Genomic DNA, 56,988 nt, shown 5'->3' with positions numbered 1-56,988 from the left:
GGGATCGATGAAGTATTGACGATCAATCAATTTGCGATCGATCGGCTTTTTCCCGATTTGACTCTGTACCTCGATGTCCGTCCGGAGGAGGGGCTAAGAAGAATCCACTCCCGCCAGGGCCGGGAAATTAACCGGCTGGACCTGGAATCGCTCTCTTTTCACCAAAAAGTCCGCGAAGGGTACCTTCAGTTAGCCGAACGATTTGCGGACCGTATCGTCATCATAGACGCCAACCGCAGTATGGACGAAGTGTTCGTCGACGTGAAGGAACAGCTGCAGAGCTATCTGGACAAGCAAAAGCCATAAGCGGAGGCAGTACATGTCGCGATATTATAGTGCCGTTCGAACCCGGGAGGCCCTATCGGCATACAATAGCAGTGTATCCGGAATATTAAGGCTGCTTTGGGAATGGCAATGATGCTATTACGGTTCCCAAAACAGCTTTGCATGGAGCTAAGAAGGAATTGAATCGACCGGTGTCAAATTAATAGTTATGCAATATGTTTTACCATCATCTACAGACTACCTTCAGGCACTACAACATTTGCAGCAAGCTCCAACCGGAACGATTGTAAATTGTAAAGGAGGCCAACGCCAATGAAATTAGTGGTAGCCGTTGTACAAGATAAAGATAGCAACCGTCTGTCGAATGCGTTGATTAAAGAAGGGTTCCGCGCAACCAAGCTGGCCAGTACGGGCGGCTTCTTGCGGGCAGGCAACACGACGTTCATGATCGGGATTGAGGATGAACGGGTGAACGAAGTAATGCAGGTCATCAAGGCCAACTGCAAAATCCGCGAGCAAATCGTCACTCCGGTATCGCCTATGGGAGGTACGACGGATTCCTACATTCCGTTTCCTGTGGAGGTTCAGGTTGGCGGAGCGGCTGTTTTCGTCCTTCCGGTCGAACGATTCGAGCATTATTAATGAAGGGCAGGTTGCGGCGTGAAAATTAATCCGGGCTGGCGCCCTTTCGGTAAAGAAATTCAGCGCAGCGAAACAGCGTCCTCCCAACACCTGCAGCAAAAATCGTTCTCCGATATGATGCATCAGCAGGATGAGAGGGCGAGCCAAGAGCAGCTGCAGCGGATTCTCCAGCAAATTCACTTGCAGGGAGACCGGCTGTCACGGTCAATGACGGTCAGGGAGCTGCGGCAATATAAGCTGCTGGTGAAGCAATACCTGGAGGAGACGGCCCGCCGTGGGGTCCAACTGCGCGATACGCGCGGCTGGGACCGCCGCGGCCGTTCCAAGAGGTACAAGCTGTTGGAGGAGATCGACGAGCAGCTGCTTACTCTGGCCGACGAGTTGCTGGAGAGCGAGCAGGGGCGCATCGATCTGCTTCACAAGATCGGTGAAATCCGCGGCATGCTGATTAACCTTGCATTTTAATCAGCGGCCGTTAGGCATGAAATAAACCCATATATAATAGGAAAGGATTTTACGAAGACGGCGATGTCTTTTCAATCGATACAAGGACAGGAACGCGTAAAGCGTATATTGCAGAACAGTTTGCGCACGGACAAAGTATCCCATGCTTATATATTTACCGGGCCGGCGGGCACGGGACGCAAACAGATGGCGCTTGCTTTCGCGCAAGCGCTGTACTGCGAGGTGCTGCCTGACGACGCCTGCGGCGAGTGTCTCAACTGCCGTAAAGTAGAGCACGGCAACCACCCGGACCTGCACTGGATCCGTCCCGACGGCGCCTCTATCAAAATCGAGCAAATCCGTGAGCTGCAGAAGCAATTTTCGTACCGTGCCTCCGCCTCCGGGCCCAAAATGTACATTCTCGAAGATGCGGATAAAATGACGGTGCAGGCGGCGAACAGCCTGCTCAAATTTTTGGAGGAGCCTACTTCGCGGGTCGTCGCTATATTGATTTCCGATAACGGACAAGCCCTGCTGCCGACGATTCGCTCCAGGTCGCAATGGATTCCGTTCGCCCCAATGAGCCGGGACCGGATGGTTTCCATGCTGCAGGAGGAGGGGCAGCCTTCCGTTCTGATCCAGGCGGCCGTGCGGTTAGCGGCGGGTCCGGATGCGGCTCGGCAGATGATGCAAGGAAATGGGTTTGCAGAAATCAGAAATCTAGTGATACAATTAACAAAGGAGAGTATGTCCCGTTTGCCCACGGCACTGCTGACGGCTCAGCAAAAGCTGGCCAAGTCGGAGCTTTCGGATCAGCTACCTCTGTTTATGGATTTGCTCATTTTGTGGCTAAAGGACATGGTGCAGCTTCATCTCGGCAATCGTACGGATCTGGTTTATGCCGATCAAACCGATTGGATGGGCGGACTGGCCTTGTCTTACGATATGAAGCACTGGGTGCGGTGCTTGGAGCAGGCGGTCGAACAGCAGAAAAGGCTTCGCTTTCATGCCAACCCGCAGCTGGTGCTGGAGAAAATGTTAATGCAGCTGAAGGGGGTGTAGATTTGTACTCGGTAGTTGGCGTTCGTTTTAAGAAGGCCGGTAAAATATATTATTTCGACCCGATTGATTTGCCTGTCGATAAAGAGTGCTCGGTTATTGTCGAAACCGCTCGGGGAATAGAGTACGGAAAAGTAGTTATCGGCAGACGCGTGGTTCAGGAATCCGATGTCGTCCTGCCGTTGAAGAAAGTGATCCGGATTGCGGATCAGACGGATGCACAGCTGGTAGAGGATAATAAATCCGCAGCAAAGAACGCTTTTGCTATTTGTCAGGACAAAATTAGAGATCACCAGCTCAAAATGAAGCTGGTCGACGTTGAATATACATTTGATCGCAACAAGATCATCTTCTACTTTACAGCCGAAGGAAGAGTCGACTTCCGCGAGCTGGTGAAGGACTTGGCCGGCGTGTTCCGGACGAGAATCGAGTTGAGACAAATCGGGGTTCGCGATGAAGCCAAGATGCTGGGCGGTATCGGTCCTTGCGGAAGGATCCTGTGCTGTTCCTCCTTCCTGGGCGATTTCGAGCCGGTCTCGATCAAGATGGCGAAGGATCAGAACCTGTCTTTGAATCCAACGAAAATTTCCGGGCTGTGCGGCCGGTTAATGTGCTGTTTGAAATATGAGCATGATAACTACGAAAGTGCCAAGGATGATGTACCGCGTGTAGGCAACGATGTGATTACTTCATTAGGAGATGGCCGCGTGGTATCGTTAAATATTAACGAGCGTACCGTAAAAGTGCAGATTTATGAGCTCGGTAAAGTCATGGAGCTATCCTTTGACGATGTGGCGGAGCGGCAGTTTTAACGGTGGTTCCAGCTTTCTTGAGGTGAATGTGTGGATAAAAGAGACATTTTTGTTCAGATTGAGCAAATGGAAGAACAAATGGGTACCCTATACTCGGAGCTCGGACTGATGAAGAAGCAGATCATCGAGCTGCTGGAAGAAAATAACCGGTTAAGCATTGAGAATCAGCAGCTGCGCAAGCTGTTGAAGAAGGATGCCGAGCCGCCGGTTGCGGTCGTGCCCAAAATTCATGTCACCGCCGCACAGGCCAAGGAGCTTACAGGGGAAGGCTACGATAATTTGGCCCGACTGTACCATGAGGGCTTCCACATCTGTAATGTCTATTACGGTCATTTGCGGACGGAAGGCGATTGTCTGTTCTGCTTGTCGTTTTTAAATAAATAAGGAAACCGCCGTAGGGAGCCAGCTTCTCTACGGTTTTTTTTGAAGAAAGAGGAATCGTTCATCTATGGGAAAAGTAGACGTTCATATTAATGAAAGAATCGATGATTTACTGACCAACGATCTGAAAATTATCCAAAGCGACGAGGTGTTCAGCTTCTCGATGGATGCCGTACTGCTGGGAAGATTCAGCTATGTACCGCCCAGGGGGCGTGTCGTGGATCTGTGCACGGGCAATGGAGTCATTCCGCTGCTTCTGAGCACGCGGACGAAGGCTTCTATCGTCGGTGTGGAGATACAGGACCGGCTTGCCGATATGGCGGACCGCAATGTTCGAATCAATGACATGGAGGAGCAAATTCGTATCGTGCATGGCGACTTGCGGAATATTCACACCGAGCTCGGTAACGGTACGTTCGATGTGGTGACGGTCAATCCCCCTTACCTCCCGGTTCCTAACGGCGAGCAAAATGTAAACGAGCACGTGGCTGCGGCCCGTCATGAAGTGTTCTGCACGCTTGAGGATGTAGTAAGGACAAGCAGCCGGCTTGTGCGAAGCGGAGGCAGAGTGGCTATGGTGCATCGTCCGAGCCGGCTGGTTGAAATCTTTTGTACGATGCGTCAATATAAGTTGGAGCCGAAGCGAATCCGGTTCGTGCATCCCCGGGCAGGGGAGGAAGCGAACATGGTGCTGGTGGAAGCGCTGAAAGACGGGAAGCCGGAGCTGCGAACGCTTCCGCCGCTTATCGTTTACAAAAATAAAACGGAATATTGCGATGAGCTGATGGAGATTTATTACGGCAAACGAGACCAGCTTATCGAGCCAACCGTTACCTAACGGGGGAACCATCACTTGAACATTCAAAAAAGCTATCAGCAAAACGAAGAGGCGGCCGGTAAGCTGTATTTGGTCGGCACGCCCATCGGCAATTTGGAGGATATGACGTTTCGCGCGGTCCGAATCCTGAAAGAAGTGCAATGGATCGCGGCGGAGGATACACGGCAAACGCGCAAGCTGCTGACGCACTTCGACATATCGACGCGCCTTGTCAGCTATCATGAGCACAACAAGCACGCCAGCGGTCCGGAGCTCATCCGGATTCTTCAGTCCGGCGATGACATTGCGCTGGTAAGCGACGCGGGATTACCGGCTATATGCGATCCCGGTGCGGACCTGGTCCGGCAGGCAATCGCTGCAGGCATCGACGTCATTCCGATTCCGGGCGCGAATGCGGCCTTGTCGGCGCTGATCGTGTCCGGCCTGCCTACCGACCGCTTCACGTTCGCCGGCTTTCTGCCGCGCGACAAAAAGCCCCTAATGCAGGAGCTGCAAGCGCTGCAGCCGGTCAAAGAGACGCTGCTGTTCTACGAGTCTCCGCATCGGATCGTCAAGACGCTCGAGGCGATGCTGGAGGTGTGGAACCCGGAGCGGCAAATGTGTCTCATGCGCGAGCTGACGAAGAAGTACGAGGAAGCGGCGAGAGGTACGATTCAGGAATGCCTCGACCTGCTGAAGGAAGTGCCGCCGCAAGGCGAGTATGTCATCGTCGTAGAGGGCAGCACGGCTTCCGAGAGCGGGGATTCCGCCGCATGGTGGGAAGCCTTCAGCCTGGAGGAGCATGTGGAGCATTATACGACGCAGGGCGTCGACCGCAAGGAAGCGATCAAGCGGGCCGCCGCCGATCGCCAGATGCCTAAGCGGGAGCTGTATAATCTGCTTCACCGGCAGTAAAATTTTACAATATCTTTGAAAAAGGCCGATCGAAGCTATGCTCGATCGGCTTGTTTGTTAGCTCTACTATATAAATGGAGTTTGAACATTGCAAAAAAGGGAGTAAGGAAATGAACCGGAGAGTTCACGAGCCGCCTTTTAAGATGGATTATAACCTTAAAACTGAATAATAAGAATCCATCTTAAACAGCGGCCGGAGGTACATTCCTTCTCCCTAACCCGGTAATGTTCAAACTCCATCCCCACCCCAAAAAAAATCCCCAATTTCATAAAAAATCATGAATTGGGGAATAGAGGAGATATGAAAAAGGTTAGAATTACCTTAGTAAGAAGTGCTATCCTTATTATAACCTATTTTTTTTATTTTGTCACAGGTATTGGCATTTCGGATAAACATTCGTGACAAACAATTTTTCCTTTGAAGTAGGACACGTTTTCAGCGTTTCCACAGAAAATACAAGCAGGTTCATATTTCTTCAACATGATGCGCTCGCCGTCCACATAAATTTCCAAAGCGTCCTTCTCGCCGATGCCCAGCGTTCTGCGAAGCTCGATCGGAATAACGACACGTCCCAACTCGTCGACCTTTCTAACAATACCAGTAGATTTCATCATATATGATAAGTCCCCTCTCAATAAATTAATCGTCATGATTCGACATTCTTCTTAAGGTTTATGATACCAACCATTCCCAAAATAGTCAACTATCATTTTTGATTTTTACCCGTTAAAAATTGGAATGAAACCCTTCTTGTACAAAATTTAATTTATTAAACAAGTGAAAAACCTCAAAAAACAAAGGCTTTTAACTAAATGGGAATCGTAGTAATATGAATATATTGCATGTCCAAGAAATAATTTCAAGTCATATAATGTTCACATTTGGAAGTTGATTACGACAATATTCGACAAATCTACGGATTTTCCGTCTCATTTATTTTGTCGAATGCAACCAGGCTAAGGGGGAACCGACATGTCGAATCCATTGCGCGAAGAAAAAGTTTTCAAAGACCCTGTGCATAAATACATCTACGTGCAGGATCAGACCGTATGGGACTTGATTAATACCAAAGAATTTCAGCGCCTGCGCCGCATCCGGCAGCTGGGTACGTGCTTTTTGACCTTTCATGGAGCCGAGCACAGCCGGTTCTCCCATTCCTTGGGCGTCTACGAAGTCACCCGCAAAATCATCTCGCAGTTCGAACGCAACGGCTACGAGGATTGGCCGAGCGACGAGCGGCTGCTCAGCTTGTGTGCAGCGCTGCTGCATGACGTCGGGCACGGACCGTTTTCCCATTCCATCGAAAAAACGTTCGGCACGAACCACGAGGAATGGTCTTGCCGGATCGTTCTGGGAGACACGGAAGTGAACCGCGTGCTGAAGCAGGTATCCCCGTCATTTCCGCAGAAGGTGGCCGGTGTCATCGCCAAAACCTACAATCAGGAAATCGTCATCAGTCTCGTGTCCAGCCAACTGGATGCGGATCGGATGGATTACTTACTGCGCGATGCTTATTTCACCGGGGTCAATTACGGCACCTTCGACCTCGAGCGTATATTGCGGGTGATGCGTCCGTTCCAAGGGCACATTGTCGTCAAGGAAAGCGGCATGCACGCGGTGGAGGACTACTTGATGTCCCGTTACCAAATGTACTGGCAGGTCTACTTCCACCCGGTTACCCGCAGCGCCGAAGTGATTTTGCATAATATTTTTCAAAGAGCGAAACAGTTATATGAAGAAAACTACGCCTTCTCGTTTATGCTGCAGCCGCTGTTAAGCTTGTTCCGTCGTACGCTGACCGTAGAGGAGTACCTGCTGCTCGACGAAGCGTTCATGCAGACCGTGCTGATGCAATGGTCCGGCGAAGCCGATCCGATATTGTCCGACCTGTGCTCCCGTTTCTTAAACCGCAGGCTGTTCAAATATGTCACGCTGGAGCGGATTGATGTACAGCTGATCGAGCAGCTTCGTGATGCGATGACGGCTCTCGGAATCGATCCTGCGTTTTATCTCGAAATTGATTTCCCTTCGGATCTTTCGTATGATGTGTATCGTCCGGGCGAGCATGACGAAAAATTGCCGATTTTGCTGCTGGACCATAAAGAAGGGCTGACAGAAATTTCGCGCAAGTCGGAAATTGTCCGTTCAATCAGCGGCATCCACATGGGGAAATACCATCTTTATTTCCCGGAGGAGCTGCTCAGGGCTGACCTTAAGCCGGAGCACCGGAAGCTGCTTGGCGTAGAATAAAGCGCAGCAGCCTCATCCATACAGACTTCAATAAAGGAGACTTTGTTTACATATGCTGACCGATACGCACACACATTTAAACGCACCGCAATTCGATGAAGATCGACACGAGGTCATCCGGCGCGCGCAAGAGAACGGAATCAGTCGAATCGTCAATGTCGGATTTAACCGGGAAACGATCCCCACCTCGATCGCATTGGCAGAGCAATATGATTTCATTTATTCGACCGTGGGCTGGCATCCTCAAGACGCCAAGGATATGACGCCGGAGGACCTGAAGTGGATCGAGCAGCTATGCTCCCATCCCAAAGTCGTCGCTATCGGCGAGATCGGCCTGGATTACTACTGGGATACGTCATTCAAAGACGTGCAGGACCGCGTATTTCGCGAGCAGGTTCGGCTGGCCCGTAAATTGAACATGCCGATCGTTATCCATAACCGTGACGCGCATCAAGATATTATCCGTGTTCTCCGTGAGGAGAAGGCGTCGGAGGTCGGCGGCGTCATGCACTGCTTCTCGGGCAGCTGGGAGACGGCGAAGATGTGTCTCGATATGAACTTCTACATCTCGTTCGGCGGGCCGGTTACTTTCAAGAACGCCAAACAGCCGAAGGAAGTGCTTGAAAAGGTTCCTCTCGATCGGCTGTTGGTCGAAACCGATGCTCCATATTTGACTCCGCATCCTCATCGCGGCAAAAGAAATGAAACTGCGTATGTGAAATTAGTCGCAGAAACCGCTGCTCAAATCAAAGGGTTAACCTTGGAGGAGCTGGCTCACGCGACTACTAAAAATGCAGTTAGATTATTCGGTTTGGAGTAGAGGAATCCGGGGGTCAGGACAGCCCTTTTTTCGTCGAAATCGTGATAATTAAAGAAAATTGGTTAAAACAGTAAGTCAGTGCAAGAAAAATAAGGGTTTTCTTTTTGAAACTGCTAAAATTTGTTTGAATTGAACAAAAACGGACCTTTTTTGGCGAGTTTGTATACTTTACAACTTTATATCCGACAGCGTAAACTCAATATTAACTTAATACGATTACCAGATTTCCACTATCGCTGAGTTTCCGTAAGGGAAACGGGGGAACCGTAAGCTGACCTGTCTCGAATTTCAATAAGACTAAGGTCACAATTTCTGGGGTGAGTCTTGGTGAGGATGAACGGCTAACAATCCGATACCAAGTAGGGCGACTCTCAAGTCCGAATCCGTCAGCTAACCTCGTAAGCGTAAGAGAGAGGTAACGATTGTCGTGTGCTTTATTTCATTTTGATGAAATAACGAAAAGTCACGGGAAGAGTCCTCTTTCCGATGACTTTTTTTATGTTCTCCCGTTCATTGTGATACGAATCCGACAACATAACGACCGAATACCGGGGAGGTGCTGGCCGCACGCAGGAAGAAACGATATGGCCCGTAGGTTGCAGCCCTTAGTTGAATTAACGAAAGATTGCAAAACTTAAACCATAGTCGCGTCAGATGAAATCATGCGAAACACTCGACGGCGGGGCTTTGAAGGAGGACCGACAAGTGGGAGCTATTCAACACGAGCAAACCCATGTAAGACGATCATCCAGCATGTCCTTCGCATTGCGATGGAAGCATGAAAACTTGCGTTTGATATCGAAAGCAGCACTCATTTCATTCGCTTTGACTTTCATGTTTTTGATGATGTTATACGGTACGGCTACCAAGAAGGTATCCGTAGTTGTGAACGGACAGGAAACCGTTGTGTATACGAAGCAATGGGATCTGCAGCGTTTACTGGATGAGCAGAAGATTACTGTTGGAGAGCACGATAGGCTCTCGGCAGCGCTGGATTCGAAGGTGAAGAACGGTGACCGGATCACCATCGAGCATGCCAAGCCGCTTCAGCTTACGGCTGACGGCGAGCAGAAGACGCATTATACCGTTGCCACGACGGTAGGGGATGCTCTCAAAGATTTGAACGTCACGGTTGGGGAGCTGGATAAGGTAAATCCGTCGCTGGATGCCGAACTGCCTCCGAGCGGTGAGATTCAAATTGTCCGGGTCAAGAAAGAAATGGAAGAGGTTTCGGAAAAAGTAGCGTTTAGCGTAGTGAAGAAGAACGATCCGCAGCTGGTAAAGGGCAAAGAACAGATAGTGCAAGAAGGGCAAGAGGGCGTAGTCCTCAAAACTACGGAAAAGGTTTATGAAGATGGAGTCTTGGTCTCCGAGCAAGTGGTTGGTGAGAAGGTCCAAACGGAAAGCGTCAATAAAGTGGTCGCTATCGGGACGAAAAATCCGGTAGTCGTGTTGTCGGCGTCATCGCCGAATCTTCAAGAAGTAACCAAAGGCGGTGTGTCTTTTGGCGTGAAGCAGGTCATCAATAACGTGACCTTGACTGCATATACGGCAAGTGTAGCTTCTACGGGCAAAAGCGCGGAGCATCCGCAGTTCGGTATTACTTCATCGGGTACGAGAGTAACGGAAGGTCGAACAATTGCAGTGGATCCCAAAGTGGTTCCCCTGGGCTGGTGGGTTTATATCGATGGGCTTGGCTTCCGCAGAGCGGAGGATACGGGCAGCGCCGTGAAAGGCAACGTCATCGATGTGTATTTCGACAGCGGTTCTTATGCTAACAAATTTGGCATGAAGCGTGGGTATACGGTCTATGTCATTGGACCGAAGAAGCCGACGGCGGACTAAGGACCTGCAATTAGGGCAGACTCATAATATATAGGGTAACGGATGAGAAGAGGGATACCTCTTCTTTTTTCTGTGGTTGGCTTTCCAGAAAGAAGGTTGTAAGATGATAAAGGAAATTATTGTCGTTGAGGGCAAGGACGATACGACAGCCATTAAACGGGCGGTAGACGCCGAAACGATCGAGACCGGCGGGTCGGCGATCAATAAAGAGGTCATCAAAAGAATTCGCCTCGCGCAGCAGCGCCGGGGAGTGATCATATTAACCGATCCGGATCATGCGGGAGAGCGGATACGTAAAATCATTACGGCTCAGGTCAAAGGGTGCAAGCACGCTTTCATCACGCAGGAGGAAGCGACGAGCAAAGGCGATATCGGCGTCGAGAACGCGTCCGTGGACGTGATCCGCAAGGCGCTGGCAAACGTGCGCACCGATTATGAGGCGGAGGAGTCCGATATTACGTGGGAAGACCTTATCAACGCCGGGCTGATCGTTCATAATCAGGCGTCCGCGAGACGGATGGTAATGGGGAATCTGCTCGGGATCGGGTATTGTAACGGAAAGCAATTTTATAACCGCTGCCGGATGTTCCGCATTTCGCGGGAGGAATTCGCCGAGGCGTGGAAGCAACTTGAGGAAAAAGAGGGCTAGGAAACGATGGATACGATAAAACCAGGATTGACGGAGGATATTGCCTCCCCCAAAAAGACAAAAGAGCTTCTCCAGAGGCACGGCTTCACGCTGAAGAAAAGCTTGGGTCAAAATTTTCTGATTGACCCGAATATACTGCATAAGATCGTCTCTGCCGCGGGGCTTGACGCCGCCAAGGGGGCGCTGGAGATCGGCCCGGGCATCGGGGCTTTAACGCAGCAGCTGGCGAAGCTGGCCGGACGCGTCGTCGCCGTCGAGATCGATCAGCGGCTGCTGCCGCTGCTGGAGGAGACGCTCCATGCGTATCCCAACGCAAGCGTTGTCCATGGAGACGTGCTGAAGGTCGATCTGAAACAGCTGTTTCAGGATTACTTTGCAGGCGTGGATAAGGTTAGTGTCGTAGCGAACCTGCCGTATTACATCACGACGCCGATTATTATGAAGCTGCTCGAGGACAAGCTGCCGCTGGAGAATATCGTCGTTATGATCCAGAAGGAAGTGGCCGAGCGGATGTCGGCTAAGCCGGGCGGAAAAGATTATGGCAGCCTGAGCATCGCGGTGCAGTATTATTGCGAGCCGGAGATCGTGACGATCGTGCCTCACACCGTGTTCATTCCGCAGCCGAACGTCGATTCCGCTGTGATCAAGCTGAAGGTGCGGGAACAACCGGCCGTCGAGGTGCGCGACGAGGCGTTCTTCTTCGACGTCATCCAGTCCTCCTTCGTTCAGCGCAGGAAGACGATTTACAATAACCTGGCGTCGCGGTTTTTCACCAAGGAGACAAAGGGGCGGCTCGAGCCGATATTGCAGGAGGCGGGGATAGAGCCTTCGCGACGCGGAGAGACGCTCTCGATGGAGGAATATGCCAAGCTTAGCGAAGTGCTGGCTGAGGCTCTCGGACGCTCCTAGCAGGCCGTAGAGGCCTGTCACGGGCAATGGATGGACGGAACCCGGCGAGGCCAAGCTCCGGAGGCAAAAAAAGGCTCCCTGAATCACCAAATGCCTATTGACGCCATAGGATACACGAGGAGGCGATTTGGCCATGAAACAGGGAGACCTGGTCACTCGTAAGTCTTATGGTGGTGACATCATATTTAAAATTCAGGATATCATCCAGCAACAAGCGATATTGCGCGGGGTTGACTACCGGCTGCTGGCCGATGCTCCGATTTTCGATCTGGTCAACGCGCCGATGGATCCATATCAATATACGGTCGGCATTGAGCCCAAGTGGATGGAGAACATGCGCCGGGCCAGAACCAATCCATCGGCAGGGGAGACCTATTCGGGCTTTGGCGACACCCCGGGGGCTTTAGGCGAGAAGAAGATACCGGTCTATTTTGAAATGCCCGGGAAGGTGCTTCATTTGGACGGCGACCCGATGTATTTGCGCAAATGCATGAATTTATATGGGGAGCTTAGGGTTCCGGCGGAAGGCTTCTATGTCTCGGAGTCCCGGATGGCCGAGGCGTTATATAGGCTGCTGCCCCAAGTAAAGCCGGATATCGTGGTTATCACGGGGCATGACGGTATATTGAAAACGCGCAGAAACGGAGACATCGGGCAACTAAGCAGCTACAAGAATTCCCATCACTTCGTGAGTGCGGTCAAAGTGGCGCGGCAGTACGAAAAAAATAAAGATACGCTAACGGTAGTCGCAGGGGCTTGTCAGTCTCATTTTGAAGCGCTTATGCAGGCAGGGGCAAACTATGCCAGCTCTCCGGCCCGTGTGCTCATTCATGCGCTTGATCCTTTGTGCGTTGCGGTGAAGGTCGCTTATACGCCGATCCGCGATACCGTCAATATAGTGGATGTGATCGGCTTGACCCATAGCGGATTGGAAGGCTTGGGTGGAGTGGAATCGCGCGGCAGCTTTCGCAGAGGAGTTCCCATTATTCAAAATAATATACCGCTTCAAGCACCCTAGGGTGCTTTTTGTTTTAAATTTTGACAATTTGGTGAACGAAAAAGGAGGGGAATATCGTAAAAACTCGGGATTTCGGGGAAAAATGGCGTTGACAACCGGTTTGTATCGCTGATATAATATTTGTTCTTATTTGACATACTACCTCTATTGGGTTATAATTTACAAGGAAAGAGGTGGTAGTGGTCAATGGCAAAAAATTCGCTATTGGATATCAAACGCAGTTTGGAACCTCATGTCGGACAGAAAATCATGTTGAGAGCAAACGGCGGTCGCCGCAAGACGATCGAACGATCCGGTGTATTGGAGGAAACCTACCCTTCCGTTTTTATCGTGAAGCTGGATCAGGAGCAGAACGCTTTCAAACGAGTCTCATACAGCTACGCAGATATACTGACAGAGTCCGTTGAAGTAACGGTATGCAATGATGACGGACAAGTTCGTATAACCATACAGCAATAGAGTTGCCAAGACGGTGCATCCTTTGGGGATGCGCCGTTTTTTGTTTCCGTAAGCATTGGCATTAAGCAGCAGTGTGCATGGGGAAAAAGCGACCGGGGCATACTACGCGTAACTACCGTAAAGGAGGATCCGCCAATGTCGCGTAGAAATCGTCGGGGCATGATGTCTGAGCAGTTTAAGTACGAGCTTGCGAAGGACCTTGGTTTTTATGAAACGGTACAGCGTGAGGGCTGGGGAGGTATACGAACCAAGGATGCGGGCAATATGGTAAAGAGAGCGATTCAAATTGCCGAGCAGACTATTTCGCAGCAGCCTCCGCAACAACCTCCGCAGCAGCCGCCGAGGTATAGATAACGTCCATTCGGGAGCTAGAGCACGCAGAGCGCTGCTTTAGCTTTTTTTTGTTTCCTTTTTGGTATAGTATTAAGGGATAGAATAGAGCTGTAAAGAAGGTGTCCTATGAAAGTTTTCGAAAAAGCGCCGGCTAAAATCAATTTGTCGCTGGACGTTCTGCATAAACGGGAGGATGGCTACCACGAAGTCGAAATGGTGATGACCATGGTGGACCTGGCGGACCGGATTGAAATGCAGGAGCTGCCCCGCGATACGATCATCATCTCCAGCCAGGCCGGATACATACCTTTGGATGAGAAAAACTTGGCTTTCCAGGCGGCTAAGCTGATCAAAGACCGCTACGATGTCAAGCAAGGAGTTTACATACATTTGGATAAAAAAATTCCGGTAGCCGCCGGGCTTGCCGGAGGCAGCAGCGATGCTGCGGCGACGCTGCGCGGGTTGAACAGGCTGTGGAAGCTGAACATCCCTACGGATGAGCTGCAGCGTCTTGGTGCGGAGCTTGGTTCCGATGTGCCCTTTTGCGTCACTGGCGGGACGGCGGTGGCGACAGGACGCGGCGAGAAGCTCGAGGCTATCGAATCCCCGCCGCAATGTTGGGTCGTATTGGCCAAGCCTCCCATCAACGTGTCCACATCGGAAATCTACGGCAAGCTGCGGGCGAACGCGATCAAGCATCATCCTTCTACCGCCCGGGTGATTGATGCGATCCGGCAAAAACGGTTTGACCTGCTTTGCGACAACCTCGGCAATGTGCTGGAGGAGGTTACGCTGGATTTATATCCGGAGGTACGCCAGCTCAAGGACTGTATGATCCGGCTGGGCGCAGACGGAGTACTGATGTCCGGAAGCGGGCCTACGGTATTCGGGCTGGTATCCAAGGAAGCGAAAGTGCCCCGTATTTACAACGGATTGCGCGGCTTCTGCAAAGATGTATATGCCGTTCGGCTTTTGACATGATCGGTTTGTGTTAGCTTCATGTTAGAATAATTTTCATGAATGATCTTGAATAAATACGGATAAAAATGATATATTCACTATATATTATTCGGATTTTTCTGCCCATGGCACGATTGCCGTGTGGGCTGCCGGACCGGCTGCGGATCTAACCGCAGTGCAGCTAGCTTGACAGCTGCTTGTACACGCAGCCAATGCATTTTTTTATCAATGAAGGGGGTTCTCCGCATGAAAAAGTTAAAACGAAGCGCAAGGTTGGTTGAAATGACCCAATACTTGCTTTTTCGCCCCCATACACTTATTCCTTTAACCACATTCGCAGACCGATACAATTCGGCCAAGTCTTCGATCAGCGAGGATTTGGCTATCATTAAAGAAGTGTTCGAGGAAGAAGGGCTGGGCGAATTACAGACACTGGCCGGAGCAGCCGGAGGAGTCAAATTTATACCGAAAGTCACCAAGGCGGCTTCTTTGCAATTTATCGAGAGCATCTGCCGTCAGCTGGAGCAGCCTGAGCGTATTTTGCCGGGAGGCTATATGTATATGTCCGACATCATGGGGCAGCCTTTTATTTTGAATGAAGTGGGCAAAATGTTCGCGACCGCTTTTGCGGGAAAAGATATCGACGTCGTGATGACGGTGGAGACGAAAGGGATTCCTCTCGCTTATGCAACGGCTACGTTCCTGAATCTTCCGGTCGTTATCGTGCGCCGCGACAACAAAGTAACCGAAGGCTCGGCGGTCAGCATAAACTACGTGTCCGGCTCGAACAAACGAATCCAGACGATGTCCTTGTCCCGCAGAGCGTTGAAGGAAGAGTCGAGAGTTCTGATCATCGATGACTTCATGCGGGTGGGCGGAACGGTCCACGGCATGATGGATTTGCTGAAGGAGTTTAACGCTACGGTCAAAGGTGTAGGCGTTTTCGTGGAGTCCGGAGAGGTGGAAGAGCATCTCATAGACGATTATATCTCTTTGGCGAAGCTGTCGGCGGTAGATCCGAAGACGAAGCAAATTACGGTAGAACCGGGAAATTACTTTACAGACGGAGAGTGAATGATCGATGAAATTGACCACTATCGCAACCAGTCAGGCACCAGCAGCTATCGGACCGTATTCCCAGGCCGTACAATTCGGCAACGTGCTGTTCACGTCGGGCCAAATCCCTCTTGGATTGGACGGACAAGTTGTCGGCGGAGGCATCGAGGAGCAGACGCATCAAGTGTTCCGCAATCTGGAAGCGGTGCTGTCGGAAGCGGGAGCAAAGTTCAGTGACGTCATCAAGGCAACCGTATTCATCAAGGACATGAATCAGTTCGCACAGGTGAATGAAATTTACGCTTCGTACTTTGGTGATCATAAACCGGCCCGTTCGACGGTCGAAGTAGCCCGTCTTCCCAAGGATGTGCTTGTCGAAATCGAACTGATCGCGGCGACCGGTGTCGAAAAATAATAAATTAATCAAATATTTATAAAATTATACATTTTTGATTAAAAGAAAGAAGGATTTTGCCCTAAAATGTGGAATTTTATATCCCAAGTCTCCCAGATGGAAAAAGGTGGTGAACACTAATGCAGATTACAGACGTTAGACTCCGTCGGGTTAACTCCGAGGGAAGAATGAAAGCCATTGCTTCCATTACCATCGACAACGAATTTGTGGTTCACGACATTCGTGTGATTGACGGTAACAACGGCATGTTCGTAGCAATGCCAAGTAAGCGCACACCAGACGGAGAGTTCAGGGATATTGCACATCCGATCTCTTCCACCACTCGTGAGAAGATTCAAGCTGCTGTTTTGGCTGAATACGATCGAGCGGCAACCGAGGAAGAAGTAATCGTTGAAGGGGCATAATTCAGCTGAGAGGAGGGCCGAGAGAGGCTCTCTTTTCTTTTGGCATGAATTCATATATATTGAGTGCAGGGAATGGTTAACGACGGTGTCAATTTCAGGGGGATGGGCCTAAAGCTTGTCTTTCGTTCGAACGCTTTACTGTTGGAGAAAATGACGCATCCTTCGTTGGGCGCTCCTCTTTGGTTTGATTGCTGATTGCAGTCGACAGGGGGCGGATTACAAATGAGAGAGATCGAAGAGAAACTACAGACACTAAAGGAGTGGACCTAAAAGTGAACATTATGGGGATTGTCCTGGCAGCGGGACAAGGCAAACGTATGAAATCGAAGCTGTACAAAGTACTTCATAAAGTATGCGGAAAGCCGATGGTAGGCCACGTCGTTCATGTGCTGGAGCAGCTGCAAACCCGGAGAACGGTGGTCGTTGTAGGTCATGGAGCCGAAGCGGTGAAATCGTACCTGGGAGATCGCGTAGAATATGCCATGCAGGAGCAGCAGCTGGGAACCGGCCATGCAGTGCTGCAGGCCAAGGATTTGTTGGCGAATGAAGACGGGCTTACCGTCTTACTATACGGAGACACACCGCTCGTCACGAGCGAAGCGGTTCAAGAGATGATTCGCGTGCACCAGGAAAAGGGAGCCGCCGCCACCGTGATGACGGCGATCTTCGATAACCCGTTCGGTCTCGGACGCATTATCCGCGATGAGAACGGCCGTGTAGCGCGCATTGTGGAGCAGAAGGACTGCACGCCGGAGGAGCGCGAGATCAAGGAGATCAACTCCGGCATGTACTGCTTCGATAACCGCAAACTGTTCGAAGCGCTTAGCCAGGTGAAGAATGACAATTCGCAGCAGGAATATTATTTGACCGATGTCATCGGCATTCTGGTCAATCAGAACGACATTGTCGAAGCTTACTGTACGCCGGATGCCATCGAGACGCTCGGCGTAAACGACCGCGTCGCTCTCGCTGAAGCCGAGCAGCACATGCGTGCCCGCATCAATCGCGGCCATATGGTAAACGGCGTGACGCTGATCGATCCGGCGAACACGTATATCGAGGCGGACGTAACTATCGGCGCGGATACGATTGTATATCCCGGAAGCGTCCTGAAGGGCAGCACGGTGATCGGGGAAGACGGCGTCATCGGACCGAACGCGGACATCGCGGACAGCACGCTCGGCAGCGGCGTTCAGGTCAAGCATTCCGTATTGACGGAAGCGGAAGTGGGCGATGGCACCTCCATCGGGCCTTACGCATATCTTCGTCCGGGCGCCAAGCTCGGCGCTAACGTGAAGATCGGCGATTTCGTGGAGATTAAGAACGCCACGCTGGCGGATGACGTGAAGGTATCGCATCTGAGCTATATCGGCGACGCCGTCGTCGGCCGCAATGTCAATTTCGGCTGCGGAGCGATTACCGTCAATTACGACGGCTTCAACAAGCAGCTGACCGAAGTGGAAGACGATGCGTTCATCGGCAGCAACGTGAACCTGATCGCGCCGGTGAAGATCGGCAAAGGCGCCTATGTAGTGGCGGGCTCGACGATTACGCGCGACGTGGAGGAAGGCGATATGGCGATCGCGCGCGAGCGTCAGGTGAATAAGCCGGGCTATGCGGATAAGCTTCGCTCCAAGTTTGCTGCCAAGAAGCAGGCATCGAAGGCAGGAAAGTGATTGGATTCCTCCTCAATTGGGTAAAGTAAAGAATAGGGTAGCAATGGTTTCTATTCTTGGGCCTAAATTGAAGGAGGTTTCATCATGGAAGCAACATTGAAAGCGGAAGTACGCAAAACGACTACGAAGTCCGAAAGGAAGGGGCTTCGGGCGAAAGGGAAAATTCCAGCCGTTGTTTACGGCACCAAGGTAAACAACACGCCGATTGTTATAGATGAAAGGGAATTATCGGCGCTATTGCGAACGAACCCTCATGCCATTATTCAAATGGACGTGCCAGACATGGGCAAACAGCCTGTAATGATCAACGAGATACAACGCGATCCGATCTTGAGAGACGTCATCCATGTCGATTTTCATCAAATCAACATGGACGAGCCGGTTACGACAACCGTTCGGCTGGATTTTGTCGGCGATTCGGTAGGCGTGCGAATGGGAGGCATCTTGCAAATTCAGCATCATGAGATTGAAATTCGCTGCTTGCCGAAGCAAATTCCCGATTCCATCGAAGTCGATGTCAGCCAGCTGGAGATTGGAAACAGCCTGCTTCTCACCGATCTGAAAGTACCGGATTTCATCGAGCTGAAAAAGTCCGTAGCCAACGATGTGGTCGTTACCATATTGATGCCGCAGAAGGAAGAGCTTCCTGCGGATACGGCCGAAGAAGCGGAGCAAAAGGCGGAGGCCAAGGCCGAAGCGGCTGCGAATCAGGCTCAGGAAACGGTATAACGCAGGCGGGATCATCGTTGTTGCGGAGCGCGTCGAACGTTTGTTCGGCGCGCTTTGTCGCGTCGTCTCCTTCCGGTTGGGAACACGGGCTTGCAACGGCTGACGCGCAGGCTGTAACATAAATGGAAGCACCCCGCTAAGGGAAGGAGAACAGCAGCATGAAATGGTTTGTAGGCTTAGGCAATCCGGGCAAGCAGTACGAAACGACCCGCCATAATATCGGATTTATGGCGCTCGACCGGTTTGCGGATAAGCATGGGATCAAAATTACGCAAAGCAAGTGCAAAGGACTGCTCGGCGAAGGCAACGTCAACGGAACGAAAGTGTATTTGCTGAAGCCGATGACCTATATGAATTTGTCGGGGGAGTCGATGCGGGCGTTTTTGGACTTTTACAAAGCGTCGGTAGATGATCTGGTTGTCATTTATGACGACCTCGACACGGCCTACGGCCAGATTCGGCTTCGTTACCAGGGCAGCGCAGGAGGCCATAACGGCATCAAGTCGGCCATCCAGCATCTCGGGACGCAGACGTTCAACCGGATCCGCATTGGCATTAACCGCCCGGCACCGGGCTACAACATTGCCGATTACGTGCTGTCGACATTTTCCAAGGAAGAGTTCAAATCGATGCCGCAGGTGCTGGATGCGACTTGCGAGGCGATGGAATTTTCACTCGACAATTCCTTTGAGAAGACGATGGCCAAATTCAACGGATAACCGGCGCGGTACAACGGTGGCTTCGGTATCTCTATGTGAAAGAAAAAAGCAGGCTAAAATCCTCCTTTTTGGGTCATAATGAAGGGAAAAAGGAGGAATGCGCCATGGCTATCAAGTACGTATGCCGGCACTGCCGTACGTTAATTGGAGAACTGGAGCAGCAGCATGTGAGCGAGGAGCTGCTGGGCTTCCATTTCTTGACCCCCGAGGAGCGTCAGAGTATAATATCGTATAACCCAAATGGCGATATGACCGTCAATGTGGTTTGCGATTACTGCAAGGAAGCGCTGGAGAATAACCCGGAGCTTTCGCTCGTGGCTAGTCCGCTGCAGTAACCACGGAATAAGGAACAAGGATCGAATGATAGATGCCTGGGCTAGTCAAGCCTGGGTTCTTTTTCGAGCACGGGATTAAGCGATTTCCAAACCCCTGTACGGCCATGAAGGGACTATGTTTTCCCTTACGTCATGGCGGCGAATTGGTTTCGGACGGCATGTTCTTTTGTGAGACACATACTATGTAGTATACAAAAGGAGCGTCGCCTCTCATGGCGTTTGCTCCTAGTACCCGTTGGCTTGGCATGGCAAACGCACGTGTCGGGTTACGCCAAGCCCGGGCAAGCCGCCTTTCAGGAGGCAATGAAAATGGTTTCGTTGATGGTGAGAGGGGGTACGTTGTTTGCAAGCGTTAATCCAGGCTTTCTCCGCAGATCCCGATTTGCAGAGCATCGTAAACGGTGTCCGGTCGGGGATGAGGGAGCAGTTAATATCCGGTCTGTCCGGTTCCTCGCGGCAAGTCATGCTTGCGGCTCTATATCAGGAGCTGGACCAGCCGTTGTTCATAGTTACACACAACATGTTTTCCGCACAAAAAATTTTCGAGGACCTGGTGGAATGCTTACCGGACGATAAGGTGCTGCTGTTTCCGGCTCAAGAGCTGCTGGCGGCCGAGTCGGCCGTAGCGAGTCCCGAAATGCTGGCGCAGCGCATTGACGCTTTGACGCGTCTTGCCGGCGGGTTCCGCGGAGTCGTCGTCGTTCCCTATGCGGGAATGCGGCGTATTTTGCCTCACAAGGACATCATCGCGGAGGCACGCATTCCGATTCAGGTAGGGCAGACGCTGCAGCTGGATTCGTTTATCGCCGAGATGGTTCATCTTGGGTATGAGCGTGTAGAACGCGTCGAGAGCAAAGGTGAAATGAGCGTACGGGGCGGCATTATCGACTTTTATCCGCTGTCTTCGGCACATCCTTACCGCGTAGAGCTGTTCGATGTAGAGGTAGACTCCATACGTACGTTCGAAATTGCGGATCAGCGCTCCATCGATAAATTAAACGAGCTGATCATTACGCCGTGCCGTGAAATTATAGCGGATGGAAAACGGTTACAAAATGCGGCGCAGCACGCCTATGAGCTGCTGCAGGCTCAAATGGAAAAAATGACGGACCGCAATGCTAAAGACCGCCTGCTTGAGGGCGTCGGGCATGAGATTGAGCAAATGCGCCAGGAGCAGTATGTTCCCGGTTTGTTTAAGTACAGCTCCTTGCTGTACCCTGAGCGGCAGACGCTGCTCGATTATATGCCCGCTGATTCGATTCTGCTGATCGATGAGCCTGCAAGGCTGCTCGAAACCGCCAAGCAGCTCGAGCGCGACGAAGCCGAATGGACGACCATGTCGCTTCAGGACGGAAAGTCGATCCCGGGGTTCGTCTTATCCAAACCGTACGAGACGCTGCTGATGCGCAAGCCGTATCCGATGCTGTACATGTCGCTGTTTTTGCGCCAGGTTCCGCAAACGCAGCCGCAAAATATCGTCAATTTTATGTGCCGGGTCATGCAAAATTTCCACGGGCAGATGAACGTGCTCAAGTCCGAAATGGAGCGCTGGAAAAAATCGGGCGCGAAGGTGCTGTTGCTGGCTAACGGAGAAGAGCGGGTGGAACGGGTTCGCCGCGTTCTCGCGGACTACCATATTGAAGAGCCTGCGATTTTGAACGGGAATTTGCAAACGGGTTTCGAGCTGCCGAACATTCACCTGGTGGTTATTACCGAAGGGGAAATGTTCACCCAAAAGCAGCGGAAAGCAAGAAAAGTCGAGAAGAAAATCGCCAACGCCGAGCGGATCAAAAGCTATCAGGAGCTCAAGGTCGGCGATTATGTCGTTCACGTCAATCACGGCATCGGCAAATTTGTCGGGATCGGCACATTGGAAGTCGGCGGCATTCATAAAGATTATTTGCACATTTTGTATGCCGGGGGAGACAAACTGTCTGTCCCTATCGATCAGATTGACCATATCCAGAAATATGTCGGGTCCGAGGAAAAGGAGCCGAAGGTATACAAGCTGGGCGGAGCCGATTGGAACCGGGTCAAGAGCAAAGTTCGTTCGTCGGTACAGGATATCGCGGACGATTTGATCAAGCTGTATGCGGAGCGGCAGTCTACGACAGGGTACGGCTTCAACCCGGACAGCACGTATCAGCAGGAATTCGAGGGCATGTTCCCTTACGAGGAAACGGGAGACCAGCTTCGCGCCATCGGCGAGATCAAAGAGGATATGGAGAAGCCGCGTCCGATGGACCGTCTGTTGTGCGGCGACGTAGGCTACGGCAAGACGGAGGTTGCGATCCGCGCTGCATTCAAGGCCGCCATCGACGGCAAACAAGTGGCGGTGCTCGTGCCGACGACGATTTTGGCGCAGCAGCATTACGAGACATTCCGCGAAAGGTTCTCCGGCTATCCGTTCAACATTCAGGTGCTGAGCCGGTTCCGCTCGAAGAAGGAGCAGTCCGACACGATGAAAGGCGTCAAAGCGGGTACGGTCGATGTCGTTATCGGAACGCACCGTCTTCTGTCGGCGGACGTTAAGTTTAAAGATTTGGGGCTTCTGATCGTCGACGAGGAGCAGCGGTTCGGCGTCTCTCACAAGGAGAAGCTCAAGCGGCTCAAAACGAATGTCGACGTACTGACGCTGACGGCGACGCCGATTCCTCGTACGCTGCACATGTCGATGCTCGGTGTACGCGACTTATCCGTAATCGAGACCCCTCCGGAAAACCGGTTCCCGGTGCAGACGTATGTCGTCGAGCACAGCAATGCTCTCATTCGAGAGGCTATCGAGCGAGAGCTGGCACGGGAAGGGCAGGTCTATTATCTGTACAACCGGGTGCAGGGGATCAACCAGATGGCGGAGCAGATTTCCATGCTCGTGCCGGATGCGAGAGTAACGGTAGCTCACGGCCAAATGTCGGAGCAGGAGCTGGAGAAGACGATTCTCGACTTCCTCGACGGGGAGTTCGACGTCCTTGTCAGCACAAGCATTATCGAGACCGGCGTGGACATTCCTAACGTGAATACGTTGATTGTCCATGACGCCGATAAGATGGGCTTGTCCCAGCTGTACCAGCTTCGCGGGCGCGTCGGCCGCTCGAACCGGATCGCGTACGCTTATTTCACGTACCAGCGGGACAAAGTGCTGACGGAAGTGGCGGAGAAGCGGCTTCAGGCCATAAAAGAGTTTACAGAACTTGGATCAGGGTTTAAAATTGCGATGAGGGATTTGGCGATTCGCGGCGCGGGTAATTTATTGGGTGCGGAGCAGCACGGCTTTATCGCGTCGGTCGGATTCGACCTGTATTCGCAGATGCTGGCGGAAGAGATCGCCAAGAGAAAGCATGAGATCACTGGGGAAGAGCCCGAGGTCCAGAAGCCTTGGACAACCCAGCTCGATATTCAGCTCGATGCGTATATTCCCGGAGATTACATTTATGACAGCGTCCAGAAAATCGAAATCTATAAAAAAGTGGCTGCAGTCAAAACGCTGGAGGAAGCTGCCGAGCTGCACGACGAACTCGTAGACCGTTTCGGCGATTTGCCGGAGGCGGTTCTCAATCTGCTGGCTGTTGCGAGATTGAAGGTATATGGTTCGATGTATGCTATCGAAACGATTTCGCAAAAAGGAGTGGATTACGAGATCAAAATTCATGCCGACCAAACCGGCAATTTGGATGGACAGAAGCTATTGGCTGTAACAAGCGAGTTTGACGGCCGGATCAAGCCGATTCCGGGACCGCAAATTCATTTTCAGCTGAAAGGCAAAGGGTTAAAGCCAGAAGAATCCATCGATTTGCTGGAAAGGTTTCTGGTACAATATAAGCGTGCGCTCAAATCGAAGGGAGAACTGCAAGATGTTGCTAAATAACTGGAAAACAGCCAAGAAAGGGCTTATCGCCTTGCTTGCTGTTGTAACTATCGTCGCGGCCGCTGGCTGCGGCAAGAAGACGGAGACCGAGACGGGAGCTGCCGACGCAGGCAAGAAGGATGCCGGCGAAGTCGTCGTTACGTATAAAGACGGGGGTAAAATTACCCGCGGCGAGTTTGACACCTTTTTAAACACGAACCTGTTATTTTATAAAGAATACGCGCAATACAAAGAAGATCCTGCATTCCAGCAGGATATGATGAAGCAATTGGTTACCTTCAAGGTGCTGTCCTCCCGGGCGGACGATAAGGCCAAAGCTGCTGCGGATACGAAAACGAAGCAGCAAATGGACCAGATCAAAACGTTCATGGGCATGCAGGAAGGCGGCATGGAGAAGCAATTGAAGGACGGCAATATTACGGAGAAGGATCTGGAGCAATTTGTTTCCCGCAGTATGCAAGCCATTGAGGCTATGGAAAGCAAAGTGCCGGACGATCAAGTAAAAACCGAGTACGACAAGCGTGTCGCTGCCGACAAGAACGTATACGACGTAGCTACGGTAAGCCATATTTTGATCGGTACGTCCGATCCGAATACCGGCAAGGAAACCCGTTCCAAGGAAGATGCGTTGAAACGGGCCAAGGAAGTACAGGACAAGCTTAAAAACGGCGGCGATTTTGTCGCATTGGCTAAAGAATATTCCGAGGATCCGGGATCCAAGGACAACGGCGGGAAATACGAGAACGTAGACATTTCCCAATGGGTTCCTGAATTCAAGAAAGCGGCAGCCGAGCTTCCGCTGAACACGATCAGCGATCCGGTGGAAACGGCTTACGGCTATCATGTGATGAAAGTCGAATCGCGCAAAACCAAGACGTTCGACGAAGTGAAGGGCGACCTTCGTTCGGAGCTGGCGGAAACGCACATTTACGATTTTGTCGAAAAAGAGCTGCCGACATTAATCGAAACGAACAAGCTTCCGAAGCCTGAAGAGAAGCCGCCTGCAACGCCGGAGCCATCGGCAACTCCGTCTGCATCCCCAACGCCAACGCCTTCGGCGCCGGCAAGCAAGTAATATATTACCAGGGTACCCGATTGGGTACCCTGTTTTTATTTCTCAAATATGGACATAATGAAACCAACGGCGTCACAGATACATAGCTGGCTCATCTGGCGCAGGAATTAACAAGCTTAGCAAGAGATGTATAAGCAACTGGGAATCGAAGAATACTATGGTTACTAATTGAATTCCCTCTATTTGTATACAACGTGCTATCCAGTCGAATCTAACTCTTCAAGGAAAGCGAGGCATCTAGAAATATGAAAGCAACTGGAATCGTTCGTCGCATTGACGATTTAGGAAGAGTGGTAATCCCGAAAGAGATCCGCCGTACGTTACGGATTCGCGAGGGTGATCCTTTGGAGATTTTTGTGGATCGCGACGGAGAAGTGATTTTGAAGAAATATTCGCCGATCGGGGAATTGGGCGATTTCGCCAAGGAATATGCCGAATCTTTGTATGAGAGCACAAATCATATTACGATGATATCCGACCGGGATACGGTTATTGCGGTCGCAGGCGGGTCCAAAAAGGATTATTTGGAAAAGCAAATCGGTCCATTGGTCGAAACCTGCATGGAGAACCGCAAAGCGGCCATGGAAAGCTCGGCAGGGCAATATGAAATTTGTAAGGATATTACCGAAACCTATTCATCCTATGTCATTGCACCGATTGTAGCGGGAGGAGACCCGATTGGAGCGGTGATTCTTGTCAGTAAGGACGAAAGCGTCAAAATGGGCCAAATGGAAACGAAAATGGCCGAAACGGCTGCAGGCTTCCTGGCCAAGCAAATGGAGCAATAGCTGCGCTAAATGCACATTCGAAAAGCTTCCTGACTCACGTATCCTTTGAAGGGTGCCGGCGGTTGGGAGGCTGTTTTTATGTGGAGGCAAAAAAGAAGCGGAGCGGGATAAGAAGCCATAGGCGGCGAGGGACGGCAAAGGTTTTCTCATCGCGAGACAATAGTATATAATGAATGGGATTGCAGGCCAATGATTATTGGGTAAAATTGGAATGAAACTGTTGATTGATAATAGGGTGAGGGCCGGGATGAACGAAGATGTGAAGGATGACGCCGGTTCGTTGAAGAGTACGGGCTCCGCGCTGCTAAAAGGCGCAGCGGTGCTCGGGGCTGCAGCTGTCGTTTCGAAGCTGATAGGGACGATGCAGAAGATTCCGCTGCAAAATATTGCGGGGGACAATGTATTCGGCATTTATAATGCGGTTTATCCGCTTTATATTTTGATATTGTTTTTGGCGACTGCGGGCTTTCCGCTGGTCGTATCGAAGTTCGTTTCGGAGCAAGCCGCGGCGGGGCGGTATGGGGAAGCGCGCCGCGTGCTGAAGGTGTCTTCCGCCGTGCTTGCGGTGACGGGACTGATGTTCTTTGCGCTCCTTTATTTCGGAGCGGACCGGATTGCGGAGCTGATGGGAGCCCGACAGACAAGCCCTGCGATTCGGAGCGTCTCGTTCGCGCTGCTGTTCGTGCCGCTAATGTCAGCGCTGCGGGGATACTACCAGGGGTATCAGAACATGATACCGACCGCCGTGTCCCAAGTGGTGGAACAGAGCGTACGCGTGGCGGTCATGTTCATTCTGCTGCTGTTTTTTGTGCAGAGAGGGTATGGCCCGGATACGATAGCGGCCGGAGCCACCTTCGGCTCGGTAGCCGGTGCTATAGCCGGGTTGGCGGTCATGCTTTTGTTTTGGAGCAAAGAACGGCGGCGGCTCGGACTGGAGGGCCACGGCTCGCAGCAGGACCAAGACGCGCCGCGGGAAAGCAGCTGGAGCCTCGTTCGCCGATTGCTAACGTACGCGATTCCGATCTGTTTAGGGACCATTGCCATGCCGATCCTGACGCTGGTCGATTCCTTTACCGTGCCGAGGCTGCTCAAGATTCATGGCATGGACGAGGCGGAGGCGCTGCTGAGGTTCGGCCTGTACAATCACGGGCTGCCGCTGGTCCAGCTGGTCGCTATGATCGCCTCCTCGATGTCGGCGGCGCTCGTGCCGTCGATCGCCGAAGCGAAGTGGAAAGGCGACTTGGACGCCCTGCGAAGCCGAACAGTGATGTCGCTCAGGCTGGCATGGCTCATTGGCCTTGCCGCGTCCGTGGGCTTAGCCATGTTGGCCGAGCCGATCAACGTCATGCTGTTCAAAAGCGCGGAAGGCTCGTGGGCGATGTCGATCATCGCCTATACAGCGCTGTTCAGCACGCTCAACATCATCGCGTCGAGCGTGCTGCAGGGCTTCGGCGCCATCACCGCTCCGGCGCTGTACCTGCTCGCCGCGGCGGCGGCCAAAGTCGCGGGGAACATCGCCCTCGTGCCCCGCTGGGGCATCGATGGCGCTGCCGCCGCGGCCGTGGCCGCCTACGCGCTCGCGGGTTTGCTCGCGCTCGCGCACGCGCTGCGCGTAGGCGGCGTCCGGCCGGCGCCGGGCCGGGCGGTTGTGAAGCCGATGGTCGCCATCGGCTTGATGGCCGCGGCCCTGCTGGCCGTAACGCACGGCCTGCCCGCGCTGCTCGGCGCGCTGGGCCCGGGCCTGCCGCCGCGCGGCGTGGCCACGGCGGTGGCGCTCGCTGGCGTCGGCGCGGGAGCGCTCGTGTACGCGCTGGCGCTGGTTCGGCTCGGCGTAGTGACCGAAGCCGAGCTCTTGCAAGTGCCGCAGCTTGGGGGCAAGCTCCTCAAGCTGCTGCGCCGGCTGCGACTGATGCGCTAGCGCCCGAGCCGCGCGGCACGTGCTCGCGGCGGGCCGATGCCACGCCCGCCCGCATGCATCCGGTGCGCCGCAGCCAGGCGACACCCACGCACTTACGTCCGGCTGGTGCGCCTAGCCACGCTCGCGTTCCGCTGATGGGCCGAGCTAGTCACCGATACGCTCTTACGCATTGCCGGTGAGCCACAGTCAGTCACTGCGTCCGCTCTCGCGCATTGCTGGTGGGCCGAGCTAGTCGCCGATACGCTCTCGCGCATTGCTGGTGGGCTGAGCTAGTCGCCGATACGCTCTCGCGCATTGCTGGTGGGCCGAGCTAGTCGCCGATACGCTCTCGCGCATTGCTGGTGGGCCGAGCTAGTCGCCGATACGCTCTCGCGCATTGCTGGTGAGCCGAGCTGGTCACCGCCTACGCTCTCGCGCATTGCCGATGTGCCGGGCTGGTCACCGTGTACGCTCTCGCTCATTGCCGGTGAGCCGCAGCCAGTCACCGTGTACGCTCTCGCGCATTTGCGGGTGAGCCAAGCTAGTCACCGTGTACACTCTGGCGTCCCGCCAGTGCGCCGCAGCTGCGCCCACGTACTTGCACACCGCCCGCCAAATGACGGGCAGCGATAGAATAACCAAAGGAGGCGATTGTTTGATGCAACCGCAAATTACTATAGTAGGCCTAGGCTCGGGCGATGAAGATCAGCTGACTCTGGGCGTATGGAAAAAGCTGCAGCAGGCCGGCCGCATTTACTTGCGCACGGATCAGCATCCGATGGTTGCGATGCTTCGTCACAACGGCATTTCGTTCGAGTCGTTCGATTCGCTGTACGAAAGCAATGACCGCTTCGAGCAAGTATACGAAGCGATCGCGGTTGAGCTTCTGCGCTTGGCCCGGGAACAACAGGCCGAGCTCGTATACGCCGTTCCCGGCCATCCGATGGTAGCCGAAATGACCGTGCAGCTGCTGAGAGCCCGCTGTCCGCAAGAGGGGATCGAGCTTGTAATCATGGGCGGAGAAAGCTTTCTCGATCAAGCCTTTTTGCGGCTCGGCTTCGACCCGATCGATGGCTTCCAGCTGCTCAACGGGACCGAGCTATCCGTTCATGCGTTGAACCCTCGTCTGCATACCGTCATCGGCCAAGTATACGATACATACTCGGCCTCGGACGTGAAGCTGACGTTAATGGAGCTGTATCCGGACGATCAGGAGGTGGTGGTCGGCCATTCGTTGGGCGTTCCCGGCGATGAGAAGATTCACCGCATTCCTCTCTATGAGCTGGATCATTTGCAGGACTACGGTAACCTGTCCCTTGTCTGGGTGCCGCGTTCGGATGAGGATCGGCTTCGCAATCGCACGTTCGGGCGACTGCACGAAATCGTTGCGATATTGCGCAGTCCCGAGGGCTGTCCGTGGGACCGCGAGCAGACGCACCAATCGCTGCGCAAAAACTTAATTGAAGAAGCGTATGAAGTGCTCGAGACCTTCGATGAGGATGATCCGGACCATATGGCGGAGGAGCTCGGAGATCTGCTGCTGCAAATTATGCTCCACTCGCAAATCGAGGAGGAGGAGGGCGGCTTCTCCGTCTGGGACGTCATTGGAGGATTGAACGAGAAGCTGATCCGTCGCCACCCGCACGTATTCGGCGAGATGAAAGCCGACGATGCGGATGAGGCGCTAAGCAACTGGCAGCAGATCAAGCAAGAGGAGAAGCGCAGTAAAGGCATCGACCCGGACGAGCTCCCGTTATTGTCCGGCATTCCGCGCGAGCTTCCCGGCCTCATGAAGGCGTACAAGCTGCAAAAGAAAGCCGCTTCCGTCGGATTCGACTGGCCTGAAATGCAAGAAGTGTTGAAAGTTGTCGAATCGGAGCTGCTGGAATTGAAGGAAGCAATAGACTCTCTTTCGAAGAAAGAGCAGCAGGAAGAGCTCGGAGATTTGCTCTTTTCCGTCGTCAATTTGTCCCGATTTTTGAAGATTGAGCCTGAAGAAGCCTTATCTGACGCCAATCGCAAATTTTTTGAAAGATTCGGCTATATCGAGCGGCAGCTGCGTTTAAAGGGCAAATCTTTTGACCAAACTGATTTACAAGAGATGGAGTCTTTGTGGCAGGAAGCAAAAAAAGTTTTATAAATCGACATTGGCTAGCAGGAATTTCCTGATAAACAAAGAATACATAGCATTAGTGTTATTTTGAGGAGGAAATGTATCCATGAACAAAACAGACTTGATCAACAACATCGCTGAGAAAAGCGGCATGACTAAAAAGGACGTTGAAACCGTTCTGAATAACTTTTTGGGTGAAGTAACTGAAGCTTTGTCCACTGGCGACAAAGTACAACTTATCGGTTTTGGCACATTCGAAACTCGCAAGCGTTCCGGACGTACAGGCCGCAACCCGCAAACTGGCAAAGAGATCAACATTCCTGAATCCGTAGTACCGGCTTTCAAAGCAGGTAACAAGCTTAAAGAAGCGGTAAAATAATGCGCCTTGATAAATTTCTCAAGGTTTCCCGGCTGATCAAGCGGCGTACCGTCGCTAAGGACGTTTCCGATCAAGGACGCGTCTGGATTAACGGGAAGGATGCAAAACCGAGCAGTCCGGTGAAGGTCGGAGACGAATTGAAAATTCAGTTCGGCCAGAAGATCGTAACCGTTCGGGTAGAGCAGTTATCGGAGTCGACCCGCAAGGAAGACGCCGCCAACATGTATACCCTGCTCAGCGAGGAATCGCGCAAAACCGAATTATGGTAACTCTAAAGAGACTGAGCTTCAGTCTCTTTTTTGCTGCGCTGCGCGTAGAGCCGGCTCATCGGTTCGGATTCAAACATTTCCTCTCTGTTCGGCTCAGATGGCCGTTCTAATTTCGGACATCCCCCCATACTTTTAAGTAAACAAGCTTTGCTTTTGAAATGACGTATTCTCATGCATGGAGGCGGAGGGCAGTGTAACGGGCCGGAGAGTTTACGTGTCGCCTTTGAAAACGAGTTCCTACGATTCTATTCGTATTCAAATAAGAGGAACCCGTTTTCAACAGCGACCGGAGGCCGTTACGCTGACCCGCAGCCGGGCTTTGCATGAGCGATCCGCTCCTTTCACAAGCAAAGCGGCCAGGAGGGATCGTATCATGGCCATCGAGCCGGGGAAAGTGAAACGCCAGGAAATCAAAATGCTCAACCGCAAGCTGCTTGAAGTGTCCGGCGTCATGAATGTCGAAAGCTTCGACAGCGAAGAATTTTTATTGGAAACCGAATGCGGCTTTCTGATGATTAAAGGCCAAAACCTGCATATCAAAAACTTGAATTTGGAGCAGGGGCTGGTTGCTATTGAAGGTTTGGTGAACGAGCTGGCGTACGTCGATACAAACTCCCAGGGCAAGCCCAAGGGATTTTTGGGAAAACTGTTTAAGTGACGCTGCAAGTTCAATTCGTCACCATGGGCATGATGCTTATGGGGGGACTATCATTAGGCGGACTGTTCGATCTGTATCGGGTGCTTGCAGGCCAGCTTCGTGCGCCCCGTTATGCCTATTACCTCCTGGACATCGTTTTTTGGCTCCTTGGGACAGTGCTTGTGTTCAAGCTGCTTTACATGAGCAACCTGGGACAAGTACGGATGTTTATTTTTATCGGCTTGCTTATCGGGGTGGGGGTCTATTTCTTACTGTTCAGCAAAACCGTCATAAAAATCATTCTTTGGATGATTCGTGTCGTACAGACTACAATTCGTATCGGAAAAAGAATGATCGAGCTGTTTATTGTCACTCCGGTGGTGTGGCTTTATAGGGCTACCGTCATATTTTTAGGTTTTTTAATGGCGATAGCTATTTTCCTGTATAAAGTTATGCTACAATTACTCTATCCTTTGTGGAGGCTGCTTGTATGGCTGACGAAGCCTCTTGTCAAGCGGATCCGCATCCCCGCATGGGTGAACAAAACAGGTCAGAGTATCGCGGCATTATTCCGTCGCTTCTTTTGATCGGAGTAGGAGGAGATTTTACAGTTTATGCGGTCAGTCCAGGCAGTAAGCAATGATACAAAACCGAAGAACAAAGGCACCTTTCGCAGGCGCCGGTTGGTCATGATCGTTCTTGCGTGCTTCATGAGCTGGGCCGGCGTTACACTGTGGAATCAAATCGGCAAACTGAACGAGCGCAGCGAGAAATTGGCCGCCCTGGATCAGAAGCATAAAGATACACAGCAAATCAACGAAAACATGAAGCGCGAGATGACTCGCTTGAACGATCCCGAATATGTAGAACAGAAAATTCGCAAAGAGCTGCATTACATAAAACAAGGCGAAACCTTATTTTTTGTTCCGAAAGAACAAAAGTAACCGAAGTGTCGCAATCAATCTGTTGACCGTATCGCAGCCAGTACGTTATAATCTGCATTGTCAGGGTTTTTGTAACACATAAGCTTTGATTGAATTTTAAACTTACCTCTAAGCGCGGTCGCTCATCTTCGAAGGCCTCGACAGAGGTTTTCTCAACTATTTAAGGGAGGAACATTTTACTTTATGGCAATTGAAGTGGGCAGCAAGCTGGAAGGAAAAGTAACGGGCATTACTCACTTTGGGGCGTTTGTGGAGCTGCCTGAGGGCGGTACCGGCCTTGTGCACATCTCGGAGATAGCAGACAACTATGTTAAAGATGTCAATGATCATCTGAAGCTGAACGACATGGTAACCGTCAAAGTGATTAATGTGGACAAAGACGGCAAAATCGGATTATCGATCAAGCAAGCGGTAGATAAACCGGTTGAACCAGCGAGGCCCGCTCGTTTTGATAGACCAGGTGGCGGTTCCGGCGGTGGTGGCGGTAACTTCGGCGGAGGCGATCGCGGCCCTAGAGGCGGCGGTGGCGGATTTGGAGGCCGAGGCGGCGACCGTGGAGGCCGTGGGGGTAAACCTCCTGCAGGTAAAATGACCTTCGAAGACAAGATGTCGCGCTTTTTGAAAGATAGCGAAGAACGTATTTCATCCCTGAAGAAGAACACCGAAGGTAAGCGCGGAGGCCGCGGGGCACGGCGCGATTAATGATACAAGGCAAGCCGTATGGGTGCAGCACGCGCCTGTGCGGCTTTTTTGCATCATGCTCATTACGGCCGATTCGGTGGAAAAAGGTCCCTTCGGCAAGATGGGGGGACATGCTTGACAAACGGTATCCGTCTATTATATACTCATGCTTGTTGTGGCGGTGTAGCTCAGCTGGCTAGAGCGTACGGTTCATACCCGTGAGGTCGGGGGTTCGATTCCCTTCGCCGCTATATAGGAACAAGAAGAAAGCACCTTGTCGGAATTTCGATTCCGGCAGGGTGCTTTTCGTTTAACCGCGACATGTATTCGTCGGTTTACATGGTTTGGCGTAGTGTATTGGAAAGTTGTGGAAAAATACCCCACACGCTGTCGCCCCTTTTGACGCGCTATCAGTAGTTTTGTCGTATTGTTAGCCCGAACGAAGCGAATCGACACTATGTAACGGCAATAGTGCATCTGTGCGATAGCGGAAAGACGAACGCTTGTTTTGGATTGGGAAAAAGAACAATGGGTGCAGCACCTTCCCAGCCCCTGTGCCGCCTGGGCTTTGGCCGTTTCGCCGGCAGCGCTTTTTTTTGTCGGAAAAAACTTTTGCTCTACCAACTCATTCTGACAAACTTTATACTAGACTCCTTCTATACTAGAGAACACTAATAGTCTATGGGTGGTGTTCTGATAATATGCAAAGAAAATTATTCGTTGGACAAGTTGGTACAGTATGGAGTCGTTGGATGCAAGCAGGGAAACATCGGATGAGCAGCGCAGTGGTGGAAAATCGGTTGGTTCAGTCGGTTGTGGCCAAAAAGTGGTCGATCCTTCTCCTGTTCATGGCCTTTCTATTAGGAAGAGCGATGATCCTCGATCAACTGGCGCCGTTTGCGGTGGCTTACTTCGCCGTCATGTATTTCTTGCGCAGGGAGCTGCTGTTTTGGACGGGAGCCTTTCTGCTGGCGGGCAGCATTTTCTCGGCCGCCCCCACACATGCCGGCTATATTGCTGTGCAGATGATAGTATTCCTGCTGATTCAAAAAGGCGTCGAGCGGTTCGAAAGGTCGGACATATCGTATGCGCCGATTATCGTCTTCTTCTCTACCTTCCTTGTTCAATTGTTCGCTCATCTGGTCAGTACAGAGCTGAACTGGTATACCTTTATGATGGTCGGTGTGGAGTCCATGCTCTCTCTGATCTTAACGCATATATTCCTTCAGGCGATCCCCGTATTTACACTTACACGCAAAAACTACAACTTGAAGCACGAAGAAGTCATATGTCTGATCATTTTACTCGCCTCGGTGATGACGGGCACCGTAGGCTGGATGGTAGGTCCCGTCACGCTGGAGCACGTGCTCTCGCGATATTTGATCCTATTGTTCGCGTTGGTCGGCGGAGCGCCGCTCGGGGCTTCGGTCGGCGTTATCACAGGCTTGATCTTGAGTCTGGCCAACTCCAATGCCATTTATCAGATGAGTCTGCTTGCCTTTGCCGGGATGCTTGCGGGGCTGCTGAAGGAAGGCAACAAGCTGGCCGTCGCTCTCGGGATGCTGCTCGGCTCGTCCATTTTATCCGTATATATCGGGAATCAGGCGGAAGTGATGAATTCCACCTGGGAGTCGTTGGTCGCCGTCCTCTTATTCGTTCTGACCCCTGGCGCCGTCATTCAAATGCTGGCCAAATATGTGCCGGGAACGCAGGAAAACCTGAAATCGCAGCATGATTACGCCAAGCGGGTCCGCGATATTACCGCGAGCCGGGTGGAGCAATTTTCCGAAGTGTTCCGCCAGCTGTCCCGCAGCTTCAAGCAAATAACGGCGGACGTGCAGCCGATGCAAAAGGAGGAGGAAGTAGGGCACTTCATGAACTCAGTGGCGGAGAAGTCATGCTCCAACTGCTGGAAACGGAACCAGTGCTGGGACGACAAGTTTTATCAAACGTACAAGTTCATGACCGATATGATGACGGAGGTGGAGCTTCGTGAAAACATGTCGCACAAGCACATTCAGCAGCAATGGAAAAAGCAGTGCGTCAAGCCGGACCACGTGCTTTCCGTGATGAAGCAGCAGTACAGCCTGTACAAGAACGATCAGCATTGGAAAAAGCAGATCATCGAAAGCCGCCAGCTTGTAGCTGAACAACTGTCTGGCGTTTCGCAGGTGATGGAGGATCTGGCCAAGGAAATCAAGCGGGAGGGCCAGGAGCTCTTCATGCAGGAGGAGCAAATTCGCAGCGCCCTGGAGGAGCTGGGGCTGTCCATTCACAGTATCGATATTATTAGTCTCGACGAAGGGAATGTAGAGATCGAAATTATCCATCAATATACGAAAGGATTTGATGAGTGCCGTAAAATTATCGCTCCGCTCCTGTCGGAGATCGTTGGCGAGCATATTGCCGTCAAGGAAGAGCAGGCCTTGGAGCGCAAGGAGGGCTACAGCACCGTAATCTTCGGCTCGGCGAAGGAGTACGAGGTCGAGACCGGGATTGCCGGCGCCGCCAAAAACGGCGACCTGCTGTCGGGAGACAGCTTCAGCACCGTGGAATTGGGCAACGGTAAATTCGCCGTTGCGCTCAGCGACGGCATGGGCAACGGGGAGCGTGCCCGGGCGGAGAGCAGCGCGGCGCTCAATATTTTGCAGCAGCTGCTCCAATCGGGAATGGACGAGAAGCTGGCCATCAAGTCGGTCAACTCGGTGCTCAACCTGCGATCCTCGGACGAAATGTATGCGACCGTCGATGTCGCGCTGATCGATTTATACAGCGCGAATACAACATTCCTGAAGATCGGCTCGACACCGAGCTTCGTTAAACGCGGGAAGGAGGTATTCCCGATCTCAGCCAATAATTTGCCGGTCGGTATCGTCCGCGACATCGATGTCGATCTGGTCAGCCTGCCGCTGCAGCCGGGAGACATACTGATCATGATGACCGATGGAATCTATGATGCTCCGGGACATGCCGTCAACAAAGAAATGTGGATGAAGCGCGTGCTGTCCGAAATCGAAACGGAGGTGCCGCAGGATTTTGCCGATATTTTGCTGGAAAAGGTCGTACGCTATCATCACGGCAGCATCTATGACGATATGACGGTAGTGGTTGCGCGGGTGGAGAAATATCAGCCGGAATGGGCTACGTTCCGTTGGCCCGGCTTGCAGCGGATCGAGCGTCCGAAGACGGTCAGTTGAAGGCGGGAGTTCAAGCGCATCTCTTCTGCGGAAGGGAGGCGCTTTTCTCACTTACTGAGTATGAATGGAGGTAAGCTAACGTAACCGGGTGACCGAAACCGGCGGCTCCGGCTCTTCCTTAGGTTGTAGAGGCTGATCGGGCTGTTCCTCCCCCAAGTTTAGGAATATAGCAAAATGGAAAAACTAGACATCATAGACTTTTGCCTACAGGGGAGGAAACACGATATGATGAAGCAAATTATACTTATTACGGACGGATGCTCGAACGTGGGGGTGAGCCCGGTAGTGGCCGCGGCGCATGCCAAGGCGGAGGGAATCGTCGTTAACGTTATCGGTCTGATCGATTCCAGTGAAATCGGAGAACACGGAATCGAGGAGATCAATGAAATCGCAGAGGCGGGCGGTGGCATGAGCCGTCTCGTCAATACCTCGCAGCTGTCGCAGACGGTTCAAATGATGACCCGCAAAACGGTCGTCCAAACGATACACCAAGTGGTGGGCCAGGAGCTGAAGCACATCTTCGGCGATTCGAAGATCGACAGCCTGCATCCGGACAAACGTTCTCAGGTGGTACAGGTAATGGATGAGCTATCCGAGACGACGGCGCTTCAGGTAGCGCTCCTGATCGACGCAAGCGCCAGCATGAAGCCTAAGCTGCAGGCCGTCAAGGAAGCTATTTACGATCTTCAGCTCAGCATTCAAGCAAGAACGGGCGACAGCGAAATGGCGGTATTTCATTTCCCGGCATCTATATCGGGCCAGGACGAGGTCGAAATGGATCTCGGGTGGACACGTGACCTTGCAAATCTGAACCGTTTGTTTTATAAATTAAACATGAAGGGTACGACTCCGACAGGGCCGGCGCTTCTGAAAGTCATCCGTTTCATGACAGGCGAGTCCGACGGACTGTTCCGGCATGAGGCTTCGGATGAAAGGCCGGATCCCGGACACACGCAAAAAGGCGAGGATGGGATGCTGAGTGACTACGTCGTTTGATCGGCACTTGCCTCCCGGAACGATCATATACGGCAATTGGAACAAACGAGAGTACCGCATTGAACGTCTGCTGGGAGCCGGAGCCAACGGCAGAGTGTATCTCGTCAAGCGGGGAAAGCTTCTTTATGCATTGAAAAGCGGGTTTGACGCGGTCGATCATCAGTCCGAGGTGAACGCGCTGAAAGCATTGTCCCAATCCAATACGTCGTTTCGTCAATTTTTGCTTGATGTCGATGATTTTCATTGGAACGGTGAAGTGTTCCCGTTTTATGTCATGCCCTATATCAAAGGAATGTCCATGTTCGATTATATGAAGCATAACGGGACGGACTGGATCTACTTGATCGGGCTCAACCTGCTCCGCAAGCTGGTCGAGCTGCACCGGGAACAGTACATTTTCGGCGATATCAAAATGGAAAATATACTCGTCTCGGGTTACGGCGACGTCGAGCTGATCGACTTTGGCGGCGTTACGGGTAAGGGAAAGTCGGTTAAGCAATTCACGGAGGTATACGACCGGGGGTATTGGGGAGCGGGCAGCCGTTCTGCGGATGAAGCGTACGACATGTTCGCATTAGCCGTACTGCTGATAAGCAGCACGGATACCGAACGGCGCATGCAGGGGATCAAGCAGGTGCTGCCGCAAAACCGAAATGCGGAGATGCTGCTGGACATGCTGCAGTCGAACCGGAAGCTGACTCATGCCAAGCCGGTATTGCGCAAAATGCTGCTGGGCCAATACACCACGTCCAGGCAGGCATTGGCGGACTGGCGCAAGCAAAGCTATCCGAAGCCGGCGAAAGCGTCGCGAATGATCGGCGGTGCGTGGCTCAAGGTTTGCTTCGCAGCTTCCTTGCTGCTGTTCGGACTTACCGTTTACTTGTACTGGCCGTAAGCAGGGCTGCGGCTTGATGAAAGGATTTAAGGCGATGGATCTTGTAACAAGGGTGGAGAACCAGATCGAATCGGAGCAGCTGCTCCGTCCAGGGGACAGTATAGTCGTTGCGGTGTCGGGAGGACCTGATTCCGTAGCCTTGCTGCATCTCCTTTTTGTGCTGTCCGGACGGTGGGGCTGGAACCTGACGGTAGCTCATGTGGACCACCGGTTTAGAGGCGACGAATCCGCCCAAGAAGCGGAGTTCGTGAGAGAGCTGGCGAACCGGCTCGGGCTTCGCAGCGAGATTGCGCATTTGGATGTGCCCCGCCATATTAGGGAGACGGGCAAAAACTCCCAGGTCGCCGCACGAGAGCTGCGGTACGGCTTTCTCCATCAAGCTGCCGCGAGCTGCGGAGCTAGCCGCATTGCCTTGGCCCACCATGCGGACGACCAGGCGGAGACGATGCTGATGAGGCTGCTGCGCGGCACAGGGCCTTCGGGCTTGACAGGAATTCCTATCCGAAGAATGGAACAACATGTGGAACTTGTCCGGCCGCTGCTGCGTATATATAAATCAGAGCTTCTCGAGTACTGCCATACTCATCAACTTGCTTACTGTACGGACAGCAGCAATTTGGAGACGAAATATACCCGCAACGGGATCCGGCTGGATGTGCTGCCGTATTTGCAGCAATTTAATGAGCAGCTGCCGCAGGCGCTGAACCGTTTATCCGTTATGATGAGCGCGGAGAATGAGATTCTGGACTTGCAGACGCACAGCTTATTTGAACAATATGTGGCTGTGGAAAGCGATTTCGCAGAATGGTCAAGAAATTGGTTCGCCGGGGTACATGTTGCTTTACAAAGGCGTTTGATTAAACTAATATTAAATTATCTTTCTATTGAATCGGATTCCATGGATTTCCTGAAGCTCGAGCAATTGAGGGATGCAATCGTCAAGGCTGAGCCGTCAAACCTTCGTATCGATATCGGGAGCAATCTTATATTGACCAGGGAATATGACCGGATCAAGCTTCATACTTATGTGGTACCAGCCGGTCCCTACCGTTACTCGCTTCAGCGTTATCAGAGCGAATTGACGGTGCCGGAGACAGGTGTACATCTTGAATGTGCCTGGTTTGAAGGGACGCTGTCCGCTTCCCTACAAGCTTTTGACAAGGAAGGACACTGCACCGTTTGGTTCGATGCCGATGAGCTGGCATTCCCTCTGACCGTACGAAGCCGTGCGGATGGAGATCGAATGAACCTGTTCGGACTAAACGGGTCGAAAAAAGTGAAAGATATTTTCATCGACGCCAAAATCGCTCCGAGCTGCAGAGCCGTTACTCCGGTCATCGCGGACGCCCTGGGTCGCATCGTTTGGCTGCCTGGTGTGCGCAGATCGTCGGTAGCGCCGGTACATGAGGGTACGAAGGCGTGGCTCCAAATGAAACTTCACACGAAGGAAGGTTCGCTTTCCCCGTGTTAAGATAGCTTTACAAGATTATTTTATTCCAAGTAGGAGGTTCTCTCTTGCAAAACGACATTCAAGAAACACTGTACAGCGAGCAGCAGATTCAAGACAAAGTAAAGGAGATGGGCCAACAACTAAGCCGCGATTTCGAGGGACGCAATCCACTGGTCATTTGTGTACTGAAGGGTGCGTTTATTTTTATGGCAGATTTGGTTAAACAGATCACAGTGCCGTTGGAAATCGATTTTATGGCGGTTTCGAGCTATGGCCAATCGACCAAATCATCCGGTGTAGTCAAAATCATTAAAGATTTGGACGTACCGGTCGAAGGACGTCACATCATTATTGTCGAAGATATTATTGACAGCGGGCTGACGCTGAGCTATTTGATCGACGTGCTGGAGCGGCGCAATGCTCTATCCATTACGGTTGCAGCATTGTTCGATAAGCCGGGGCGCAGAACGGTGGATCTGGATGCAGACTATAAAGGGTTTGTCATTCCTGATGCGTTCGTGGTTGGCTACGGTCTGGATTATGCGGAAAAATACCGCAATCTTCCATATGTCGGCATCCTTAAGCCAGAGGTGTACTCCCATTAGCATTTCTTGTTATGCCAAGACTTGCTGTGGTACAATATACAAAGTTGCCGTTTTTGAGAGGAGGTAGGGGATGAATCGAATTATTCGCAATACAGGCTTTTATTTGCTCATATTTTTGGTCACTGTCGGTATCGTTCACTTCATCAGTACGCAGAACGACCAGAAAGACGTAATAAGCTACGATAAGCTCCGACAGGCCTTAATTGAGAAGAATGTTGAATCGGTCAATTTGAGATATGACGGCCAAACGTACTTGGTTCGCGGTAAATATAAAAATCCGCAGCCGCCGGACAAGAAGAACTTCGAAACCCGCGCGCCTTATGACCAAGAAACCGTCACAATGATCGAGAAAGGCGAAGTGCCTAACATCGTTGTCGAAAAAATGGAAGGGGACAACGTTTGGATTAGTTTCCTTACCTCCATTATCCCGTTTGTGATTATTTTCATCCTGTTCTTCTTCCTGTTGAACCAGGCGCAGGGTGGCGGCGGTAAGGTGATGAACTTCGGTAAAAGCCGCGCGAGACTTTATAATGAAGAGAAAAAGCGCGTAACGTTTGAAGATGTTGCGGGGGCGGATGAGGAAAAGCAAGAGCTTGTCGAGGTGGTTGAGTTTTTGAAGGACCCGCGCAAGTTTGCTGCCGTAGGCGCGAGAATCCCTAAAGGCGTACTTCTAAACGGACCTCCGGGAACAGGTAAAACGTTGCTTGCACGTGCGGTTGCCGGTGAAGCAGGCGTTCCGTTCTTCAGTATCAGCGGTTCCGACTTCGTAGAAATGTTCGTCGGTGTCGGCGCATCCCGTGTTCGCGACTTGTTCGAGAACGCCAAGAAGAACGCACCTTGTATCATTTTTATAGATGAGATTGATGCCGTAGGTCGTCAGCGCGGCGCCGGTTTGGGCGGCGGACATGACGAGCGCGAGCAGACGCTCAACCAGCTCCTCGTAGAGATGGACGGATTCGGAGCCAACGAAGGAATCATCATCGTTGCGGCTACGAACAGACCGGACATTTTGGACCCAGCGCTTCTGCGTCCGGGACGCTTTGACCGTCAAATTACGGTAGACCGTCCGGATGTGAAGGGCCGCGAAGCGGTATTAAAAGTGCATGCGCGCAACAAGCCGCTGAGCAAGGATGTTAAGCTGGACGTATTGGCACGCTATACGACAGGATTTACAGGTGCAGACCTGGAGAACCTGTTGAACGAAGCGGCATTGATTGCAGCTCGCCGCAACCGGAAAGACATTTCCATGGATGAGCTGGATGAAGCTTTCGACCGCGTCATTGTAGGTACGCAGAAGAAAGGCCGCGTCATTAGCGAGCGTGAAAAGCGGATGGTTGCTTTCCACGAAGCGGGACATACGATTATCGGCTACCATTTGGAAAATGCCGATATGGTTCATAAGGTTACGATCATTCCTCGGGGTCGCGCAGGCGGGTACGTCATGATGCTTCCTAAGGAAGGCGAAGACCGGATGATGAATACGAAGAACGAGCTTCTCGATAAAGTCACCGGATTGCTGGCAGGCCGTGTATCCGAAGAAATGTTCATCGGTGAAATCGGCACCGGCGCTTACAGCGACTTCCAACGTGCAACTTCCATCGTCCGCAAAATGATTATGGAATACGGAATGAGCGACAAGCTCGGACCGATGCAGTTCGGTAACGTGCAAGGGCAAGTATTCCTTGGCCGCGATTTCGGACATGAGCAAAACTATAGTGATGCGATTGCTTACGAGATCGACCAGGAGATGCAGACCATCATTCGCGCATGCTACCAAAAAGCGAAGGACACGCTGGAGAAGTATTCGGATCAGGTTCGCCTGATCGCCGAAACGCTCATAGAAAAAGAAACGCTGGAGAAAGAGCAAATCAAGCAGTTAATCGAAACCGGCAAGCTGGATGATTCCTCGATTATTGACGTGAAGGTCAATATTACAGGACAACAGCATACGGCGGAGGCTAACAAGCTTGAGTTCGATAAGCCTTCGGCAGACGATAAAGATAAAGAAAATAAAGAGTAACCGTATTGAAACCGGAACGCATAGCTTCTATGCTTCCGGTTTTTCTTTTGTTAAAATCGGATGAAAATGGGCGTTAGGCGAGAAACTAAAACCAAGAGATACAGGCGAGTAGCAGGCTTACGCCCATAAGCGATTTTCGGCTATTTTGTAGTTATTTGAGCATTGACACCACCGGGGATGTTGTGTAAATTAGTTGTAAATCTTCATGTAAATCTTCAAACAATATGTGAACATTTTCACGACTTCGATTTACACCAAAAAGGGGCATGTACGGAAAGGTAGGTAGTGCGACGATGGAGGCATTAGCCTTGGAGCGCAAGGAAGAGCAAAAGCGGGAACTGAAGGAACGCATTGCGCAGCTGAAGAAAGAACGTAACGCCATTATTTTAGCTCATTATTATCAAAGAGACGAAATTCAGGAAATAGCCGATTTTCGCGGGGATTCCTTTTTGTTGGCACAGAAAGCAGCTTCTACGGATGCGGATGTGATCGTATTTTGCGGAGTTCACTTCATGGGAGAAAGCGCTAAAATTTTGGCTCCGAACAAGACGGTGCTTATTCCGGACGAACGTGCAGGCTGTCCTATGGCGGACATGGTTAACGTCGACGGGCTGCGCGCTATGAAGAAGCAGCACCCTAATGCCAAAGTCGTTGCCTATATTAACACGTCCGCGGAAGTGAAATCCGAGACGGATATTTGCTGTACTTCGGCCAATGCGATAAAAGTTATCAATTCGGTGGACTCGGATGAAATTATTTGGGTGCCTGACAAAAACCTGGGTGATTACGTTTCCAAATTTACTGATAAAAAAGTTATAATTTGGGAAGGATACTGTAACACTCACGACATGTTGACCGTCAAAGATGTAGAGGAAATGAAGGCGCAATATCCGAACGCTCAGTTCGTCGTTCATCCGGAGTGCCGTCCTGAGGTTGTGAAGCTCGGTGATTTCGTCGGCAGTACGACCGCCATCATTAAATACTGTAAGGAATCCGACTGTAAAGAGTTTATCGTTGGTACCGAGGATGGAACCGGGTATCAGCTTCGTTTGGACAGTCCTGATAAGACCTTCCATTTTGCTACGAAATATTTGGTATGTCCGAACATGAAGGTGAACAATTTGAAAAAGGTTGCTAAATGTCTGGAAACAATGCAGCCGCAAATCTATGTTCCGCCTCATGTTGCAGAACAAGCCAAAGCATCCCTGGAGCGCATGTTACAAGTGAAGTAGCATGCGCTACTCTCTTGTTGGTTGAAAAGACGTATAACCAATACTTGAGATGAGGGGGTTCCCCTGAAAGCGAGCGTTTTCATTTTGCTGTCCTCGGGGGAACTGGAAGGAGAAATATAGGATGATTCCTCGGTATTTAGTCGATTTTGATTTAAACGAGCTGCCGCAAGTACATACGGACGTGATGGTGATCGGCGCCGGAATCGCCGGTCTTTTTACCGCTATTAAAGCGAGTGAGAGCCATAAAGTGCTCATGATCACAAAGAAATCGTTACTGGACAGCAATACCCGCTATGCCCAGGGCGGCATTGCCGCCGTCATTTCCGACGAAGATTCTCCTGCTTACCACATTCAAGATACATTGATGGCGGGAGCAGGCTTGTGCTCTCCATCGGCTGTCGATGTCCTTGTGCATGAAGGACCGGCAGGAGTTCAGGACCTCATTCGTATGGGGACGCAGTTCGACCTGGAGAACGGAGAGTTCGCTCTAACTAAAGAAGGAGCGCATAGTCAACGCCGCATTCTGCATGCGCATGGCGATGCGACAGGAGCGGAAATCGTTCGCGCCTTGTCCGAGAAGACCAAGCAGGACCCGAATATCGAGGTTTGGGATGACCATTTCGTCATCGACCTAATTACCGAGAACGGCGAATGCTTCGGTGCTCTGGTGCAAAAGCCCGACGGCCACAAAGTGTTCGTCCGGGCCAATGCGACAATCCTTTGCACCGGCGGTGCGGGACAACTGTTCCGCTACACAACGAATCCGGACATAGCAACTGCAGACGGTGTCGCCATTGCCTACCGCGCGGGAGCGCTTGTAAAGGACATGGAATTCGTTCAATTCCATCCTACGGCTTTATGTTATCCCGGCGCGCCGAGATTTTTGGTGTCGGAAGCGGTACGGGGCGAAGGTGCTGTTCTTCGCAATATCAATGGCGAACGTTTTATGGAACGGTATGATCCGCTGCTGGAGCTGGCGCCCCGAGACATTGTCGCCCGGGCGATAGTGAACGAGATGGAGCTGACGAAGTCGACGTTCGTTTATATCGACTTCACTCATGAATCGGAAGAGACGGTGAAGCACCGTTTCCCTACGATCTATGAATTTTGCCTGAACTACGGCCTGGATTTATCCTCGGATTGGATTCCGGTAGCGCCTGCCGCTCATTATATGATGGGGGGCGTTCATACCGACTTGTACGGAGAGACGGAGGTACGCCGATTGTTCGCCTGCGGGGAAGTGTCTTCAACCGGCGTTCACGGCGCGAACCGGCTGGCGAGCAACTCGCTGTCCGAAGCCATCGTCTTCGGCCGCCGAATTGTCGAGCGGATTCAGCAGCTGGAGCCGCTGCAGTATACCCCTGCAGTATCGGGAGACTGTACGGCAAGAACCGAGCATGCCAAGCAGCCGATTGTGGAGAAAAAGCTGAAGCTGCAAAAAGTGATGCTTCGCTATGCAGGGCTGAAAAGAACGGCGAGCGGCCTGGAAAAGGGCCATGAGGAACTGAAGCGGCAGCTGTCGATCTTTGATACATGTCTATCGAAACGCGAGGAATACGAGTTTGCCAATATGCTTACTTGTGCATTGCTTACGATGCAGGCTGCGATAATTAGGGAAGAAAGCCGCGGGGGACACTACCGGGAGGACTTCCCTCAGAAAGACGACCTGAATTGGAGAAAGCATACGGTTTTCAGCCGGGAACAAGGCATAACGGAGGGACATATCGACGATGTATGAGCTGCAAATGGAAAATGTGAAAAAAAATCTTAAGCTTTGGCTGGAGGAAGATATCGGCATGGGCGATGTGACGACCATGACGACGATACCGGCCGATCGGCAGTCCAAAGGGATTATCCATTTGAAGGATAACGGTACCATCGCGGGATTGCCTATTGCCGAAGCGGTATTTTCGCTTGTGGACGAGCGTCTCAGGTTCGAGCCGAAGGTTCAAGAGGGACAAGCTGTAAGCTACGGTACGGTGCTGGCGGAAGTCACGGGAAGCACTCGCAGCATCTTGCTGGGAGAGCGTCTTGCCTTGAATCTTATGCAGAGAATGTCGGGAATCGCTACGCGGACCCGGCAATTCGTCGACGCGCTGCAGGGCTTGCCGGTCCGGCTTGTCGATACGCGCAAAACGACTCCAGGCCACAGGCTTCTTGAAAAATATGCGGTTCGGGTCGGAGGCGGGCATAATCACCGTTTTGGCTTGTATGACGCGGTCATGATCAAGGATAACCATATAAAAGGAGCCGGCGGGATTGTCGAAGCCATCCGCGCAGCCCGCGCCCAAATTCCGCACACGATGAAAATCGAGGTGGAGGTCGAGAGCATGGAGCAGCTGGAGCAAGCTTTGGCTGCACAGCCGGATATCGTCATGCTGGACAATATGAGCCCGGAGCAAATGCGCGAAGCGGTTGTACGCATGAAATCCCAGGCTCCGCATATTCTTGTAGAAGCATCAGGCTCCGTCACCTTGGAGACGATTCATGCCATTGCCTCCACCGGGGTAGACGTTATTTCCGTCGGCCGTCTGACCTATTCCGTGCAAGCGCTCGATATCAGTCTTGACCTGAATGAGCGGAAGGGGGTAACGTCGTGATCCTCGTCGTGGATGTGGGGAATACGAACATCGTACTCGGTCTTTATGAAGAGAGGCAACTGCTGCATCATTGGCGGCTGAGTACCAACCGTTCGAGCACGACGGACGAATACGGAATGATGATCTATAACTTGTTTCAGCACGCAGGAATCGAGCTGGATCAGGTCGAAGGGGTAATCATCTCCTCTGTCGTTCCCCCGTTAATGTTTGTACTGGAACAGTTATGTTCAAAATATTTAAAGAAATCCCCTCTGGTAGTCGGACCCGGAATAAAGACCGGGCTGAATGTCCGGTATGAAAATCCGCGCGAGGTCGGTGCCGACCGGATCGTCAATGCGGTCGCCGCTATCGAGCTGTATGGCGCTCCGTGCATTATCGTTGATTTTGGCACCGCGACGACATTCGATTATATCGATGAGTCCGGTCAGTATGTCGGGGGAGCGGTCGCACCGGGTATCGGAATCTCGACCGAGGCGCTATATCAACGCGCTGCCAAGCTTCCTCGCATCGAGCTTGTGAAGCCCAAGTCCGTTGTCGGACGAAATACGGTTGCGTCTATGCAGGCGGGCATCATTTACGGCTTTGCCGGACAGGTCGACGGCATTGTAGGGCGCATCCGCGAAGAGCACAGCAAGAACGCCAAAGTTATAGCGACTGGCGAGATGGCGCAGCTTATTGCCAGCGAATCCAGGACTATCGAGACGGTCAATCCTTTGCTTACGCTGCAAGGACTGCAAATGGTTTATGAGAGAAATCAATAGCTGCATAGCATATAGTGTTTTTGGATTTGGATAATGTACAGGTTCGCAATGGCTGCTTAGCAGGTGAGGTATTCTCTAAGAAGAGCGGGAGCGTCCGCCATTGTCATCGGGAAATTACCGCAAAGTCTACTCACAACAAACGATTTCAAGAAGCGGCCGGAGGCTGACACCCCCCATTACAGAGATTCCTCGCATGAAACCGGCGTTCCACAATGTCCAAGAACTTATCACAACACCACAGAAAGGGTTACACCATGCGAGATTATATGATTAGAGCTACTGCGATGGAGGGCAAAGTAAGAGCGTTTGCCGTCTGCTCCACCGCGATAGTGGATGAAATAAGCCGCAGACACCAAATGACCCCGACAACAACAGCGGCGCTCGGAAGAACGGTTTCCGCCGGCCTTATGATGGGCGCGATGCTGAAGGGCGAGGAGAAGCTCACGATTATCGTAAAAGGCGGAGGGCCGATCGGACAAATCGTTGTCGATGCTAATGCGGCGGGAGAAGTTCGCGGCTACGTCGATAATCCTCAGGTCGATCTGCCGCTTAATGCCATTGGCAAGCTGGATGTAGCCGGCGCGGTCGGTACGGACGGATTTTTGAATGTCATCAAGGATTTGGGATTAAAAGATCCTTACCGCGGCAGCATTCCTATAATTTCGGGCGAGCTTGGCGAGGACTTCACGTATTATTTTGCTTCATCCGAGCAAACTCCTTCTGCGGTCGGACTTGGCGTATTAGTGGGTGTTGACCACACGATCAACTCCGCGGGGGGCTTTATTATTCAGCTGCTTCCAGGCTTGAAGGACGACGAAATTTCCCTCATTGAGCAGCATCTTTCCAAAGTGGAGCCTGTAACGACGATGCTCGAGAAAGGGCTGGATCTGGAGCAAATCCTGCAGCAGGTCGTGCCTGGAGTCCAAGTACTGGAGGAAATGGACGTACAGTTCCGCTGTAAGTGCTCGAGAGAGCGAGTGGAGCAAACCTTGGTCTCGTTAGGTAAGGAAGAGCTGCAGCAGATGCTGGATGAAGACGGGAAATCGGAAGTCGTCTGCCATTTTTGCAACGAGCATTATATTTTTACGGATGAAGATCTAAAAACCATAATAAATCAGTTGTAGCCGGTCGATATAAACGGAAGGAACAACCGATGATTGATAGAGTTTAGTGACCATACGAGGGGATTAGGAAATGCGAAACTTAAAGATATTGTGGGGAGTTATCGCGGTTTTGCTGATAGCCGTTGTCATCCTTTCCTCCGTATTGTCTGCCGATGTTTTGAACCGACGACAGGTCGACATGAACCCGGACCAGACGAAGCAGAACGAGTCAGTAAAAGTCATTGCCAAGATCGGAGACAAGACCATTACCAACAAGGAATTGGAGCAATTGCTGATGCAAAAGCACGGCCGGGAATTGCTAAACCAAATGGTCGATCATGAAGTCATTCGCTTGGAAGGCAAGGCATTAGGCATCTTTGTGGAGGAAAGCGAGATCCAGAAAGAACTTAAGCGCATGCAGCAAGGTTATGACAGTGAAAATCAGTTCTTTGAATCGATGAAGGTACAGCTGGGTTTATCTCCGGAAGCGCTGAAAACCGATATTTACGACAAGTTGCTTCAGGAGAAGCTAATCACCCGTGACATCATTGTATCCGACGCTCAGGCGGATGCTTATATGAAGGCACATCCGGAGGAGTTTATGACGTCCGCCCAGCTCAGACTTCAGCAAATCATCGTAAGCAGCAAAGATCAGACGGCCAAGGTCGCGGCGGACATTGCCAAGAAGATTGATTTTGCCCAGATTGCAAAGGAACGGTCATTGGACGACGCGACACGCGATAACGGCGGAGATTTGGGCTGGGTCGAGGAAGACGATCCGTTCATAGCGGAGCCGATTATGAAAGCCGTCAAGCAGATGAAGGTAGGCGAGGTCAGTAAGCCTATCGAATGGAACGGTCAGTTGTATATCGTGAAGCTGAGAGACCGGAAGGAACAGCCGAAGCAAAGCAAGGAAGAATTGATGGAGCGCGTCAAAAAGGAGATCGCTTTGAGGGAAGCTCCGCCTATGAAAGATTTCCTAAAGCAGCTTCGCGATAAATGGAAGGTGAGTCTGACTTTGTAATAAAGTCAGGCTATCTTTTTTCATATGATTCCATTCGGTGATAATAACGATCTTACAATCGGTGATTTTGGGAACACTATCCATAAATTCATATTGACAACCTCTGCTGCGATTGATAAGATAAAAGTATAATACCTACCAGTTTACTCGGATATTATCCAAATATATTATTTTTAGGGGGACGTCAGGATGGCTAAATTAGTTCAGAACATAACGCAATTAATCGGTGGAACTCCGCTGGTGAAGTTGAACCGCGTCGTGCCTGAAGGCAGCGCTGAAGTGTATGTTAAGCTGGAGTACCAAAATCCTGGAGCCAGTGTCAAGGACCGTATTGCGATCAGCATGGTGGAGGTAGCCGAGCAAGAAGGCAAGCTGAAGCCGGGCGATACGATTATCGAGCCTACAAGCGGCAATACCGGAATCGGATTGGCAATGGTGGCGGCAGCTAAAGGCTATAAAGCGATCCTCGTTATGCCGGAGACGATGAGTATGGAGCGCCGCAACTTGCTCCGTGCTTATGGTGCACAGCTTGTTCTTACGCCAGGGGCGGAAGGAATGAAGGGCGCTATCAAGCGTGCTGAAGAGCTTCAGGCAGAGAACCCGTCCTACTTCATGCCGCAGCAGTTCAAGAATCAGGCGAACGTGAAGGTTCACCGCGAAACAACCGGTCCTGAAATCGTGGAAGCTATCCAATCGCACGACGGCAAGCTGGATGCTTTCATCGCAGGTATCGGTACAGGCGGTACGATCACTGGCGCAGGCAGCGTGCTGAAAGAAAACTTCCCTAACATTAAGATCTATGCCGTTGAGCCAAGCGCATCCCCGGTATTGTCCGGAGGTAAACCGGGACCGCACAAAATTCAAGGCATCGGCGCCGGCTTCGTACCCGATATTTTGAACACGAGCGTATACGATAACGTCATTACGGTGGAAAACGACGATGCATTCGAAACGTCCCGCCGCGTAGCAAGAGAAGAAGGCATTCTGGGAGGTATCTCCTCCGGAGCGGCTATTTTCGCAGCTTTGCAAGTAGCCAAGGAGCTGGGCGCAGGCAAGCGCGTCGTTGCCATTATTCCAAGTAACGGCGAAAGATACTTAAGCACGCCTTTGTATCAATTCGAAGACTAATCACCCGCAAGCTTAACCGTGGAGCTCGTTCCAATGCAATGATTCAATCCTTATGGTTCTGCGGGCAGCCCCTTCATTTTGAGGGGCTTTTTTTCATGGACAATATCAAGTATACTAAATCCTAACTTATGAAATATGTGAATTAGGGGGGGCGTCGGGTAACGCTGATAACCTACGAGCACTGACAACAATGGGCAAAGCAAAGGCGATGTGGAAGGCGATTCAGTATAGCGAACGGAACGACATTAACCTATCCTAAGGGGGCAAACGCTGTGATCTTGGTCATTGATAATTACGATTCGTTCACCTATAATTTGGTGCAATACTTGGGCGAGCTCGGAGAACAAGTTGAAGTGCGCCGTAACGATGAGATCGATCTGGCCGGTATTGAGGCACTGAAGCCGGACCATATCCTGATTTCCCCGGGGCCTTGTACTCCGAACGAAGCGGGGATCAGCCTGGAGCTGATCGAGCATTTTAAAGGAAAGATCCCGATTCTCGGCGTATGTCTGGGACACCAGTCCATCGGACAGGTGTTCGGCGGGGAAGTAATTCGGGCGGAACGTCTTATGCACGGCAAAACGTCACCGATTTTGCATGACGGCAAAACGTTGTTCAAGGGCCTTCCGTCTCCGTTTATCGCGACACGGTACCACTCCTTGATCGTCAAAAGAGAGACGCTGCCCGACTGCCTGGAAATCAGCGCAGAGACGGCGGAAGGGGAAATCATGGGGCTTCGCCATAAGGAATATCCTATCGAAGGCGTTCAGTTCCACCCGGAATCGATTATTACGGATCATGGCTTGACTATTTTGCGCAATTTCTTGAACGAAACGGCAGTGAAGCCGTCGTGAATGTATATGTGAACGGAAGCATTATAAAAGAGGAGGAGGCCGTGATCTCGGTATACGATCACGGTTTTCTTTACGGCATCGGTTTGTTCGAAACGTTCCGGACCTATGGGGGACGGCCGTTTCTGATGGAAGAGCATCAGCGGAGGATGGAAGCGAGCTGCAAAGAGCTGGGCATTTCTTACATACCCGATAAGCAAGAGTGGGAGTCTATTGTTGAGGAGCTGCTGCAATCGAACGGCTTGGAGGACGCCTACATCCGATTTACCGTGACGGCCGGTGCGGATGCGCTCGGTCTTCCTACAGGCGACTATGATAAGCCTAGCGTCGTAGTATATGTGAAAGGGCTCCCTCCGAGAAATGAGGAGCTGTACCGTTCCGGCAAACCGCTGCAGCTGCTTGCGCTGCCTCGAAACACCCCGGAAGGGCAAATCCGATTTAAATCGCTTCATTATATGAACAGTATATTGGCTAAGCGGGAGCTCGCACAATATGCATGGGCTGCTGGAGCCGAGGGTCTACAGCTGACACAGGACGGTTATTTGGCCGAAGGGATTGTCAGCAATGTGTTTTTTGTCAAAAACGACCGATTGTATACACCGTCGTTGGATACGGGCATTTTATCGGGAATAACACGGGCGCATGTCGTAGTCTTGGCTCGGCAGCTGCTGCTTCCTGTTGAAGAAGGGCGGTATACTTGGCAGGATTTACTTAATGCGGATGAAGTTTTCATCACCAATTCCATCCAGGAGCTGGTCCCGATTTCGACCTTGTTTGACACGAACGGACAGCGTCATATAGTTGCATCGGGGACGGCGGGCTATTGGACGCTTCAGCTTTTGACCGCTTACCAAAGCAGCATCGACAACAATAATGAATAGAAGGTGAACCCTTATGCAGAAACCGGTGAATGAGAACCAACAAAGCATGGACTGCCGAGGAATTTCCCTGGACGTATATAATGAAACGGTCATTATGGGGATATTGAACGTCACCCCGGATTCATTTTCCGATGGGGGACGATATGTCGATCTTTCGGCTGCGGTACATCATGCCAAGCAAATGATTGCGGACGGTGCCGGAATCATCGATATCGGCGGAGAGTCTACGCGGCCCGGATCTGCGGCAGTCACTTTGGAGGAAGAGCTGCGGAGGGTCGTTCCGGCCGTTCGCGCCCTGAAGGAAGCCGGCATCGATGTGCCTATCTCGGTAGATACGTATAAAGCCGAGGTGGCGAAGCAGGCGTTAGACGCGGGAGCCCACATTTTGAACGACATTTGGGGCTTGAAAAAAGATCCCGCCATGGCCAAACTCGCAGCGCAATACGGATGCCCGATCGTCATCATGCATAACCGGACCGAGGCGGTATATAAAGATTTTATTTCCGATGTGATCGGGGATTTGCAGGAAAGTGTACGGCTTGCGCACGAAGCGGGAATTGAAGACCGGCAAATCATTCTCGATCCGGGCATCGGCTTTGCCAAATCGCACGAGCAAAATTTGCAGCTGATGAACGAGCTTCATCAAATTTACGCCCTGGGCTATCCCGTTCTGCTCGGAACGTCGCGGAAAAGAATGATCCAGAACACGCTGCAGCTTCCGCCTAACGATGTCGTCGAAGGGACTGCGGCTACGGTTGCGGTCGGGATTATGCAAGGATGTCGAATCATGCGGGTTCATGATGTTCGCGCTATGAAACGTGTCGCCGTGATGACGGACGCTATCATCGGGCATAAGCTTCCGACGGTTTAAGATGGAAAGACAGGAGGAGACAAAATGGATAAAATCTTGATGAAGGGCATGCAATTTTACGGCTATCACGGGGTGTTTCCAGAAGAAAACAAGCTCGGGCAGCGGTACCAGGTCGATGTCGAGCTTCACTTGCCGCTGGACAAGCCGGGAACGACGGATAGCATTGAAGATACGATTAACTATGCAGAGGCATACGTGCTGATCAAGAGCATTGTCGAGGGAGAAACGTACCGGTTGATCGAGGCTTTGGCAGAGCGGGTTGCATCTAGCCTTCTGCAAACTTATACTAGTATAAATGAAATTACCGTTCGCGTGTTGAAGCCGCATCCTCCCGTGGCGATGTTCTTCGACGGCGTGACGGTGGAAATTCACAGAAAGCGGGCATAAGTTCATGGGCTCACAGCCTTCATTTGTTGCATACATTGCGCTTGGCTCCAATATGGAGGACCGGGAGCGTTTTTTGTCTGATGCCATTCGGTTACTGGATGAGCATGAGGCGATACAAGTATCCGCACAATCGAATATTTACGAGACGGACCCGGTAGGCTATACCGACCAGGGGCCTTTTCTCAATATGGCCGTCGAAGTGGAAACGTCCCTTTCCGCAGAGGCTCTGTTTGACGTGATGATGCAGATCGAGCAGCGGCTCGGCCGAGTGCGGGAGATCCGTTTTGGACCAAGAACGATGGATCTGGATATGCTGCTGTATGACGATTTGAGGCAGGACGACCCCAAGCTTATCCTTCCTCATCCTAGAATGCTGGAAAGGGCCTTTGTTCTTGTGCCTTTAATCGAGGCGATGCAGGGGCGCCACCCGCAGCAGGCTGCTGAATTGTCAGCACAACTAGAGAAGCTGGAAGGAAAGGAAGGCATTACGTTATGGAAAAAAATGCAATAGCTCAGCGCATCCGCGCTTTCCGTAAATTAAAAGGCTATACCCAAACCGAGCTAGCCGATCAATTGGATGTTTCCATTGCCATATTGGGAGCGATCGAGCGGGGGACGCGTAAGCCGGATACGAAGATAATCCGCAAAATATCCGACGTCCTGGGTATCGACCCGGATGAGCTGCTGCCAGCGGCTAAGTAAACATTTTAGAGAGGAGGAATAAATGATGCTTAAAATAGGAAACGTAGAGGCACCGAATCAAGTGGTTTTGGCTCCGATGGCTGGGGTGTGTAATCCGGCTTTTCGTTTGATCGCCAAGGAATTCGGCTGCGGCCTCGTTTGTGCGGAAATGGTCAGCGACAAGGCGATTTTGCACGGAAATAGCAGAACGATGGAAATGCTGTATGTGGACGAGCGCGAGAAGCCGCTTAGTCTGCAAATTTTTGGAGGAGATACGGAATCTCTGGTAGAGGCGGCCAAGCATGTCGATAAGCATACGAATGCCGATATTATCGATATTAACATGGGGTGTCCGGTACCGAAGATCACCAAATGCGATGCGGGGGCCCGTTGGCTGCTCGATCCGCCCAAGATCGAACAAATGATCTCCACGGTCGTCAAATCCGTCAGCAAGCCGGTTACGGTAAAAATGCGCATTGGCTGGGACGAGGATCACATTTATGCTGTGCAAAACGCCAAAGCTGTCGAAAACGGCGGAGGATCGGCAGTATCGGTGCATGGTCGTACCCGCGTCCAAATGTATACGGGTCACGCAAATTGGGACATTATTAAGGAAGTTAAAGATTCGGTGTCGATTCCTGTCATCGGTAACGGCGATGTCTTTTCTCCGGAGGATGCCAAGCGGATGCTCGACCAAACCGGGGTGGACGGTGTCATGATCGGACGTGCGGCACTCGGAAATCCGTGGATGCTGTATCGTACGATTCAATACTTGACCAAAGGAGAGCTCCCGCCGGAACCGACAGGCCAGGAAAAAATCCGTATCGCGCTGCTGCATATGGATCGCTTGGTTGCATTGAAAGGCGAACATGTGGCCGTGAAGGAGATGCGCAAGCATTTGGCCTGGTATTTGAAGGGCTTGCCTGGAGCAGCCCGGGTCAAGGATGTCATTATGGAGCAGACCAAACGCGATGCTATGGCTCATGTGCTGGAGCAGTTCGTCGCCAGTCTGGACGATAACGGGATGCCGGCGGACGGTTCTGAAGCGGCTTCAACCGTTCACTAGCAGCATAATGGTGCGGCATTTGGCTCAGATTGACATTTGAATGGGCTTGCAATATAATCAGTCAATAGTTATACCCACTAAGACGGATCAGTCATCATGATCTTGATCGTTAATATATTATTTATAAGTGAATTCATAGTCGAAGAATCAGCTCGAAATATGAAAATCTTTCACATGACAGGAGATTGTTGCAATGAGTGAAAAAGAAGTCATCCTGACGCAGGAAGGTTTAAAGAAGCTTGAAGAAGAGTTGGAACATCTTAAATCCGTCAAGCGCCGCGAGGTGGCTGAAAGAATCAAAGTAGCGATCGGCTACGGCGATATTAGTGAAAACTCCGAATACGAAGATGCGAAGAACGAACAAGCTTTTATCGAAGGCAGAATTATAACTTTGGAGAAGATGCTTCGCAACGCTCGTATCATTAATAATGATGATGTGGATACAGATACAGTCAGTGTAGGAGCGATTGTTACGCTGAAAGACCTGGAGTTCGGCGATATCGTGGAATATAACATCGTAGGCTCCGCGGAATCGGATCCCCTTCAAAATAAAATTTCCAACGAAAGTCCGGTTGGTAAAGCCATTCTCGGCAAAAATAAAGGCGCTGTCGTGGACGTTAACGTTCCTGCCGGCGTGATTCAATACGAAATTATCGATATTAAGAAATGATGGTTATGCAAGAGCGACAATAACCGGAATCGTCGAGAAAAGCTTCCTTGGGAAGCTTTTTTAACTTATACCACCTAACAAGGAGCTGGATAGCATGACAGTTGAACAAGAATTAAATGAGCTGCTACAAATCCGACGCAACAAGTTGGACGAGCTTCGCGGCTTGGGCATTGATCCTTTCGGTCAAAAATATGACGTAACGCATCATGCGAAAGAGATTTTCGATGCTTACGACGGACAAACGAAAGAAGAGCTGGACGTAACTAACGCCGAAGTGAGCATTGCCGGACGCATTATGCAAAAGCGCGGAATGGGTAAAGCGGGCTTTGCGCACGTGCAGGACATTACGGGGAAAATTCAAATTTATGTGCGCGAGGATGCTGTGGGCTCGACCAAATACCAAGCGTTCGACCTTCTTGATATCGGTGATATTGTAGGGATCAAAGGGATTGTATTCAAAACGAAGACAGGCGAGCTATCGGTAAAAGCGACCAACGTGGAAGTGCTGTCCAAATCGCTGCTTCCGCTTCCCGAGAAGTATCACGGTCTGAAAGATGTGGAGCTTCGTTACCGTCAGCGCTACGTCGATTTGATCATGAACCAGGAAGTGCAGGAGACGTTTATTCAGCGTTCCAAAATTATTCAGTCGATGCGCAGATATTTGGATTCCCGCGGCTATTTGGAAGTAGAGACTCCTACACTTCATGCGATTGCAGGGGGAGCTGCCGCTCGTCCTTTTATCACGCATCATAATGCTCTCGATATGCAGCTGTATATGCGTATCGCTATCGAGCTTCACTTGAAGCGTCTGATCGTTGGCGGCATGGAAAAAGTGTACGAAATCGGCCGCGTATATCGTAACGAGGGGATTTCGACACGTCATAATCCGGAGTTCACCATGATCGAGCTGTACGAGGCGTACGCCGACTACAAGGATATTATGAAGCTGACGGAAGAAATGATCGCGCATATCGCACAAGAAGTGCTCGGAACGACCAAAATCAACTATCAAGGGCATGAAGTCGATTTGACTCCTGAATGGAGACGCGTATCCATGGTTGATGCGATCAAAGAAGTGGTCGGCGTTGACTTCAGCAAGCAAATGACGGATGAAGAGGCGCATCAATTGGCTAAGGAGCACAAAGTGCACGTAGAGCCGATGATGACGTTCGGACATATCGTCAACCAGTTCTTTGAGACGTTTGTCGAGGAGACGCTGATTCAGCCTACATTCGTATACGGTCATCCGGTAGCCATTTCTCCATTGGCCAAAAAGAACGAGCAGGATCCGCGGTTTACCGACCGGTTCGAGCTGTTTATCGTTGCCCGCGAGCATGCTAATGCATTTACCGAGCTTAACGATCCGATCGACCAGCGTGAACGCTTCGAGGCGCAGCTGGTGGAGCGCGAGCAAGGTAACGATGAAGCGCATGAGATGGATGACGACTTCATCCGTGCGTTGGAGTACGGTATGCCTCCTACAGGCGGTTTGGGCATAGGGATCGACCGTCTGGTCATGCTGCTGACTAACTCGCCTTCGATCCGTGACGTGCTGCTGTTCCCTCTGATGCGCGAGCGCCAAGGGGAGTAATCGGTTTATATATAAAAGCGTATCTTCCTGTGCTGTATTCGCGGGTAGATGCGCTTTTAATTTTAATGATCGCCGGAGTTTAAAAAAGGAGCGAAATTCCATTTGCATTTCGTGTCCGATTTTGATATATTACTCCTTGTCGCTTTTGAAGCTTTCCTGACGAACGCAAGTAGTTGTTATGGATTTTTAAAAAAAAGCTTGCAATCGAGTAGGCGACTGTGTTATATTATAAAGGTCGCCGATAAACAAGGTGACACAAAATGACAAGGTTCAAGTTACTATGAGTGACCGAACTTTGAATGAATTGTCCTTTGAAAACTGAACAATGAGTGAGTGTTAAATAGAGAATGCAAATTCTCGCTAGCATTGAATTTTGAGCTTAAGACAAGCTCTGTTAT

The 56,988-nt window shown here is 51.5% G+C and carries 59 protein-coding genes, 1 tRNA gene and 1 riboswitch (1 of these 61 only partly in view); of the genes, 58 read left to right on the top strand and 2 right to left on the bottom strand.

The window, feature by feature from the left end:
• From tmk to rsmI, 8 genes are all read left to right on the top strand, one after another.
• Positions 1 to 306: the end of a dTMP kinase gene (gene tmk, locus ACFQ88_RS38175; RefSeq protein ID WP_379463004.1), read on the top strand. It extends 336 nt beyond the left edge of the window; the window shows 306 of its 642 coding nt (coding positions 337-642); the start codon falls outside the window, past its left edge; it ends in the stop codon at positions 304 to 306.
• Positions 307 to 597: 291 nt separating this feature from the next.
• A complete protein-coding gene (locus ACFQ88_RS38170; protein WP_239630874.1) occupies positions 598 to 927 on the top strand; it encodes a cyclic-di-AMP receptor in 330 nt (109 codons plus the stop codon).
• Between the two features lie 18 nt (positions 928 to 945).
• Complete coding sequence (locus ACFQ88_RS38165) at positions 946 to 1,392, top strand: YaaR family protein (protein WP_239630875.1); 447 nt, start codon at positions 946 to 948, stop codon at positions 1,390 to 1,392.
• A 63-nt stretch (positions 1,393 to 1,455) separates the two neighbouring features.
• Entirely contained in the window at positions 1,456 to 2,433 is a 978-nt protein-coding gene (holB, locus tag ACFQ88_RS38160) for a DNA polymerase III subunit delta' (RefSeq protein WP_379463001.1), read from the top strand.
• 2 nt (positions 2,434 to 2,435) lie between these two features.
• The gene (locus ACFQ88_RS38155) at positions 2,436 to 3,242 is read left to right on the top strand and encodes a PSP1 domain-containing protein (protein ID WP_239630877.1); all 807 of its coding nucleotides are present in this window, start codon (positions 2,436 to 2,438) and stop codon (positions 3,240 to 3,242) included.
• Positions 3,243 to 3,272: 30 nt separating this feature from the next.
• Positions 3,273 to 3,626 (top strand): DNA replication initiation control protein YabA, encoded by a 354-nt coding sequence (gene yabA / locus ACFQ88_RS38150; RefSeq protein ID WP_239630878.1) that lies wholly within the window; start codon positions 3,273 to 3,275, stop codon positions 3,624 to 3,626.
• Positions 3,627 to 3,690: 64 nt separating this feature from the next.
• A complete protein-coding gene (locus ACFQ88_RS38145; RefSeq protein ID WP_379462998.1) occupies positions 3,691 to 4,461 on the top strand; it encodes a tRNA1(Val) (adenine(37)-N6)-methyltransferase in 771 nt (256 codons plus the stop codon).
• A 15-nt stretch (positions 4,462 to 4,476) separates the two neighbouring features.
• Entirely contained in the window at positions 4,477 to 5,355 is an 879-nt protein-coding gene (gene rsmI / locus ACFQ88_RS38140; RefSeq protein WP_379462996.1) for a 16S rRNA (cytidine(1402)-2'-O)-methyltransferase, read from the top strand.
• Positions 5,356 to 5,715: 360 nt separating this feature from the next.
• On the opposite strand, the gene ACFQ88_RS38135 is transcribed toward rsmI, so the two are convergent.
• Positions 5,716 to 5,970 carry an AbrB/MazE/SpoVT family DNA-binding domain-containing protein gene (locus ACFQ88_RS38135; RefSeq protein ID WP_010501678.1) on the bottom strand — a complete coding sequence of 85 codons (255 nt, stop codon included), beginning with the start codon at positions 5,968 to 5,970 and terminating at the stop codon, positions 5,716 to 5,718.
• Positions 5,971 to 6,328: 358 nt separating this feature from the next.
• Here ACFQ88_RS38135 and ACFQ88_RS38130 point away from each other — a divergent pair, with 358 nt between their 5' ends.
• The 20 genes from ACFQ88_RS38130 to ACFQ88_RS38035 all read left to right on the top strand — a co-directional run bounded on the left by ACFQ88_RS38130 (position 6,329) and on the right by ACFQ88_RS38035 (position 27,579).
• Positions 6,329 to 7,606, top strand: a complete 1,278-nt coding sequence (locus ACFQ88_RS38130) for an HD domain-containing protein (protein ID WP_379462994.1) — start codon at positions 6,329 to 6,331, stop codon at positions 7,604 to 7,606.
• Positions 7,607 to 7,658: 52 nt separating this feature from the next.
• A complete protein-coding gene (locus tag ACFQ88_RS38125; protein WP_379462992.1) occupies positions 7,659 to 8,426 on the top strand; it encodes a TatD family hydrolase in 768 nt (255 codons plus the stop codon).
• A 224-nt stretch (positions 8,427 to 8,650) separates the two neighbouring features.
• Positions 8,651 to 8,846: riboswitch (cyclic di-AMP (ydaO/yuaA leader) on the top strand.
• A 285-nt stretch (positions 8,847 to 9,131) separates the two neighbouring features.
• Positions 9,132 to 10,271 carry a resuscitation-promoting factor gene (locus tag ACFQ88_RS38120; protein WP_239630883.1) on the top strand — a complete coding sequence of 380 codons (1,140 nt, stop codon included), beginning with the start codon at positions 9,132 to 9,134 and terminating at the stop codon, positions 10,269 to 10,271.
• A 103-nt stretch (positions 10,272 to 10,374) separates the two neighbouring features.
• Positions 10,375 to 10,920: a ribonuclease M5 gene (gene rnmV, locus ACFQ88_RS38115; protein ID WP_239630884.1), complete on the top strand. Its 546-nt coding sequence runs from the start codon at positions 10,375 to 10,377 to the stop codon at positions 10,918 to 10,920.
• A 6-nt stretch (positions 10,921 to 10,926) separates the two neighbouring features.
• On the top strand, positions 10,927 to 11,829 hold the full coding sequence (gene rsmA / locus ACFQ88_RS38110; protein ID WP_239630885.1) for a 16S rRNA (adenine(1518)-N(6)/adenine(1519)-N(6))-dimethyltransferase RsmA: 903 nt from the start codon (positions 10,927 to 10,929) through the stop codon (positions 11,827 to 11,829).
• A gap of 133 nt (positions 11,830 to 11,962) precedes the next feature.
• Positions 11,963 to 12,847, top strand: coding sequence for a sporulation peptidase YabG (gene yabG / locus ACFQ88_RS38105; RefSeq protein WP_379462989.1), 885 nt, complete (start codon positions 11,963 to 11,965; stop codon positions 12,845 to 12,847).
• Positions 12,848 to 13,033: 186 nt separating this feature from the next.
• Entirely contained in the window at positions 13,034 to 13,306 is a 273-nt protein-coding gene (gene veg / locus ACFQ88_RS38100; RefSeq protein ID WP_239630887.1) for a biofilm formation stimulator Veg, read from the top strand.
• Between the two features lie 135 nt (positions 13,307 to 13,441).
• Positions 13,442 to 13,660: a small, acid-soluble spore protein, alpha/beta type gene (locus tag ACFQ88_RS38095; RefSeq protein ID WP_239630888.1), complete on the top strand. Its 219-nt coding sequence runs from the start codon at positions 13,442 to 13,444 to the stop codon at positions 13,658 to 13,660.
• Between the two features lie 105 nt (positions 13,661 to 13,765).
• Positions 13,766 to 14,620, top strand: coding sequence for a 4-(cytidine 5'-diphospho)-2-C-methyl-D-erythritol kinase (ispE, locus tag ACFQ88_RS38090; RefSeq protein WP_239630889.1), 855 nt, complete (start codon positions 13,766 to 13,768; stop codon positions 14,618 to 14,620).
• A 225-nt stretch (positions 14,621 to 14,845) separates the two neighbouring features.
• Positions 14,846 to 15,673, top strand: coding sequence for a pur operon repressor (gene purR / locus ACFQ88_RS38085; protein WP_239630890.1), 828 nt, complete (start codon positions 14,846 to 14,848; stop codon positions 15,671 to 15,673).
• Between the two features lie 7 nt (positions 15,674 to 15,680).
• Entirely contained in the window at positions 15,681 to 16,070 is a 390-nt protein-coding gene (locus tag ACFQ88_RS38080; RefSeq protein ID WP_379462985.1) for a RidA family protein, read from the top strand.
• 119 nt (positions 16,071 to 16,189) lie between these two features.
• Positions 16,190 to 16,474, top strand: coding sequence for a septation regulator SpoVG (gene spoVG, locus ACFQ88_RS38075; RefSeq protein ID WP_028551906.1), 285 nt, complete (start codon positions 16,190 to 16,192; stop codon positions 16,472 to 16,474).
• A 272-nt stretch (positions 16,475 to 16,746) separates the two neighbouring features.
• Positions 16,747 to 18,150 (top strand): bifunctional UDP-N-acetylglucosamine diphosphorylase/glucosamine-1-phosphate N-acetyltransferase GlmU, encoded by a 1,404-nt coding sequence (gene glmU, locus ACFQ88_RS38070; protein ID WP_379462983.1) that lies wholly within the window; start codon positions 16,747 to 16,749, stop codon positions 18,148 to 18,150.
• Between the two features lie 84 nt (positions 18,151 to 18,234).
• Positions 18,235 to 18,879, top strand: a complete 645-nt coding sequence (locus ACFQ88_RS38065; RefSeq protein WP_239630892.1) for a 50S ribosomal protein L25 — start codon at positions 18,235 to 18,237, stop codon at positions 18,877 to 18,879.
• Between the two features lie 158 nt (positions 18,880 to 19,037).
• Positions 19,038 to 19,598 carry an aminoacyl-tRNA hydrolase gene (gene pth, locus ACFQ88_RS38060; RefSeq protein ID WP_379462980.1) on the top strand — a complete coding sequence of 187 codons (561 nt, stop codon included), beginning with the start codon at positions 19,038 to 19,040 and terminating at the stop codon, positions 19,596 to 19,598.
• Between the two features lie 104 nt (positions 19,599 to 19,702).
• The gene (gene fin / locus ACFQ88_RS38055; RefSeq protein WP_239630894.1) at positions 19,703 to 19,933 is read left to right on the top strand and encodes an anti-sigma-F factor Fin; all 231 of its coding nucleotides are present in this window, start codon (positions 19,703 to 19,705) and stop codon (positions 19,931 to 19,933) included.
• 343 nt (positions 19,934 to 20,276) lie between these two features.
• A complete protein-coding gene (gene mfd, locus ACFQ88_RS38050) occupies positions 20,277 to 23,798 on the top strand; it encodes a transcription-repair coupling factor (RefSeq protein ID WP_379462978.1) in 3,522 nt (1,173 codons plus the stop codon).
• Complete coding sequence (locus ACFQ88_RS38045; RefSeq protein WP_379462976.1) at positions 23,785 to 24,873, top strand: peptidylprolyl isomerase; 1,089 nt, start codon at positions 23,785 to 23,787, stop codon at positions 24,871 to 24,873. The genes mfd and ACFQ88_RS38045 overlap by 14 nt, the downstream gene beginning before the upstream one ends.
• Positions 24,874 to 25,118: 245 nt before the next feature.
• Positions 25,119 to 25,661, top strand: coding sequence for a stage V sporulation protein T (spoVT, locus tag ACFQ88_RS38040; RefSeq protein ID WP_239630897.1), 543 nt, complete (start codon positions 25,119 to 25,121; stop codon positions 25,659 to 25,661).
• Between the two features lie 247 nt (positions 25,662 to 25,908).
• Positions 25,909 to 27,579, top strand: coding sequence for a putative polysaccharide biosynthesis protein (locus ACFQ88_RS38035; protein ID WP_379462973.1), 1,671 nt, complete (start codon positions 25,909 to 25,911; stop codon positions 27,577 to 27,579).
• A 438-nt stretch (positions 27,580 to 28,017) separates the two neighbouring features.
• Here ACFQ88_RS38035 and ACFQ88_RS38030 read toward each other — a convergent pair whose 3' ends face one another.
• Positions 28,018 to 28,152, bottom strand: coding sequence for a hypothetical protein (locus ACFQ88_RS38030; protein WP_379462971.1), 135 nt, complete (start codon positions 28,150 to 28,152; stop codon positions 28,018 to 28,020).
• 64 nt (positions 28,153 to 28,216) lie between these two features.
• Here ACFQ88_RS38030 and yabN point away from each other — a divergent pair, with 64 nt between their 5' ends.
• The 30 genes from yabN to lysS all read left to right on the top strand — a co-directional run bounded on the left by yabN (position 28,217) and on the right by lysS (position 56,590).
• Positions 28,217 to 29,698 carry a bifunctional methyltransferase/pyrophosphohydrolase YabN gene (gene yabN / locus ACFQ88_RS38025; protein WP_379463027.1) on the top strand — a complete coding sequence of 494 codons (1,482 nt, stop codon included), beginning with the start codon at positions 28,217 to 28,219 and terminating at the stop codon, positions 29,696 to 29,698.
• A 79-nt stretch (positions 29,699 to 29,777) separates the two neighbouring features.
• Entirely contained in the window at positions 29,778 to 30,050 is a 273-nt protein-coding gene (locus tag ACFQ88_RS38020) for an HU family DNA-binding protein (RefSeq protein ID WP_028551916.1), read from the top strand.
• A complete protein-coding gene (locus ACFQ88_RS38015; RefSeq protein WP_379462969.1) occupies positions 30,050 to 30,319 on the top strand; it encodes an RNA-binding S4 domain-containing protein in 270 nt (89 codons plus the stop codon). The genes ACFQ88_RS38020 and ACFQ88_RS38015 overlap by 1 nt, the downstream gene beginning before the upstream one ends.
• A gap of 373 nt (positions 30,320 to 30,692) precedes the next feature.
• Entirely contained in the window at positions 30,693 to 30,977 is a 285-nt protein-coding gene (gene yabP, locus ACFQ88_RS38010) for a sporulation protein YabP (RefSeq protein WP_239630901.1), read from the top strand.
• Positions 30,974 to 31,543 (top strand): spore cortex biosynthesis protein YabQ, encoded by a 570-nt coding sequence (gene yabQ, locus ACFQ88_RS38005; protein WP_239630902.1) that lies wholly within the window; start codon positions 30,974 to 30,976, stop codon positions 31,541 to 31,543. The genes yabP and yabQ overlap by 4 nt, the downstream gene beginning before the upstream one ends.
• 27 nt (positions 31,544 to 31,570) lie before the next feature.
• Positions 31,571 to 31,900: an FtsB family cell division protein gene (locus ACFQ88_RS38000; RefSeq protein ID WP_239630903.1), complete on the top strand. Its 330-nt coding sequence runs from the start codon at positions 31,571 to 31,573 to the stop codon at positions 31,898 to 31,900.
• A gap of 183 nt (positions 31,901 to 32,083) precedes the next feature.
• On the top strand, positions 32,084 to 32,602 hold the full coding sequence (locus ACFQ88_RS37995) for a S1 domain-containing RNA-binding protein (protein ID WP_239630904.1): 519 nt from the start codon (positions 32,084 to 32,086) through the stop codon (positions 32,600 to 32,602).
• A 156-nt stretch (positions 32,603 to 32,758) separates the two neighbouring features.
• A tRNA-Met gene (locus ACFQ88_RS37990) sits at positions 32,759 to 32,832 on the top strand.
• A gap of 501 nt (positions 32,833 to 33,333) precedes the next feature.
• Positions 33,334 to 35,778, top strand: coding sequence for a stage II sporulation protein E (gene spoIIE, locus ACFQ88_RS37985; protein ID WP_379462966.1), 2,445 nt, complete (start codon positions 33,334 to 33,336; stop codon positions 35,776 to 35,778).
• A gap of 228 nt (positions 35,779 to 36,006) precedes the next feature.
• Complete coding sequence (locus ACFQ88_RS37980) at positions 36,007 to 36,774, top strand: vWA domain-containing protein (RefSeq protein WP_239635254.1); 768 nt, start codon at positions 36,007 to 36,009, stop codon at positions 36,772 to 36,774.
• Positions 36,758 to 37,669 carry a protein kinase domain-containing protein gene (locus ACFQ88_RS37975; protein ID WP_239630906.1) on the top strand — a complete coding sequence of 304 codons (912 nt, stop codon included), beginning with the start codon at positions 36,758 to 36,760 and terminating at the stop codon, positions 37,667 to 37,669. The genes ACFQ88_RS37980 and ACFQ88_RS37975 overlap by 17 nt, the downstream gene beginning before the upstream one ends.
• Before the next feature lie 16 nt (positions 37,670 to 37,685).
• On the top strand, positions 37,686 to 39,140 hold the full coding sequence (tilS, locus tag ACFQ88_RS37970) for a tRNA lysidine(34) synthetase TilS (RefSeq protein ID WP_379463024.1): 1,455 nt from the start codon (positions 37,686 to 37,688) through the stop codon (positions 39,138 to 39,140).
• A 44-nt stretch (positions 39,141 to 39,184) separates the two neighbouring features.
• Positions 39,185 to 39,724, top strand: a complete 540-nt coding sequence (gene hpt, locus ACFQ88_RS37965; protein WP_239630907.1) for a hypoxanthine phosphoribosyltransferase — start codon at positions 39,185 to 39,187, stop codon at positions 39,722 to 39,724.
• Positions 39,725 to 39,794: 70 nt separating this feature from the next.
• Positions 39,795 to 41,744 carry an ATP-dependent zinc metalloprotease FtsH gene (gene ftsH / locus ACFQ88_RS37960; protein WP_239630908.1) on the top strand — a complete coding sequence of 650 codons (1,950 nt, stop codon included), beginning with the start codon at positions 39,795 to 39,797 and terminating at the stop codon, positions 41,742 to 41,744.
• Positions 41,745 to 42,037: 293 nt separating this feature from the next.
• On the top strand, positions 42,038 to 42,976 hold the full coding sequence (gene nadA, locus ACFQ88_RS37955) for a quinolinate synthase NadA (RefSeq protein WP_239630909.1): 939 nt from the start codon (positions 42,038 to 42,040) through the stop codon (positions 42,974 to 42,976).
• Between the two features lie 121 nt (positions 42,977 to 43,097).
• A complete protein-coding gene (nadB, locus tag ACFQ88_RS37950) occupies positions 43,098 to 44,714 on the top strand; it encodes an L-aspartate oxidase (protein ID WP_379462962.1) in 1,617 nt (538 codons plus the stop codon).
• Positions 44,707 to 45,576, top strand: a complete 870-nt coding sequence (gene nadC, locus ACFQ88_RS37945; protein ID WP_239630911.1) for a carboxylating nicotinate-nucleotide diphosphorylase — start codon at positions 44,707 to 44,709, stop codon at positions 45,574 to 45,576. The genes nadB and nadC overlap by 8 nt, the downstream gene beginning before the upstream one ends.
• Positions 45,573 to 46,337, top strand: coding sequence for a type III pantothenate kinase (locus tag ACFQ88_RS37940; protein WP_239630912.1), 765 nt, complete (start codon positions 45,573 to 45,575; stop codon positions 46,335 to 46,337). The genes nadC and ACFQ88_RS37940 overlap by 4 nt, the downstream gene beginning before the upstream one ends.
• 254 nt (positions 46,338 to 46,591) lie before the next feature.
• Positions 46,592 to 47,461: an Hsp33 family molecular chaperone HslO gene (gene hslO, locus ACFQ88_RS37935; RefSeq protein ID WP_239630913.1), complete on the top strand. Its 870-nt coding sequence runs from the start codon at positions 46,592 to 46,594 to the stop codon at positions 47,459 to 47,461.
• 70 nt (positions 47,462 to 47,531) lie between these two features.
• A complete protein-coding gene (locus ACFQ88_RS37930; protein ID WP_239630914.1) occupies positions 47,532 to 48,464 on the top strand; it encodes a peptidyl-prolyl cis-trans isomerase in 933 nt (310 codons plus the stop codon).
• Between the two features lie 189 nt (positions 48,465 to 48,653).
• Entirely contained in the window at positions 48,654 to 49,592 is a 939-nt protein-coding gene (cysK, locus tag ACFQ88_RS37925) for a cysteine synthase A (RefSeq protein ID WP_239630915.1), read from the top strand.
• Positions 49,593 to 49,864: 272 nt separating this feature from the next.
• Positions 49,865 to 50,446 carry an aminodeoxychorismate/anthranilate synthase component II gene (gene pabA / locus ACFQ88_RS37920; protein WP_239630916.1) on the top strand — a complete coding sequence of 194 codons (582 nt, stop codon included), beginning with the start codon at positions 49,865 to 49,867 and terminating at the stop codon, positions 50,444 to 50,446.
• Positions 50,443 to 51,324: an aminodeoxychorismate lyase gene (gene pabC / locus ACFQ88_RS37915; protein ID WP_379462958.1), complete on the top strand. Its 882-nt coding sequence runs from the start codon at positions 50,443 to 50,445 to the stop codon at positions 51,322 to 51,324. Before pabA ends, pabC begins: the two co-directional genes overlap by 4 nt.
• A 13-nt stretch (positions 51,325 to 51,337) precedes the next feature.
• Positions 51,338 to 52,195, top strand: a complete 858-nt coding sequence (folP, locus tag ACFQ88_RS37910; RefSeq protein WP_379462956.1) for a dihydropteroate synthase — start codon at positions 51,338 to 51,340, stop codon at positions 52,193 to 52,195.
• A gap of 24 nt (positions 52,196 to 52,219) precedes the next feature.
• Entirely contained in the window at positions 52,220 to 52,582 is a 363-nt protein-coding gene (gene folB / locus ACFQ88_RS37905) for a dihydroneopterin aldolase (RefSeq protein WP_379462954.1), read from the top strand.
• A 4-nt stretch (positions 52,583 to 52,586) separates the two neighbouring features.
• Positions 52,587 to 53,093 carry a 2-amino-4-hydroxy-6-hydroxymethyldihydropteridine diphosphokinase gene (folK, locus tag ACFQ88_RS37900; protein WP_379462952.1) on the top strand — a complete coding sequence of 169 codons (507 nt, stop codon included), beginning with the start codon at positions 52,587 to 52,589 and terminating at the stop codon, positions 53,091 to 53,093.
• A complete protein-coding gene (locus tag ACFQ88_RS37895) occupies positions 53,075 to 53,284 on the top strand; it encodes a helix-turn-helix domain-containing protein (RefSeq protein WP_239630921.1) in 210 nt (69 codons plus the stop codon). The genes folK and ACFQ88_RS37895 overlap by 19 nt, the downstream gene beginning before the upstream one ends.
• Positions 53,285 to 53,309: 25 nt before the next feature.
• On the top strand, positions 53,310 to 54,329 hold the full coding sequence (gene dusB / locus ACFQ88_RS37890) for a tRNA dihydrouridine synthase DusB (RefSeq protein ID WP_379462949.1): 1,020 nt from the start codon (positions 53,310 to 53,312) through the stop codon (positions 54,327 to 54,329).
• A gap of 193 nt (positions 54,330 to 54,522) precedes the next feature.
• A complete protein-coding gene (greA, locus tag ACFQ88_RS37885; RefSeq protein ID WP_239630922.1) occupies positions 54,523 to 54,999 on the top strand; it encodes a transcription elongation factor GreA in 477 nt (158 codons plus the stop codon).
• Positions 55,000 to 55,093: 94 nt separating this feature from the next.
• Positions 55,094 to 56,590: a lysine--tRNA ligase gene (gene lysS, locus ACFQ88_RS37880; protein ID WP_379462947.1), complete on the top strand. Its 1,497-nt coding sequence runs from the start codon at positions 55,094 to 55,096 to the stop codon at positions 56,588 to 56,590.
• The last annotated feature ends 398 nt before the right edge of the window (positions 56,591 to 56,988 follow it).

Source organism: Paenibacillus sp. NPDC056579, from assembly GCF_042793215.1.
Classification (GTDB): domain Bacteria; phylum Bacillota; class Bacilli; order Paenibacillales; family NBRC-103111; genus Paenibacillus_S.
This window is presented reverse-complemented; position numbering and strand designations above follow the sequence as displayed.

What these genes read in the sequence shown, in the direction of transcription:
- ACFQ88_RS38015 (WP_379462969.1), top strand. Translation starts at nt 30,050, where the DNA reads ATGCGCCTTGATAAATTTCTCAAGGTTTCCCGGCTGATCAAGCGGCGT.
- folB (WP_379462954.1), top strand. Translation starts at nt 52,220, where the DNA reads ATGGATAAAATCTTGATGAAGGGCATGCAATTTTACGGCTATCACGGG.
- yabN (WP_379463027.1), top strand. Translation starts at nt 28,217, where the DNA reads ATGCAACCGCAAATTACTATAGTAGGCCTAGGCTCGGGCGATGAAGAT.
- tilS (WP_379463024.1), top strand. Translation starts at nt 37,686, where the DNA reads ATGAAAGGATTTAAGGCGATGGATCTTGTAACAAGGGTGGAGAACCAG.
- ispE (WP_239630889.1), top strand. Translation starts at nt 13,766, where the DNA reads ATGAAAGTTTTCGAAAAAGCGCCGGCTAAAATCAATTTGTCGCTGGAC.
- pth (WP_379462980.1), top strand. Translation starts at nt 19,038, where the DNA reads ATGAAATGGTTTGTAGGCTTAGGCAATCCGGGCAAGCAGTACGAAACG.
- fin (WP_239630894.1), top strand. Translation starts at nt 19,703, where the DNA reads ATGGCTATCAAGTACGTATGCCGGCACTGCCGTACGTTAATTGGAGAA.
- dusB (WP_379462949.1), top strand. Translation starts at nt 53,310, where the DNA reads ATGCTTAAAATAGGAAACGTAGAGGCACCGAATCAAGTGGTTTTGGCT.
- ACFQ88_RS37895 (WP_239630921.1), top strand. Translation starts at nt 53,075, where the DNA reads ATGGAAAAAAATGCAATAGCTCAGCGCATCCGCGCTTTCCGTAAATTA.
- ACFQ88_RS38065 (WP_239630892.1), top strand. Translation starts at nt 18,235, where the DNA reads ATGGAAGCAACATTGAAAGCGGAAGTACGCAAAACGACTACGAAGTCC.
- ACFQ88_RS38045 (WP_379462976.1), top strand. Translation starts at nt 23,785, where the DNA reads ATGTTGCTAAATAACTGGAAAACAGCCAAGAAAGGGCTTATCGCCTTG.
- yabG (WP_379462989.1), top strand. Translation starts at nt 11,963, where the DNA reads ATGAAACAGGGAGACCTGGTCACTCGTAAGTCTTATGGTGGTGACATC.
- ACFQ88_RS38125 (WP_379462992.1), top strand. Translation starts at nt 7,659, where the DNA reads ATGCTGACCGATACGCACACACATTTAAACGCACCGCAATTCGATGAA.
- spoVT (WP_239630897.1), top strand. Translation starts at nt 25,119, where the DNA reads ATGAAAGCAACTGGAATCGTTCGTCGCATTGACGATTTAGGAAGAGTG.
- ACFQ88_RS38035 (WP_379462973.1), top strand. Translation starts at nt 25,909, where the DNA reads ATGAACGAAGATGTGAAGGATGACGCCGGTTCGTTGAAGAGTACGGGC.
- ftsH (WP_239630908.1), top strand. Translation starts at nt 39,795, where the DNA reads ATGAATCGAATTATTCGCAATACAGGCTTTTATTTGCTCATATTTTTG.
- ACFQ88_RS38145 (WP_379462998.1), top strand. Translation starts at nt 3,691, where the DNA reads ATGGGAAAAGTAGACGTTCATATTAATGAAAGAATCGATGATTTACTG.
- nadB (WP_379462962.1), top strand. Translation starts at nt 43,098, where the DNA reads ATGATTCCTCGGTATTTAGTCGATTTTGATTTAAACGAGCTGCCGCAA.
- holB (WP_379463001.1), top strand. Translation starts at nt 1,456, where the DNA reads ATGTCTTTTCAATCGATACAAGGACAGGAACGCGTAAAGCGTATATTG.
- yabP (WP_239630901.1), top strand. Translation starts at nt 30,693, where the DNA reads ATGGCCATCGAGCCGGGGAAAGTGAAACGCCAGGAAATCAAAATGCTC.
- ACFQ88_RS37995 (WP_239630904.1), top strand. Translation starts at nt 32,084, where the DNA reads ATGGCAATTGAAGTGGGCAGCAAGCTGGAAGGAAAAGTAACGGGCATT.
- nadC (WP_239630911.1), top strand. Translation starts at nt 44,707, where the DNA reads ATGTATGAGCTGCAAATGGAAAATGTGAAAAAAAATCTTAAGCTTTGG.
- lysS (WP_379462947.1), top strand. Translation starts at nt 55,094, where the DNA reads ATGACAGTTGAACAAGAATTAAATGAGCTGCTACAAATCCGACGCAAC.
- hslO (WP_239630913.1), top strand. Translation starts at nt 46,592, where the DNA reads ATGCGAGATTATATGATTAGAGCTACTGCGATGGAGGGCAAAGTAAGA.
- ACFQ88_RS38020 (WP_028551916.1), top strand. Translation starts at nt 29,778, where the DNA reads ATGAACAAAACAGACTTGATCAACAACATCGCTGAGAAAAGCGGCATG.
- ACFQ88_RS38080 (WP_379462985.1), top strand. Translation starts at nt 15,681, where the DNA reads ATGAAATTGACCACTATCGCAACCAGTCAGGCACCAGCAGCTATCGGA.
- nadA (WP_239630909.1), top strand. Translation starts at nt 42,038, where the DNA reads ATGGAGGCATTAGCCTTGGAGCGCAAGGAAGAGCAAAAGCGGGAACTG.
- greA (WP_239630922.1), top strand. Translation starts at nt 54,523, where the DNA reads ATGAGTGAAAAAGAAGTCATCCTGACGCAGGAAGGTTTAAAGAAGCTT.
- veg (WP_239630887.1), top strand. Translation starts at nt 13,034, where the DNA reads ATGGCAAAAAATTCGCTATTGGATATCAAACGCAGTTTGGAACCTCAT.
- ACFQ88_RS38095 (WP_239630888.1), top strand. Translation starts at nt 13,442, where the DNA reads ATGTCGCGTAGAAATCGTCGGGGCATGATGTCTGAGCAGTTTAAGTAC.
- folP (WP_379462956.1), top strand. Translation starts at nt 51,338, where the DNA reads ATGCAGAAACCGGTGAATGAGAACCAACAAAGCATGGACTGCCGAGGA.
- rnmV (WP_239630884.1), top strand. Translation starts at nt 10,375, where the DNA reads ATGATAAAGGAAATTATTGTCGTTGAGGGCAAGGACGATACGACAGCC.
- ACFQ88_RS38130 (WP_379462994.1), top strand. Translation starts at nt 6,329, where the DNA reads ATGTCGAATCCATTGCGCGAAGAAAAAGTTTTCAAAGACCCTGTGCAT.
- folK (WP_379462952.1), top strand. Translation starts at nt 52,587, where the DNA reads ATGGGCTCACAGCCTTCATTTGTTGCATACATTGCGCTTGGCTCCAAT.
- ACFQ88_RS38000 (WP_239630903.1), top strand. Translation starts at nt 31,571, where the DNA reads ATGCGGTCAGTCCAGGCAGTAAGCAATGATACAAAACCGAAGAACAAA.
- ACFQ88_RS37980 (WP_239635254.1), top strand. Translation starts at nt 36,007, where the DNA reads ATGAAGCAAATTATACTTATTACGGACGGATGCTCGAACGTGGGGGTG.
- purR (WP_239630890.1), top strand. Translation starts at nt 14,846, where the DNA reads ATGAAAAAGTTAAAACGAAGCGCAAGGTTGGTTGAAATGACCCAATAC.
- cysK (WP_239630915.1), top strand. Translation starts at nt 48,654, where the DNA reads ATGGCTAAATTAGTTCAGAACATAACGCAATTAATCGGTGGAACTCCG.
- rsmA (WP_239630885.1), top strand. Translation starts at nt 10,927, where the DNA reads ATGGATACGATAAAACCAGGATTGACGGAGGATATTGCCTCCCCCAAA.
- spoVG (WP_028551906.1), top strand. Translation starts at nt 16,190, where the DNA reads ATGCAGATTACAGACGTTAGACTCCGTCGGGTTAACTCCGAGGGAAGA.
- ACFQ88_RS38135 (WP_010501678.1), bottom strand. Translation starts at nt 5,970, where the DNA reads ATGATGAAATCTACTGGTATTGTTAGAAAGGTCGACGAGTTGGGACGT.
- spoIIE (WP_379462966.1), top strand. Translation starts at nt 33,334, where the DNA reads ATGCAAGCAGGGAAACATCGGATGAGCAGCGCAGTGGTGGAAAATCGG.
- ACFQ88_RS38170 (WP_239630874.1), top strand. Translation starts at nt 598, where the DNA reads ATGAAATTAGTGGTAGCCGTTGTACAAGATAAAGATAGCAACCGTCTG.
- ACFQ88_RS37930 (WP_239630914.1), top strand. Translation starts at nt 47,532, where the DNA reads ATGCGAAACTTAAAGATATTGTGGGGAGTTATCGCGGTTTTGCTGATA.